The organism is Clostridium sp. AM43-3BH, assembly GCF_003479985.1.
Lineage (GTDB): Bacteria > Bacillota > Clostridia > Lachnospirales > Lachnospiraceae > Otoolea > Otoolea fessa.
The window spans coordinates 1-57,671 of sequence record NZ_QUIH01000009.1 but is presented as its reverse complement, the minus strand read 5'-3'; the positions used below and the strand labels follow the sequence as shown (position 1 = coordinate 57,671).

The 57,671-nt window shown below is 48.2% G+C and carries 56 protein-coding genes and 2 pseudogenes (1 of these 58 running past the window's edge); 55 read left to right on the top strand and 3 right to left on the bottom strand.

Annotated elements, in window-relative coordinates; all coding sequences use genetic code 11:
• From tig to thiI, 14 genes are all read left to right on the top strand, one after another.
• Positions 1 to 248 carry the final stretch of a trigger factor gene (gene tig, locus DW931_RS13860; RefSeq protein WP_118481874.1) on the top strand. Its footprint begins 1,039 nt before the window's first position, so the window shows 248 of its 1,287 coding nt (coding positions 1,040-1,287); its start codon lies beyond the left edge, outside the window; its stop codon occupies positions 246 to 248.
• A 249-nt stretch (positions 249 to 497) separates the two neighbouring features.
• On the top strand, positions 498 to 1,079 hold the full coding sequence (gene clpP / locus DW931_RS13855; protein WP_022359226.1) for an ATP-dependent Clp endopeptidase proteolytic subunit ClpP: 582 nt from the start codon (positions 498 to 500) through the stop codon (positions 1,077 to 1,079).
• Between the two features lie 43 nt (positions 1,080 to 1,122).
• A complete protein-coding gene (clpX, locus tag DW931_RS13850) occupies positions 1,123 to 2,421 on the top strand; it encodes an ATP-dependent Clp protease ATP-binding subunit ClpX (protein WP_117795072.1) in 1,299 nt (432 codons plus the stop codon).
• 141 nt (positions 2,422 to 2,562) lie between these two features.
• Complete coding sequence (gene lon, locus DW931_RS13845) at positions 2,563 to 4,884, top strand: endopeptidase La (protein ID WP_118467770.1); 2,322 nt, start codon at positions 2,563 to 2,565, stop codon at positions 4,882 to 4,884.
• A 21-nt stretch (positions 4,885 to 4,905) separates the two neighbouring features.
• Positions 4,906 to 5,511 carry a ribosome biogenesis GTP-binding protein YihA/YsxC gene (yihA, locus tag DW931_RS13840; protein WP_107001606.1) on the top strand — a complete coding sequence of 202 codons (606 nt, stop codon included), beginning with the start codon at positions 4,906 to 4,908 and terminating at the stop codon, positions 5,509 to 5,511.
• A gap of 574 nt (positions 5,512 to 6,085) precedes the next feature.
• Complete coding sequence (gpr, locus tag DW931_RS13835; protein WP_107001605.1) at positions 6,086 to 7,087, top strand: GPR endopeptidase; 1,002 nt, start codon at positions 6,086 to 6,088, stop codon at positions 7,085 to 7,087.
• A gap of 88 nt (positions 7,088 to 7,175) precedes the next feature.
• A complete protein-coding gene (gene spoIIP / locus DW931_RS13830; RefSeq protein WP_117795076.1) occupies positions 7,176 to 8,402 on the top strand; it encodes a stage II sporulation protein P in 1,227 nt (408 codons plus the stop codon).
• A gap of 178 nt (positions 8,403 to 8,580) precedes the next feature.
• The gene (gene lepA / locus DW931_RS13825) at positions 8,581 to 10,395 is read left to right on the top strand and encodes a translation elongation factor 4 (RefSeq protein WP_118467400.1); all 1,815 of its coding nucleotides are present in this window, start codon (positions 8,581 to 8,583) and stop codon (positions 10,393 to 10,395) included.
• On the top strand, positions 10,395 to 11,651 hold the full coding sequence (hemW, locus tag DW931_RS13820; protein WP_118467402.1) for a radical SAM family heme chaperone HemW: 1,257 nt from the start codon (positions 10,395 to 10,397) through the stop codon (positions 11,649 to 11,651). The genes lepA and hemW overlap by 1 nt, the downstream gene beginning before the upstream one ends.
• Before the next feature lie 92 nt (positions 11,652 to 11,743).
• Positions 11,744 to 12,505: a TSUP family transporter gene (locus DW931_RS13815; protein ID WP_107001602.1), complete on the top strand. Its 762-nt coding sequence runs from the start codon at positions 11,744 to 11,746 to the stop codon at positions 12,503 to 12,505.
• A gap of 132 nt (positions 12,506 to 12,637) precedes the next feature.
• A complete protein-coding gene (gene prmA / locus DW931_RS13810) occupies positions 12,638 to 13,594 on the top strand; it encodes a 50S ribosomal protein L11 methyltransferase (RefSeq protein WP_118467404.1) in 957 nt (318 codons plus the stop codon).
• 2 nt (positions 13,595 to 13,596) lie between these two features.
• Positions 13,597 to 14,331, top strand: a complete 735-nt coding sequence (locus tag DW931_RS13805; protein ID WP_118467406.1) for a 16S rRNA (uracil(1498)-N(3))-methyltransferase — start codon at positions 13,597 to 13,599, stop codon at positions 14,329 to 14,331.
• 31 nt (positions 14,332 to 14,362) lie between these two features.
• Positions 14,363 to 15,517 carry a cysteine desulfurase family protein gene (locus tag DW931_RS13800; RefSeq protein ID WP_117795084.1) on the top strand — a complete coding sequence of 385 codons (1,155 nt, stop codon included), beginning with the start codon at positions 14,363 to 14,365 and terminating at the stop codon, positions 15,515 to 15,517.
• Positions 15,518 to 15,597: 80 nt separating this feature from the next.
• Complete coding sequence (thiI, locus tag DW931_RS13795; RefSeq protein ID WP_117795086.1) at positions 15,598 to 16,776, top strand: tRNA uracil 4-sulfurtransferase ThiI; 1,179 nt, start codon at positions 15,598 to 15,600, stop codon at positions 16,774 to 16,776.
• A gap of 210 nt (positions 16,777 to 16,986) precedes the next feature.
• Here the strand turns inward: thiI and DW931_RS13790 are convergent, their stop codons facing one another.
• The gene (locus DW931_RS13790; protein WP_022359725.1) at positions 16,987 to 17,217 is read right to left on the bottom strand and encodes an HPr family phosphocarrier protein; all 231 of its coding nucleotides are present in this window, start codon (positions 17,215 to 17,217) and stop codon (positions 16,987 to 16,989) included.
• 91 nt (positions 17,218 to 17,308) lie between these two features.
• Here DW931_RS13790 and mtaB point away from each other — a divergent pair, with 91 nt between their 5' ends.
• Positions 17,309 to 18,625, top strand: a complete 1,317-nt coding sequence (gene mtaB / locus DW931_RS13785; RefSeq protein ID WP_118467408.1) for a tRNA (N(6)-L-threonylcarbamoyladenosine(37)-C(2))-methylthiotransferase MtaB — start codon at positions 17,309 to 17,311, stop codon at positions 18,623 to 18,625.
• Between the two features lie 126 nt (positions 18,626 to 18,751).
• Here mtaB and DW931_RS13780 read toward each other — a convergent pair whose 3' ends face one another.
• Positions 18,752 to 19,510 carry a tRNA threonylcarbamoyladenosine dehydratase gene (locus tag DW931_RS13780; RefSeq protein WP_118467410.1) on the bottom strand — a complete coding sequence of 253 codons (759 nt, stop codon included), beginning with the start codon at positions 19,508 to 19,510 and terminating at the stop codon, positions 18,752 to 18,754.
• Between the two features lie 841 nt (positions 19,511 to 20,351).
• Between DW931_RS13780 and cysK the strand changes: the two genes are divergently transcribed.
• The 32 genes and pseudogenes from cysK (at position 20,352) to DW931_RS13625 (ending at position 49,762) form a co-directional block, all read left to right on the top strand.
• Positions 20,352 to 21,287: a cysteine synthase A gene (cysK, locus tag DW931_RS13775; protein WP_118467412.1), complete on the top strand. Its 936-nt coding sequence runs from the start codon at positions 20,352 to 20,354 to the stop codon at positions 21,285 to 21,287.
• Between the two features lie 281 nt (positions 21,288 to 21,568).
• Entirely contained in the window at positions 21,569 to 22,738 is a 1,170-nt protein-coding gene (locus DW931_RS13770; RefSeq protein WP_118467414.1) for an ATP-binding protein, read from the top strand.
• 110 nt (positions 22,739 to 22,848) lie between these two features.
• Complete coding sequence (locus DW931_RS13765; RefSeq protein ID WP_022359731.1) at positions 22,849 to 23,112, top strand: IreB family regulatory phosphoprotein; 264 nt, start codon at positions 22,849 to 22,851, stop codon at positions 23,110 to 23,112.
• 107 nt (positions 23,113 to 23,219) lie between these two features.
• Positions 23,220 to 23,657 (top strand): Holliday junction resolvase RuvX, encoded by a 438-nt coding sequence (gene ruvX / locus DW931_RS13760; protein WP_118293431.1) that lies wholly within the window; start codon positions 23,220 to 23,222, stop codon positions 23,655 to 23,657.
• A 56-nt stretch (positions 23,658 to 23,713) separates the two neighbouring features.
• Positions 23,714 to 24,016, top strand: a complete 303-nt coding sequence (locus tag DW931_RS13755) for a DUF1292 domain-containing protein (RefSeq protein WP_107001592.1) — start codon at positions 23,714 to 23,716, stop codon at positions 24,014 to 24,016.
• A gap of 34 nt (positions 24,017 to 24,050) precedes the next feature.
• On the top strand, positions 24,051 to 25,718 hold the full coding sequence (locus tag DW931_RS13750) for a ribonuclease J (protein ID WP_022359733.1): 1,668 nt from the start codon (positions 24,051 to 24,053) through the stop codon (positions 25,716 to 25,718).
• Positions 25,719 to 25,748: 30 nt separating this feature from the next.
• On the top strand, positions 25,749 to 26,162 hold the full coding sequence (locus DW931_RS13745) for an aminodeoxychorismate lyase (RefSeq protein ID WP_107001591.1): 414 nt from the start codon (positions 25,749 to 25,751) through the stop codon (positions 26,160 to 26,162).
• Positions 26,149 to 26,790, top strand: coding sequence for an O-methyltransferase (locus tag DW931_RS13740; protein ID WP_022359735.1), 642 nt, complete (start codon positions 26,149 to 26,151; stop codon positions 26,788 to 26,790). The genes DW931_RS13745 and DW931_RS13740 overlap by 14 nt, the downstream gene beginning before the upstream one ends.
• A 14-nt stretch (positions 26,791 to 26,804) precedes the next feature.
• Complete coding sequence (locus tag DW931_RS13735) at positions 26,805 to 28,043, top strand: U32 family peptidase (protein ID WP_118467416.1); 1,239 nt, start codon at positions 26,805 to 26,807, stop codon at positions 28,041 to 28,043.
• A 34-nt stretch (positions 28,044 to 28,077) separates the two neighbouring features.
• Positions 28,078 to 28,890 carry a YdcF family protein gene (locus tag DW931_RS13730; RefSeq protein ID WP_118481873.1) on the top strand — a complete coding sequence of 271 codons (813 nt, stop codon included), beginning with the start codon at positions 28,078 to 28,080 and terminating at the stop codon, positions 28,888 to 28,890.
• A gap of 115 nt (positions 28,891 to 29,005) precedes the next feature.
• On the top strand, positions 29,006 to 31,924 hold the full coding sequence (locus tag DW931_RS13725) for an insulinase family protein (RefSeq protein WP_118481872.1): 2,919 nt from the start codon (positions 29,006 to 29,008) through the stop codon (positions 31,922 to 31,924).
• Between the two features lie 26 nt (positions 31,925 to 31,950).
• Positions 31,951 to 32,868, top strand: coding sequence for a GTPase Era (gene era, locus DW931_RS13720; RefSeq protein WP_118481871.1), 918 nt, complete (start codon positions 31,951 to 31,953; stop codon positions 32,866 to 32,868).
• Positions 32,869 to 32,888: 20 nt separating this feature from the next.
• Entirely contained in the window at positions 32,889 to 33,536 is a 648-nt protein-coding gene (gene recO, locus DW931_RS13715; protein WP_118481870.1) for a DNA repair protein RecO, read from the top strand.
• A 30-nt stretch (positions 33,537 to 33,566) separates the two neighbouring features.
• Positions 33,567 to 34,592, top strand: coding sequence for an acyltransferase (locus DW931_RS13710; protein ID WP_118481869.1), 1,026 nt, complete (start codon positions 33,567 to 33,569; stop codon positions 34,590 to 34,592).
• A 155-nt stretch (positions 34,593 to 34,747) separates the two neighbouring features.
• Positions 34,748 to 35,407: a hypothetical protein gene (locus DW931_RS13705; protein ID WP_118481868.1), complete on the top strand. Its 660-nt coding sequence runs from the start codon at positions 34,748 to 34,750 to the stop codon at positions 35,405 to 35,407.
• 95 nt (positions 35,408 to 35,502) lie between these two features.
• Positions 35,503 to 36,891 carry a glycine--tRNA ligase gene (locus DW931_RS13700; protein WP_107001585.1) on the top strand — a complete coding sequence of 463 codons (1,389 nt, stop codon included), beginning with the start codon at positions 35,503 to 35,505 and terminating at the stop codon, positions 36,889 to 36,891.
• A 446-nt stretch (positions 36,892 to 37,337) separates the two neighbouring features.
• On the top strand, positions 37,338 to 39,977 hold the full coding sequence (ppdK, locus tag DW931_RS13695; RefSeq protein ID WP_118481867.1) for a pyruvate, phosphate dikinase: 2,640 nt from the start codon (positions 37,338 to 37,340) through the stop codon (positions 39,975 to 39,977).
• Positions 39,978 to 40,238: 261 nt separating this feature from the next.
• Positions 40,239 to 40,712 carry a DUF6075 family protein gene (locus DW931_RS13690; RefSeq protein ID WP_002593292.1) on the top strand — a complete coding sequence of 158 codons (474 nt, stop codon included), beginning with the start codon at positions 40,239 to 40,241 and terminating at the stop codon, positions 40,710 to 40,712.
• A complete protein-coding gene (locus tag DW931_RS15990; protein ID WP_002593293.1) occupies positions 40,712 to 40,888 on the top strand; it encodes a hypothetical protein in 177 nt (58 codons plus the stop codon). Before DW931_RS13690 ends, DW931_RS15990 begins: the two co-directional genes overlap by 1 nt.
• Before the next feature lie 23 nt (positions 40,889 to 40,911).
• Positions 40,912 to 41,694 carry an AAA family ATPase gene (locus DW931_RS13685; RefSeq protein WP_022036315.1) on the top strand — a complete coding sequence of 261 codons (783 nt, stop codon included), beginning with the start codon at positions 40,912 to 40,914 and terminating at the stop codon, positions 41,692 to 41,694.
• Complete coding sequence (locus DW931_RS13680) at positions 41,687 to 42,565, top strand: ParB/RepB/Spo0J family partition protein (protein WP_002593298.1); 879 nt, start codon at positions 41,687 to 41,689, stop codon at positions 42,563 to 42,565. Before DW931_RS13685 ends, DW931_RS13680 begins: the two co-directional genes overlap by 8 nt.
• Before the next feature lie 16 nt (positions 42,566 to 42,581).
• The gene (locus DW931_RS13675) at positions 42,582 to 43,649 is read left to right on the top strand and encodes a DUF6017 domain-containing protein (protein WP_002593299.1); all 1,068 of its coding nucleotides are present in this window, start codon (positions 42,582 to 42,584) and stop codon (positions 43,647 to 43,649) included.
• A complete protein-coding gene (locus DW931_RS13670; protein WP_002593300.1) occupies positions 43,630 to 43,938 on the top strand; it encodes a DUF6050 family protein in 309 nt (102 codons plus the stop codon). The genes DW931_RS13675 and DW931_RS13670 overlap by 20 nt, the downstream gene beginning before the upstream one ends.
• Before the next feature lie 50 nt (positions 43,939 to 43,988).
• Entirely contained in the window at positions 43,989 to 44,735 is a 747-nt protein-coding gene (locus tag DW931_RS13665; protein WP_002593301.1) for an HNH endonuclease, read from the top strand.
• A gap of 91 nt (positions 44,736 to 44,826) precedes the next feature.
• Entirely contained in the window at positions 44,827 to 45,474 is a 648-nt protein-coding gene (locus DW931_RS13660) for a hypothetical protein (RefSeq protein WP_038292237.1), read from the top strand.
• Positions 45,475 to 45,583: 109 nt separating this feature from the next.
• Complete coding sequence (locus DW931_RS13655; RefSeq protein WP_002593303.1) at positions 45,584 to 45,769, top strand: hypothetical protein; 186 nt, start codon at positions 45,584 to 45,586, stop codon at positions 45,767 to 45,769.
• Positions 45,770 to 45,850: 81 nt separating this feature from the next.
• Positions 45,851 to 46,324, top strand: a complete 474-nt coding sequence (locus tag DW931_RS13650) for a PcfB family protein (RefSeq protein WP_002593304.1) — start codon at positions 45,851 to 45,853, stop codon at positions 46,322 to 46,324.
• 20 nt (positions 46,325 to 46,344) lie between these two features.
• Complete coding sequence (locus DW931_RS13645; RefSeq protein ID WP_243034911.1) at positions 46,345 to 48,162, top strand: VirD4-like conjugal transfer protein, CD1115 family; 1,818 nt, start codon at positions 46,345 to 46,347, stop codon at positions 48,160 to 48,162.
• Between the two features lie 134 nt (positions 48,163 to 48,296).
• Positions 48,297 to 48,449: pseudogene (locus DW931_RS13640) on the top strand (Maff2 family protein); the annotation flags it as partial.
• Between the two features lie 70 nt (positions 48,450 to 48,519).
• Complete coding sequence (locus tag DW931_RS13635; protein ID WP_007887891.1) at positions 48,520 to 48,882, top strand: helix-turn-helix domain-containing protein; 363 nt, start codon at positions 48,520 to 48,522, stop codon at positions 48,880 to 48,882.
• Entirely contained in the window at positions 48,842 to 49,219 is a 378-nt protein-coding gene (locus tag DW931_RS13630; protein ID WP_002584333.1) for a TnpV protein, read from the top strand. Before DW931_RS13635 ends, DW931_RS13630 begins: the two co-directional genes overlap by 41 nt.
• Positions 49,220 to 49,270: 51 nt before the next feature.
• Entirely contained in the window at positions 49,271 to 49,762 is a 492-nt protein-coding gene (locus tag DW931_RS13625; RefSeq protein WP_002584332.1) for an aminoglycoside-2''-adenylyltransferase, read from the top strand.
• A 118-nt stretch (positions 49,763 to 49,880) separates the two neighbouring features.
• Here the strand turns inward: DW931_RS13625 and DW931_RS13620 are convergent, their stop codons facing one another.
• Entirely contained in the window at positions 49,881 to 50,687 is an 807-nt protein-coding gene (locus DW931_RS13620; protein WP_002584331.1) for a helix-turn-helix transcriptional regulator, read from the bottom strand.
• 483 nt (positions 50,688 to 51,170) lie between these two features.
• Between DW931_RS13620 and DW931_RS13610 the strand changes: the two genes are divergently transcribed.
• The 8 genes and pseudogenes from DW931_RS13610 to DW931_RS13575 all read left to right on the top strand — a co-directional run.
• Complete coding sequence (locus tag DW931_RS13610) at positions 51,171 to 51,359, top strand: hypothetical protein (RefSeq protein WP_002584330.1); 189 nt, start codon at positions 51,171 to 51,173, stop codon at positions 51,357 to 51,359.
• A complete protein-coding gene (locus DW931_RS13605) occupies positions 51,356 to 51,697 on the top strand; it encodes a DeoR family transcriptional regulator (RefSeq protein WP_002584329.1) in 342 nt (113 codons plus the stop codon). Before DW931_RS13610 ends, DW931_RS13605 begins: the two co-directional genes overlap by 4 nt.
• Positions 51,690 to 51,986, top strand: a complete 297-nt coding sequence (locus DW931_RS13600; protein WP_002584328.1) for a DUF3847 domain-containing protein — start codon at positions 51,690 to 51,692, stop codon at positions 51,984 to 51,986. Before DW931_RS13605 ends, DW931_RS13600 begins: the two co-directional genes overlap by 8 nt.
• A 746-nt stretch (positions 51,987 to 52,732) precedes the next feature.
• Positions 52,733 to 54,193 carry an Lsa family ABC-F type ribosomal protection protein gene (locus DW931_RS13595; RefSeq protein ID WP_002584327.1) on the top strand — a complete coding sequence of 487 codons (1,461 nt, stop codon included), beginning with the start codon at positions 52,733 to 52,735 and terminating at the stop codon, positions 54,191 to 54,193.
• Positions 54,194 to 54,407: 214 nt separating this feature from the next.
• Positions 54,408 to 54,953, top strand: a complete 546-nt coding sequence (locus tag DW931_RS13590; RefSeq protein ID WP_002584326.1) for an AAA family ATPase — start codon at positions 54,408 to 54,410, stop codon at positions 54,951 to 54,953.
• Between the two features lie 196 nt (positions 54,954 to 55,149).
• Positions 55,150 to 56,730 carry a MobQ family relaxase gene (mobQ, locus tag DW931_RS13585; RefSeq protein ID WP_002584325.1) on the top strand — a complete coding sequence of 527 codons (1,581 nt, stop codon included), beginning with the start codon at positions 55,150 to 55,152 and terminating at the stop codon, positions 56,728 to 56,730.
• A 65-nt stretch (positions 56,731 to 56,795) separates the two neighbouring features.
• Complete coding sequence (locus tag DW931_RS13580; RefSeq protein ID WP_002584324.1) at positions 56,796 to 57,440, top strand: CHC2 zinc finger domain-containing protein; 645 nt, start codon at positions 56,796 to 56,798, stop codon at positions 57,438 to 57,440.
• Positions 57,409 to 57,671: pseudogene (locus tag DW931_RS13575) on the top strand (virulence-associated protein E); the annotation flags it as partial. The gene DW931_RS13580 and the pseudogene DW931_RS13575, both read left to right, overlap by 32 nt.

The window sequence follows — 57,671 nt, the reverse complement described above, 5'->3', positions numbered from 1 at the left end:
AGATGCGTCCGGAAGCAGAGAAGAGAATCAAGACCAGACTGGTTCTTGAGAAAGTAGTTGAAGTTGAGAACGTAGAAGTTTCCGATGAGAAGCTTGACGAGCAGATCAACGAGATCGCAGCATCCTACAAACTGGAAGGCGCTAAGCTGAAAGAAATGATGGGTGAGCGCGAGAAAGAGCAGATCCGTGAGGACCTGAAAGTTCAGGCAGCGATCGATTTACTGGTAGAGCAGGCAAAGCTTGCTTAATCAAACCGATAAAAGCGAATACTGAAATAAGGCAGAATTCTATGGTGTCCTAAGGCATCATAGAATTTTGTATTACTGTTCACAGGCAGGCACTTTTGGAACCGAAAGTGCCGTGCGATAACATAGTAGCAGCAGATTTTGCTGATTTGTAATGCGAAGCATCAGCAAAATCCTGTTACAGTTTGCACGCGTGTGAACTATAACAATTTTTGCCATAAACATTCATTCTCAATTATAGGAGGAAGAATCATGAGTTTAGTACCTTATGTCCTTGAATCCACCAGCCGCGGCGAGCGGACGTATGACATTTACTCCCGTTTGCTTAAAGATCGTATCATTTTCCTGGGAGAGGAAGTAAATGATGTGACAGCCAGCCTGGTTGTAGCACAGCTTCTGTTTCTGGAGGCAGAGGATCCGAATAAGGATATCAGCTTATATATCAACAGCCCGGGCGGTTCTGTTACCGCAGGTATGGCGATCTATGACACGATGAATTATATCAAATGTGATGTATCTACCATCTGTCTGGGTATGGCAGCCAGCATGGGCGCATTCCTGCTTTCCGGCGGTACCAAAGGAAAGAGATATGCACTTCCGAACGCAGAAGTGATGATTCACCAGCCATCCGGCGGCGCGAGAGGACAGGCAACCGAGATCCAGATCGTAGCGGAGAATATTCTTCGTACCAAGAAGAAATTAAATGAGATTCTGGCAGCCAATACAGGCCAGCCGTATGACGTGATCGTGCGTGATACAGAGCGTGATAATTACATGACAGCAGAGCAGGCGAAAGAGTATGGTCTGATTGATTGTGTCATTACCAACCACTAATTAGATTTCTGGATGGAATAATAGAAAGGAACAAGGTGGAAGTATGCCAGGCAGAACAGACGACAAAATACGCTGCTCATTTTGCGGCAAGACACAGGATCAGGTTAGAAAACTGATCGCTGGCACAGATAATGTATATATCTGCGATGACTGTATCGAACTCTGCTCGGAGATTCTGGAAGAGGAATTTGCCGATCAGGAAAAAGGACCGGATTTCAGCGGAATCAACCTGCTGAAGCCGAAGGAAATCAAAGAATTTCTCGATGAGTATGTCATCGGACAGGACGACGCCAAGAAGGTGCTCTCCGTAGCGGTTTATAACCATTACAAGAGAGTTATGTCCAAGTCCACGCAGGATGTAGAGCTTCAGAAGAGCAACATCCTGATGCTCGGACCGACCGGTTCCGGTAAGACATACCTGGCGCAGACGCTGGCGAAGATCTTAAATGTACCGTTTGCCATCGCGGATGCGACCACTCTGACCGAGGCTGGATATGTCGGCGAGGATGTAGAGAACATTCTCTTGAAGATCATCCAGGCGGCTGATTACGACGTCAGCAAGGCAGAGTACGGCATCATTTATATTGATGAGATTGATAAAATTACGAAGAAGTCTGAAAATGTATCTATCACCCGCGATGTATCGGGCGAGGGTGTACAGCAGGCGCTTTTAAAGATTCTGGAAGGAACCATTGCCAGTGTTCCGCCGCAGGGCGGCAGAAAGCATCCGCAGCAGGAACTGATTCAGATCGATACGACCAACATCCTGTTCATCTGCGGCGGTGCATTTGACGGTCTGGAGAAGATCATCGACAGCCGTTTAGGTGCCGGTTCCATCGGATTTAACTCCGATATTGTGGATCGCAAGCATCAGGATATCGATGAGCTTCTGAAACAGGTAATGCCGCAGGATCTGACGAAGTTTGGTCTGATTCCGGAGTTTATCGGTCGTGTGCCAATCACGGTATCGCTCCAGACGCTCAATGAGGAGGCGCTGGTCCGCATTTTAAGAGAGCCGAAGAATGCACTGATCAAGCAGTATCAGGCGCTTCTCGATCTGGACGGCGTGAAGCTGGAGTTCACGGATGATGCGCTGATGGCGATCGCCCACATGGCAGTCGAGAGAAAGACGGGAGCCAGAGGACTTCGTTCTATCATGGAGTCCCTGATGATGGATACCATGTATGAGATTCCGTCCGATTCCACGATCGGCATCTGCACGATTACCAAAGACGTAGTCGAGGGAAAGAGTGCGCCGGAGCTGGTATATCGCGACAATACGGTGCCCCGCAAGTCTTTTACAGGACGTTCTAAGAAAGACAGAACCGGCGAGATTGCGTAAATGTAAAGGAAAATAAATGCAGCAGCTTGAGAATGGCGGCTGTTAATGGGGTCTGTGAGATGGCGAACTGCCATAGGCAGACCCCTGTTTTTCTTTTCACAGGAAATAACGATACGTTTGATTAAGAAAGATAAAGGTGTTATGGAAGATAAGAAACTGACAATGCCGATGATCGCGCTGCGCGGACTGACCGTGCTGCCGCAGATGACGGTAAATTTCGATATCATCCGGGATAAATCCATCGCGGCGGTGGAGCAGGCGATGGTGGGCGATCAGCGAGTATTTCTGGCGACGCAGAAGCAGCCGGATGAGGTGATCCCGGATATTGACGGGATTTTTCAGGTAGGAACGATTGGCTACGTGAAACAGCTTGTCAAGATGCCGGGCGGCATGGTGCGCGTCACGGTGGAAGGGCAGGAGAGAGCCGAGCTTCTGGAGATGGAGAAGGGCGAGGCATGCTGCACTGCGATCGTGGAGATTCTGGATCCGGTCGAGGACGATCTGGACACGATTCAGAAAGAGGCGATGCTCCGGATCCTGAAAGAAAAGCTGGAAGAATACGGAAAATTAAATGTGGCAGCGGGACGTGAAGTATTAAGTCCGTTGATCGCACAGCCAGATCTGACCGAATTAATGAACCAGATATCAGCCCAGTTCCCGTGGAACTATGAAGCGCGCCAGTCGGTACTGGAATGCCGGACGCTGACGGAGATGTATGAGACAGAGCTGCAGCTTCTGCTGACGGAATTAGAGGTTTACCGCGTGAAACGCGAGTTTCAGACGAAGGTAAAGGCGGCGCTGGATAAAAATCAGCGTGATTATATTCTGCGGGAGCAGCTGCGTGTGATCCGGGAGGAGCTGGGAGAGGAAAATCCGGTTTCTGATGCGGACGAGATGAAGGAACAGTTGAAGAAGATCAAAGCCAGCGTGGAAGTAAAGGAGCGGATCCGCAAGGAGATCAACCGTTTCCAGAATATGCCGGCTGGCAGCCAGGATGCGAATGTGATCCGGACATATCTGGAAACGGTGCTGGAACTGCCGTGGAACAAAATGACGAAGGATAACGCGAGCCTGAAGCATGCGGAAGAGATTCTGGAAGCCGACCATTATGGTCTGGAAAAGGTCAAAGAGCGCGTGCTGGAATACCTGGCAGTCCGCATCCTGACGAAGAAGGGCACCAGCCCGATCCTTTGCCTGGTGGGACCGCCTGGAACCGGTAAAACTTCGATCGCCCGCTCGATTGCGAAGGCGATGGGACGCAAATATGTCCGCATCAGCCTGGGCGGCGTGCGCGACGAGGCGGAGATCCGCGGTCACAGAAAGACCTACGTCGGCGCGATGCCGGGACGCATCGTGGAAGGGCTCAAGCAGGCAGGGGTTGCCAATCCGCTGATGCTGCTGGATGAGATCGACAAAGTCAGCAGCGATTATAAGGGAGATACATCCTCGGCGCTCTTAGAGGTGCTGGACAGCGAGCAGAATGTGAAATTCCGCGACCATTATGTGGAGATCCCGATTGACCTGTCGGAGGTATTATTTATCGCGACGGCGAATACAACGCAGACGATCCCTGGACCGCTGCTGGACCGTATGGAGCTGATTGAAGTCAATAGTTACACGGAAAATGAAAAATATCACATTGCAAAAGACTATCTGATTCCGAAACAGTTGGAGAAGAATGGCCTTTCGAAGGAACAGTTAAATATCACGGGTTCGGCGCTGGAGAAAATGATTCACAGCTACACCAGGGAAGCTGGAGTCAGGAATCTGGAGCGCCGGGTTGGCGATATCTGCCGCAAGGCAGCCAGAGAGGTGCTGGAGAAGAAGAAACCGTCGATCCGCGTGACAGAGCGGAATCTGGATCATTATCTGGGACGCGAGAAAGTCTTCTTCGATGCAGCCGGAAATGAGGCACAGGTCGGTATCGTGCGCGGTCTGGCGTGGACGAGCGTCGGCGGCGATACACTGCAGATCGAGGTCAATGTCATGCCGGGCAAAGGCGTGCTGCAGATGACGGGTCAGATGGGCGATGTTATGAAGGAGTCGGCGCAGATTGCACTGACCTATGTGCGTTCGGTTGCATCTGATTACGGCGTGAAGGAGAACTATTTCGAGAAACACGATATTCACCTGCATATCCCGGAGGGCGCGGTGCCGAAGGATGGTCCATCGGCCGGAATCACGATGGCAACGGCGATGCTGTCGGCGGTGACAGGACGGAAGGTACTGCCGCGTGTGGCGATGACCGGCGAGGTAACGCTGCGCGGTCATGTGCTGATGATCGGCGGTCTGAAAGAAAAACTGCTCGCAGCCCGCATGGCGCAGGTGGAAAAGGTACTGGTACCGGCGAAAAATCAGCCGGATGTCAAGGAACTTTCGAAGGAAATCACGAAAGGAATGGAGATCGTATACATCAAGGAGATGAACGAAGTCATCCGAGAGGCATTTGTACCGGAGAAATAGCGGTTTAGTAGGAGAAAAAATATGATTATAAAAGATGTAAATCTGGAAACCGTCTGCGGTATCACCAGTAAGCTGCCGGCAAATACACAGCCTGAATTCGCGTTTGCAGGCAAATCAAACGTCGGCAAATCGTCCCTGATCAATGCGCTGATGAACCGCCGATCCTATGCGAGAACATCCTCGCAGCCGGGCAAGACCCAGACGATCAATTTTTACCATATCAACGACGCGTTTTACTACGTCGATCTGCCAGGCTACGGCTACGCGCGCGCGAGCGTTGAGGTCAAGGCAAAGTGGGGCAAGATGATTGAGAATTATCTGCACAAATCGCAGATGCTTCGCTGCGTCTTCCTGCTGATTGATATCCGTCATGAGCCGTCTTCAAACGACAAACTCATGTACGACTGGATCGTTTCCCAGGGCTTCCAGCCGATCCTGATTGCGACCAAGGCTGACAAGATCAAGCGCAGCCAGCTCCAGAAACAGTTAAAGATTCTCAGAACAGGTCTGGGAGTCGGCACCGAAGTGATGATGATTCCGTTCTCCGCCGAGACAAAACAGGGCAGAGAAGAGATCTGGAACTATCTGGAGACGGAGATCTGGAAGGTGGAACATCCGGGGGAATAGATGCCGGTGGGTAACTGTTCACAGGTAGGAATTTTCTGAACTGAAAATTCCGTACGATACAGTTCCGGCAGCAGATTTTGCCGATTTGGAATGCGTAGCATCGGCAAAATCCCGTTGCTGAGCACACGTGTGTGAACAGTAACGCCGGTGGAGAGTGCGGACGGCGAGAAATAGAATAGAGTTTTAGAAAAATTCGAAAAATAAACGTATAAACTGCGGTATCTGACCGGATATCAGGCGGCGCCTATCCTTGCGGGCGATGTCAAATATCTGGGCTGGGTGGCGCAGTTTTTTGTTTCACAGGAAATTGCGTCCTATGAAACAAAAAAGCGTTAGGTTTTTTTGAGAGAATAAAATATATATTTCTGGAAAATATAAAAATTGAGGTAACTGTTCAGTAGGTCTGCGCATTTACTGCGTTTTAATGGATTTTTGCGCGTGACTGTGAAGGTACTGAACAGTTACGAATTGAGAAAAATAATAAGGCTATCTTGAAGTAAAAAGTGATAGGATGGAATTTAAGCCTTATGGTGGTGCGGGTTGTGATTGAGTTGTGAGATAGAAGGGAGCAGCCATGTTTGAAAATCGGACGGATCTGGCGTTGGAGGAGAGAGAAAGTTTTGAGGGGAATGGGGGCGAAATCGGCGGTGTGGCGCTGCGGGAATGGCGCTGTCATGGCAGTTCGATCCGGATGACGGAAGTCTCGATTTTGAACGAAAAAGGTGCGGAATCAATGGGAAAGCCGATGGGAACCTACCTGACGATGGAAGATCCGGGTCTGTCGGAGACAGAGGATGTATACTGTGAGGCGGCTGCCGGGGAGTTAGGACGGCAGCTGGCGTCCCTGATCCGGAAAAACTGTGCTTCAACCATGGCCGGACTTTCGATTCTGGTAGCGGGACTGGGAAACCGGCAGGTGACGCCGGATTCGCTGGGACCGCGCGTGGTGGATGGGCTTTCGATGAACCGCCATCTGCGGACGGAGCCAGGCAGAAGAAATGGCACATACCTCTATACGGCTGAGAAAGCGGGGCGGACGGTGCATCCGGTTCTCAGCGGTATCCATCCGGGGGTGATGGCACAGACAGGGATGGAGACGGCAGAAATTGTCCGCGGCGTCGTGCGGGAGAGCCGCCCGGATCTGGTGATCGCGGTCGACGCGCTGGCGGCGCGAAACGTCCACCGTCTGGCAAGCACCATTCAGCTGACGGATACAGGAATTCATCCGGGTTCCGGCGTCGGCAACCACCGCCGGGGAATGACGCGGGAAAATCTCGGCGTGCCGGTAATCGCGATCGGCGTTCCGACGGTTGTGGGCGCGGCGGCGATCGTTCACGGGACGGTCAATGCGTTAGTGCGGACACTAACCGCCTCAAAAGAGGGCAGCCGGTTCGGTGAATACATCCGGGAACTGGATTCGGACAGCCAGTATGAGCTGATCCGGGAACTTCTGGAACCTGAATTTGGAGCGATGTTTGTGACCCCGCAGGACATGGACGAGCGTATCTGCAAGCTGAGCGCAGCAATCGCCGAGGGGATCCGGCGGGCAGTGGAACGGCTGGAGGAAGAAAGATAACACTGAAAAAAATGCCAGATTGAAAAACAGAACCAAACAGGAAACTACACTTTGCTAATCGCATAGGATAGAACAGGAAAGAAGGGAGATGAATGCGGTGCGGTGGTGGCAGAGGGCAGCCGGGCTCCTGATGGTTCTGTTTTTGCTGACAGTCGGCTGGAAGATGCGTGCATTCATCTGGACAGCTGTGCAGAATGCGGTGGTAAGGTCCTGGTATCCGGTCTGGGGGACTAATTTGCGGGATATACCAGATTCGGAGGAGGGGAAAAGGCATAGACTTGCCGGGTGGAAGAAACAGACGCAGGGAGAAGCCGATCCGTCCTATTATAAATATCTGGAAGAACAGGAAGTCCGGCAGGAGTATATGGATTTCCTGGCACAGTTTTCCGGGAGTAGGCTGGTGGATGGAACTTTACTTGGAAAATGGAACGGGCTTGTTCATGGAAGTGGGAGACAGGGCGGCGGAGAGACAGACGAAGAGAGGCTGTATAGTGCTGGAAAGAATGGAGAAAAGACAGAGAGGGCAAATCCTGCCGCACTGGTGGACAGCCCGCGTCTGCGGAAAAAGCTGGAAGATTATGATTATCTGATCCAGCATTTTTTTACAATCCACCCGACGGCATCGATTGACCGGAGCCTGATGAACGCAGAGACATTTTTATCGATGGATCTGACAATCAGGAAGGACGAGGCGGACGGACCACAGATCTTGATTTATCATACCCATTCGCAGGAAAATTATAGAGATTATGCGGGAAGCGACGGAAAGGGAGCGGTGGTGTCTCTGGGGGAAGAGCTGGCAAAACGGCTGCGGGCGAAAGGATATCAGGTCTGGCACGATACAACTGCCTATGATATGAAGTCGGGGCATCTAGACCGGAGCCGTGCCTATACATATGCCTGCGAGGGTGTCACGAACCTTTTGCAGAAATACCCGTCGATTCAGGTGATTTTAGATGTGCACCGGGACGGTGTCAGCGAGCAGACGCATCTAGTCACGCAGATAGAAGGGAAACCAACGGCACAGATCATGTTTTTCAACGGTACCAGCGAGACGCCGGACGGACCGATCGAGTATCTGGCAAATCCCTGCCGGAAGGAAAATCTGGCGTTCAGTTTTCAGATGAAGTGGAATGCCGATCAGATATATCCTGGGTTTACGCGGACGATTTATTTAAAGGGGCTTCGTTACAATCTGCATCTACGCCCGCGCTCGGCGTTGATCGAAGTCGGAGCACAGACGAATACATATGAAGAGGCGGTCAATGCGATGGATCCGCTGGCGCAGCTTCTGGATCAGGTGCTGACAGGCTAATGGCAAGGCTTTTAGTCAAGGCTTTTTCTATTTCAGGACTTGCGGCGTACCTGAAAAAATGGTATATTCATTTAGATCAGGTGTTATTTATTATAAAAGATGATTTTAAATAAAAAATAAGATATCGCAGCAAACATGTTGCTGCCAAACAAAGTGATACAGAGAGAGGAATGAACGGATGGCAATTATAGATCAGAGCAAAATCAGAAATTTCTGCATCATTGCACATATCGATCACGGCAAATCAACGCTGGCAGATCGTATTATTGAGATGACGGGACTTTTAACGAGCCGTGAGATGCAGGCGCAGGTGCTTGATAACATGGATCTGGAGCGGGAGAGAGGTATTACCATCAAGTCGCAGGCAGTCCGCACGGTATATAAGGCGAAAGACGGTCAGGAGTACATTTTTAATCTAATCGACACGCCTGGACATGTGGACTTTAACTACGAGGTTTCCCGAAGCCTGGCGGCGTGCGACGGCGCGATTCTGGTTGTGGATGCGGCACAGGGAATCGAGGCGCAGACGCTGGCGAATGTATATCTGGCGCTGGATCATGATCTGGAGGTCATTCCGGTGTTAAATAAGATCGATCTGCCGAGTGCGGATCCGGAGCGCGTGGCAGCGGAGATCGAGGATGTGATCGGTCTGGAGGCGTCAGATGCACCGCGCATTTCTGCGAAGACCGGCTTAAATGTCGAGGCAGTTCTGGAGGAGATCGTGCAGAAGATCCCGGCACCGGCGGGCGATCCGGAGGCATCGCTGCAGGCGCTTATTTTCGACTCTCTGTATGATTCTTACAAGGGCGTTATCGTATTCTGCCGTGTGAAGAACGGTACGATCAAAAAAGGCACACGCATGAAAATGATGGCGACCGGAGCGGCTGCCGAGGTTGTGGAGGTCGGATATTTTGGCGCAGGTCAGTTTATTCCGTGCGAAGAGCTTTCAGCCGGTATGGTTGGTTATGTGACTGCCAGTATTAAAAATGTGCAGGATACCCGCGTGGGCGATACGATCACCGATCTGGACAACCCATGCGCAGAGCCGCTTCCGGGTTACAAGAAGGTAACGCCGATGGTATACTGCGGTCTTTATCCGGCGGACGGTGCGAAATATCCGGATTTGCGGGATGCACTGGAAAAATTGCAGCTCAACGATGCAGCGCTCTATTTTGAGCCAGAGACATCGGTAGCGCTGGGCTTTGGTTTCCGGTGTGGTTTCCTGGGGCTTCTTCATCTGGATATTATCCAGGAACGCCTGGAACGCGAGTACAATCTGGATCTTGTGACAACGGCGCCGGGCGTTGTATACCGGGTGCACAAGACGAACGGCGATATGATTGAGCTGACGAACCCGTCAAACCTGCCGGATCCGTCCGAGATTGCCTATATGGAAGAGCCGATCGTGTCGGCGGAGATCATGGTTACGACCGAGTTTGTCGGTGCGATCATGACGCTGTGCCAGGAGCGCCGCGGCGTTTACCTGGGAATGGAGTATATTGAGGCGAGTCGTGCGCTGCTGAAATATGAACTTCCGTTAAATGAGATTATTTATGATTTCTTCGATGCATTGAAATCGCGCTCCCGCGGTTACGCGTCGTTTGATTATGAGTTAAAGGGCTACGAGGAATCCAAGCTGGTAAAACTGGATATTCTCGTCAACCGCGAGGAAGTGGACGCGCTCTCTTTCATCGTATTCGAAGGTTCGGCATATGATCGCGGCAGAAAAATGTGCGAGAAGCTCAAGGATGAGATTCCGCGTCATTTATTTGAGATTCCAATCCAGGCGGCGGTCGGTGGAAAGATCATTGCCCGCGAGACGGTCAAGGCAATGCGGAAGGACGTTCTGGCAAAATGCTACGGCGGCGATATTTCCCGAAAGAGAAAACTTCTGGAGAAGCAGAAGGAAGGAAAGAAACGTATGCGTCAGATCGGAAACGTAGAGATTCCGCAGAAGGCATTTATGAGCGTCCTGAAGCTGGACGAGGAATAATGGAATTATATATACACATCCCGTTCTGCGTCCGCAAATGCCGTTACTGTGATTTTCTTTCGTTTGCGTCCGATGCGTGCGTGCGGGAAAAATATGTGGATCAGCTGATCCTGGAGATTGAAAGCATTCCGGAAGAGGATGCAGGGCAGTGTCCTGAAAATGCGGCGCTGCGGCTAAACCTGACAGGGCGGACGGTGGAGACGATCTTTATCGGCGGCGGAACGCCGTCCCTGCTTCCACCATCGGCGATTGAGCGGATTCTGGCAGCCGTCCGGCAGGTCTTTCGGGTAGAGCCGGATGCGGAGATCACGATGGAGGCGAATCCGGGGACATTGACGCCGGATTCGGCAGCCGGTTACCGGAATGCAGGGGTCAACCGCCTGAGTCTGGGGCTGCAGTCGGCTTCGGAGGAGGAATTGCGGCTTTTAGGGCGGATTCATACGCGGGAGCAGTTTTTACAGAGTTTTCGTGCTGCGCGGGACGCTGGATTTGACAATATCAATGTCGATCTGATGTCGGCGCTTCCGGGACAGTCGGAGGAGAGCTGGCAGGAGACTCTGCGGTTCGTCTGCGACCTTGAACCGGAACATATTTCCGCATACAGCCTGATTGTGGAAGAAGGCACGCCGTTATATGAAGAGTACGGGGAGATGTGCGCGGATCTGGAAAAATACGGCGATTACGCCTCTATGCCAAAGCGTTTACAGACGAAGTATGAAGGCTGCAAATGTCTGCCGGATGAGGAGACAGACCGGAATATGTACCACCACACGAAAACAACACTGGCGAAGCTGGGCTATGAGCGGTATGAGATTTCCAATTATGCCAGACCGGGCTATGCCTGCCGCCACAACATCGGTTACTGGATCGGTGTGGAGTATCTGGGGCTTGGTCTGGGGGCATCCTCGCTGGTGGGCGGGAAACGCTTTCAGGTGACGGCGGATTTGAACCGTTATCTGGTGTTTACGAAAGAAGAACTGGCAGCGGGCGCGCAGTATGAGGAAATACACGAACTGAGCCGTCAGGAGCGGATGGAAGAATTTATGTTTCTGGGGCTGCGGCTGACCGGCGGCGTCCGGACGGCAGAGTTTGAACGCCGGTTTGGCGTGGCGATGGAAGCGGTGTACGGTGAGGTGATCGAGAGGCTTTTGAAAGAAGGATTGTTGGAAGCAGCGGTCCAGACAGATAGCCATATCCGCCTGACGGAATATGGTTTAGACGTCAGTACCTATGCACTGGCGGAGTTTTTGCAATAAGAATAGAAATGTACGCCCAGAGTGCTTTTTGATTTCTGTTTTGCGACGGCAGGAGGAATTTGGGCGCGCATGAAAATTTTGGAGGATGTAGCATGGATTGCACGATACTGCAGTTTATAATCGTCTGCCCGATGGTATTTCTGGCAGGCTTTGTGGATGCGATCGCAGGGGGAGGCGGATTGATTTCACTTCCGGCGTACCTGATCGCCGGGGTTCCGACCCATATGGCGCTCGGAACCAACAAAATGAGTTCCATGATGGGAACGGCAATCGCGACCGGGCGGTTTGCCAAAAACGGTTACATACAGTTTAAGAAGGTGGTCTGGTTTATCGTGGCGGCGCTGATCGGTTCTTCGATCGGTTCGAACCTGACTCTGTTAGTCAGCGATAAGATTTTACAGTATATGATGATCGTGATTCTTCCGATTGTTGCATTTTATGTTATGCGGAATAAGAAAATGGGCGATGATTCGCTGGCGGGCACCCTGCCGGAGCGGAAATCATTCCTGATTGCGCTGGCATCCGCGCTGATCATCGGTATTTATGATGGTTTTTACGGACCGGGAACTGGAACTTTCCTGCTGCTGGTGCTCACAGGAGCGGCGCGCTATACGATGAAAGAGGCGGCGGGTACGACAAAGGCGATCAATCTTTCGTCTAATGTGGCGGCGTTTGTCACATTTGTGATTCACGGCAAGATCATTTACACGCTGGGACTGGCTGCGGCGATCTGCAGTATTTTAGGAAATTATATCGGTTCCGGCCTGGTATTGGGAAATGGACAGAAGATCGTGCGCCCGCTGATTCTGGTGGTGCTGGCGATCCTGTTTGTGAAGATTTTATTGGGAAATTAGAAAAGAAAATTAGAACGATTAGGCGGATTCAGCCGTTTGATACATTTACAGTGAAAATGATGCAAAAATAGCTGCGTGATGAAATGTGAATGTTTGGATGATAAGTCGTTTCAATAAAGAGAGGTAACGAACATGAAATGGAAGAAATTTACGCTGACGACCACCACAGAGGCGGTGGATCTCATCAGCTACACATTGGATGAACTCGGCATCGAGGGCATTGAGATTGAGGACAATATCCCGCTGACCGAGAAAGAGACGAAGGGAATGTTCATCGACATTCTGCCGGAGCTTCCGCCGGATGAGGGCGTGGCGAAGGTAAGTTTTTATCTCGATGAGGATGATGATATCCCGGCGATGATGGCGAAAGTCAAAGAGGCGCTGGAAGAATTGAAGCCGTTTACCGATCTGGGCGCCTGCACGTTTGCAGAATCCGAGACGGAGGATAAGGACTGGATCAACAACTGGAAACAGTATTTCAAACCGTTTACGGTCGATCACATCCTTATCAAGCCGACCTGGGAGACAGTGCCGGAGGAGCACAAAGACAAGCTGCTGATTCAGATCGATCCGGGTACGGCGTTTGGTACGGGCATGCATGAGACAACGCAGCTTTGCATCCGCCAGCTCGAGAAATACGTGACACCGGATTCAGAGGTGCTTGATGTCGGAACCGGAAGCGGTATCTTAGGTATCACGGCGTTAAAACTGGGCGCAAAACACGTATTTGGAACGGATCTGGATGAAAATGCGATCACAGCCGTTGGCGAGAATCTGGAAGCAAACGGAATTGCACCGGAGCAGTTCAAGGTTGTACAGGGCAACATCATCGACGATAAAACAGTGCAGGACGAGGTAAAATACGAGTATTACGACATTGCGGTTGCCAACATCCTGGCAGACGTTATCATCATGCTGCAGAAAGAGCTCCCGGTTCATATTAAGAAAAATGGTATCTTCATTACATCGGGTATCATTGATATGAAGGAAGAGGCAGTCAAGGCGGCATTTGAGGCGAACGATGCCTTTGAGATTGTAGAGATTACCCATCAGGGCGAGTGGGTTTCTGTCACAGCGAGGAAGAAATAATCATGTACCATTTTTTTGTGGAACCGCACCAGATTGGGGCGGAAGAAATCCGGATTGAGGGCGCGGATGTCAACCATATCCGCAATGTTCTGCGGATGAAGCCGGGCGAGGAGATCCTGATCAGCAGCCGTGAGGGCGGCGACTATTTCTGCCGCGTGGAAGAACTGGAACCAGAGTATGTTTCGGCAAAGATTCTGGAAGAATGGGAAAACAAAGAGCTTCCGGCGCGGATTCACCTGTTCCAGGGGCTTCCGAAGGGCGATAAGATGGAACTGATCATCCAGAAGGCGGTGGAGCTGGGGGCATACCGGGTGGTTCCGGTCAGCATGAAGCGCTCGGTTGTCAAGCTGGATGCGAAAAAAGCGGACGCGAAGAGAAAACGCTGGAATGCGGTTTCTGAGAGCGCCGCGAAGCAGTCCAAGCGCAGCCTTATCCCGGAGGTGGCGCCGCTTATGACCTACAAAGAGGCGGTCAAAGAGGTAGCCGGGTACGATATGGTTCTTCTGCCATATGAGTCGGCGGACGGCATCCGGAAAACGAGGGAACTGCTGGCGTCGGTCAAGCCGGGTACGGATATCGCCGTTTTCATCGGTCCGGAGGGCGGTTTTGAGGACGAAGAAGTCGAGCTTGCCAGGGAAAACGGGGCGGAGATCGTAACGCTTGGAAAGAGAATTTTGCGGACGGAGACGGCAGGCTTGTGTATGCTGTCGGCACTGATGCTGCAGTTGGAAGTGTAATTGGAAAATTACAAAGGAGATAGAGATAAAAATGGAAGCCTATTTTGATAATTCAGCGACCACCAAGGTGCTGGACTGCGTAAAGGATGCAGTCGTTGATGCAATGTGTGTCAACTACGGAAACGCGGCGGCGAAGCACAGAAAAGGTGTGGAAGCAGAAAATTTGATTCGCGAGGCAAAGAAGGCGATCGCGGATACACTGAAAGTGCAGGAGAAGGAGATTCTCTTTACTTCCGGCGGAACAGAGTCGAACAATACGGCGCTGATCGGCACGGCGCTGGCAAATCGCAGAGCCGGAAAACACCTTATCACGACCGGTGTGGAACATCCGTCGATCTACAATACGATGTCATTTCTGGAGGAGATGGGCTTTGAGGTGACCTATCTTCCGGTCGATCATCTGGGACATATTTCTCTGGAGGATCTGGAAAAAGCTATCCGCGAGGACACGATCCTGGTGTCTGTGATGTACGTCAATAACGAGGTCGGAGCAGTAGAGCCGATCGAGGCGATCAGCCAGTGCATCAAGAAGAAAAATCCGAAGACATTGTTCCATGTCGATGCGATCCAGGCATATGGAAAATATAAGATCCGTCCGAAAAAACAGGGAATTGACCTGCTTTCCGTCAGCGGACACAAGATCCATGCGCCGAAGGGCGTCGGATTCCTCTATATCCGCGACGGTGTCAAGATCCGCCCGATTCTGTTTGGCGGCGGCCAGCAGAAGGGCATGCGTTCCGGTACGGAAAATGTGCCGGGGTGTGTCGGACTCGGCGTGGCAGCACGCGAGGCGTACAAAGATTTTGATGCACGCATCGAAAAGCTGTATACACTCCGGGAGCACCTGATTGCGGGATTGAAACCGCTCGGCGGCGTCACCATCAACGGCAGTGAGGACCGCACCAACGCGCCGCAGATCGTCAGCGCCAGCTTTGAGGGCGTCCGCAGCGAGGTACTTCTCCATGCGCTGGAGGACAAAGGGGTTTATGTATCGTCCGGTTCCGCCTGCTCGTCCAATCATCCGGGCATCAGCGGTACTTTAAAGGGAATCGGCGTGAAAAAAGAACTTCTCGATTCGACGATCCGGTTCAGTCTGGGTGATCTGAATACCGAGGAAGAAGTAGACTATGCGATCGGCGTTCTGGGAGAGCTGCTTCCGGTACTTCGCCGTTACCAGATGAAATAAAATGGCTGTTTAAAGAATGGCTGTTCAGTTTTTTTGCGGGAAAGCAGAAGAATGACAGCCTGCTGTAGAAAGGAAATTCCATGTTTCATACATTTTTGATTAAATATGCGGAGATCGGCCTGAAAGGTAAAAACCGCTATGTATTCGAGGACGCGCTGGTGTCCCACATCCATCACTCGTTAAAACGTCTCGATGGAAAATTTACTGTAACCAAGGAGGCAGGGCGTATCTATGCGACCGCAGCGGAAGAATTTGATTACGATGAGGTCATCGACGCACTGAAAAAGGTATTCGGTATTGCGGCGATCTGTCCGATGGTCCAGTTAGAGGACAACGGCTATGACGACCTGAAAGCGAAGATTGTTGAGTATGTGGACAAAGCATACCCAGATAAACACTTTACGTTCAAGGTAAACACCCGCCGTGCAAACAAACAGTATCCGCATACCTCCGAGGAAGTCAACCGCGATCTCGGTGAGGTCATCCTGGACGCATTCCCGGAGACAAAGGTAGACGTACACAATCCGGATGTTCTTTTAAATGTGGAACTGCGTGCAAAACGTATCAACGTATACTCTCTGGTGATTCCGGGACCGGGCGGTATGCCGGTCGGAACCAATGGACGCGCGATGCTGCTTTTATCCGGCGGTATTGATAGCCCGGTAGCCGGATACATGATCGCAAAACGCGGCGTTACTATTGAGGCAACCTATTTCCATGCACCGCCATACACCAGCGACCGCGCAAAACAGAAAGTAGTCGATCTGGCAAAACAGGTAGCAAAATACGCAGGTCCGATCAAGTTAAACGTAGTCAATTTCACAGACATCCAGCTCTACATCTACGAGCAGTGCCCGCATGAGGAGCTGACGATTATCATGCGCCGCTACATGATGAAGATTGCGGAAGAGCTGGCGAAGAAAGACGACTGTCTCGGACTCATCACCGGCGAGAGCATCGGTCAGGTAGCATCCCAGACGGTTCATTCCCTGGCGGTTACCAATGCAGTCTGCACACTTCCGGTATTCCGCCCGCTGATCGGTTTCGACAAACAGGATATCGTCGATATTTCCCTGAAAATTGGTACCTACGAGACATCGATCGAGCCGTATGAAGATTGCTGCACCATCTTCGTAGCCAAACATCCGGTTACCAAGCCGGTCCTGCACCTGATTGAAAAATCCGAGCGCAATCTGGAAGAGAAGATAGATGCGCTGGTAAAAGAGGCGATCGATACGGTTGAGGTTATCCGGTGCTAGTCATATATAAAAAAGAATGTGCCTTGGCACATTCGGGCGTCTCGCGCGGTCGCTTGCGACAGTTTTTTGCTTCGCGCGAGTGCGCATCCTCGCGGAGTGTTTTTTCATAGGACGCAGTTCTCTATGAAAAAAAGAACCGCTGCAAAGCGAGTTGCTTAACAGCGGTTTTTTTCGTTTCAAACAGAACCATCTCGATCGTTCTAATGGTTGCTATACAATGTACGGAGCCAGTGTCGTTAAGATCTCATCGATCTGGTTCTCAGAATGGATGTTTAAATCGATCGGTTTAGACAGATCCAGACTGAAGATACCCATGATGGATTTAGCGTCAATCACATAACGTCCGGAAACAAGGTCAAAATCTACGTCGAACTTCGCTAAGTCGTTGACGAAGGATTTAACTTTATCGATCGAGTTTAAAGAAATACGAACTGTTTTCATGAAAAAAACCTCCTCTATCTACAATAATACTTTTATACTACAAAGTAATCTGACAAAAGTCAAGAGAGGATTCAATTTAAAGGAGATAAAAATGAGAAAAGCGGCATTCCACAATCTGGGCTGCAAGGTGAACTCATATGAGACGGAAGCCATGCAGCAGCTCTTAGAGGATGCAGGATATGAGATTGTGCCGTTCCGGGAAGGAGCGGATGTTTATATTATCAACACGTGTTCCGTGACGAATGTTGCCGACCGGAAATCGCGCCAGATGCTGCACCGGGCAAAGAAAATGAACCCGTCGGCGGCTGTTGTGGCGGTCGGCTGTTATGTGCAGGCAGCAGGCGCGGAGCTGAAAAAAGATGAGGCGGTCGATCTGATCGTTGGCAATAACCAGAAAAAAGATCTGGTACAGATCCTGGATGATTATTTTGCAGATCATGAAAACAGCGGTGAGATTCTGGATATCGGACATTCACAGGAATACGAAGAACTCCATATCCGCCGGATTGCTGACCATACGCGTGCCTTTATCAAGGTACAGGACGGCTGCAACCAGTTTTGCAGCTATTGTATTATACCATATACGAGAGGACGCGTCCGCAGCCGCCGCCCGGAGGACATCGAGCACGAGGTGCGCGGGATTGCGGAAGCCGGATACAAGGAAATTGTCTTGACCGGTATCCATTTAAGCTCCTATGGTGTCGATTTCAAGGATGAGCAGCAAGAAAATCTGCTGACTTTAATCAAACGTCTCGACCAGATTCCGGGCATTGAGCGCCTGCGCCTAGGTTCTCTTGAACCACGTATCGTAACCCGCGAATTTGCCAAAGAGCTGGCGAGGCTGCGGACCATCTGCCCGCACTTCCATCTGTCACTCCAGAGTGGCTGTGACGCGACTTTAAAGCGCATGAACCGCCGCTACAACGCTGCTGAATATCAGGCGTGCTGTGAAATTCTGCGGGAAGAATTTGACAATCCGGCGATCACGACCGATGTCATCGTAGGATTCCCGGGCGAGACCGGAGAAGAATTTGCCGAAACAGAACGCTTCTTAAAAGCGATCCATTTCTATGAAATGCATATATTCAAATACTCCCGCCGCGCAGGCACCCGCGCCGCCGATATGCCGGATCAGGTACCAGAAGGAATCAAATCCGTCCGCAGCGATATCCTGCTGGCACTGGAAAAACAGCAGTCCTTAGAATACCGCGGGCGCTTCCTCGGAACCGAAGAAGAAATCCTTCTCGAAGAACCAATCGAGATTGACGGAACCAAATACATGATGGGACACACCCGCCAGTATGTCAAAGGTGCCGTGCCATACGAAGAAGGATTGAAAAATAAGACGGTGAAGGGAATCTTCACGAAGGCACTGAATGAAGAGGTGCTTTTACTGGAAAGTGAATAGAAGACCGTAAACGAAAAAACCAATGATACCCCCAAGATGGGATTCATTGGTTTTTTACATACATATAAAATTTCAAAAAATGACATAAATAGAATATATCGACTTAATAAATTAACCAGTAAGCAATCAATGAACCCCGACGAGATCCTTAATAACCTCCCCGGCAATAATCAGTCCCACTACTGATGGTACAAACGAGATACTACCCGGAATCTGCCGTCTGTCGGTACATTTACGGGCGGTTCCCGGCGGGCAGACACAGTGGGAACGGCAGGAGATTGCCATATCATCGCCCGGAGTCAACGGTTTCTCTTTCGAATAAACCACTTTCAGTTTCTTGATTCCGCGTTTTTTTAGCTCACGCCGCATGACCTTCGCGAGCGGGCAGACGGAAGTCTTATAAATGTCAGTTACCTCAAAGGCAGCCGGATCCAGCTTGTTTCCGGCACCCATCGAGCTGATGATCGGCGTGTGGCTTGCCTCTGCCTGTTCTACCAGCATCAGTTTTCCCGTTACGGTGTCGATTGCGTCGATCACGTAGTCATACTGGGAAAAATCAAATTCCTTCGCGGTATCCGGCATGTAGAATGTCTTGTAGGTGTGGACAACCGCATGCGGGTTGATGGATTTGATGCGTTCCTCAGCGACATCGACCTTGTACTTTCCGATGGTGGAGGTGGTTGCGATGATCTGACGGTTGATGTTGGTTAAGCAGACCTTGTCATCGTCGATGAGATCAAGCGTGCCGACGCCGCTGCGCGCGAGGGCCTCCACCGCATAGCCGCCGACTCCGCCGATGCCGAAGATGGCAACGCGTGCTTTTGATAAACGCTCCATGGCATCCCTGCCGAGGAGAAGTTCAGTTCTGGAAAATGAATTTAACATATGATACTCCCTTGTAATATATTCTGTCAGTAGCTTCACAGTCACAACTGTGCTATACTAAATAATAGCAGGCTCTGTTTCTGAACGTTTTTTACCCATCAGTTCGGTATTTTATTGTAAAGGTGCGGTCTGCGTTTGTCAAGAAAGATATGAAGAAACGCCACAAAGTGTGCAAATAATCGTTACTGTTCACGGGTAGGCACTTTTGGAACCGAAAGTGCCGTAAGAAAACGTGGTGGAAGCAGGAATTTGCCGTATTTAAATGCGAAGCCACGGCAAATTCCGTTACTGGGCACGCGTGCGTGAACAGTAACAACAGGCAAAAAAGGGTTGACAGATATTGCATAAAGTGATAATATGCCTACTAAGCTGATAGGAAAAAGAAAAGGAGTGAAGATCATGAAAGCAGTCAATGGTTTTTGGATGAATACGATGTGTTGCAGCAATGTTTGTACCTGTATGGATCGATGTTGTTGTCGCATTTGTGTACGCGAAAACCAGAAAGCTGGACTTCGGTAAGCGGGGTTTCCGGGGAAAACGGATTTCGTGAATCTTTTTATTCATAAGGGTTAAGGATATAGAAAGAGCGCATCCGCGTACACAGAAAAACAAGCAGGACAGGCGGCAGAAAAGCTGGATTGGACGGCGGTAAATGTGTATAGAGGATGGGCTCTTTTCGCATTTTAAACTTCTTTTGAAGCGAGTTTGTAACTGCTCAGTACCTTCACAGTTACACGAGTTTTTCAAATTGGAAAAGAGTTCTGGAAAAAAGAAGAATCTATAGAAATATATAAAAATTAACAAATATAAAAATCATCACAGATATTAGGAGGAAATCATCATGGCAAACATTTATAAGGGAACACTGGGACTGGTAGGAAACACACCGTTAGTTGAGGTTGTGAATGTTGAGAAAGCGCTGGGACTGGAAGCAACGGTTCTGGTAAAACTGGAGTATTTAAACCCGGCTGGAAGCGTGAAGGATCGTATTGCAAAAGGCATGATTGAGGATGCAGAGAAGAGAGGTGTCCTGAAAGAGGGTTCTGTCATCATCGAGCCGACTTCCGGCAATACCGGTATCGGTCTGGCGTCCATCGCAGCAGCGAAGGGATATCGCATCGTCCTGACGATGCCGGAGACGATGAGCGTGGAGCGCCGCAACATTCTGAAAGCGTACGGTGCAGAGATTGTCCTGACTGAGGGCGCAAAGGGCATGAAGGGCGCGATCGAGAAGGCAGAAGAGCTGGCAAAAGAGACACCGGGCAGCTTCTTAGCCGGTCAGTTTGTCAATCCGGTCAATCCGGCGGTTCACAGAGCAACCACTGGTCCGGAGATCTGGAATGATACCGACGGAAAGGTTGATATCCTGATCGCAGGTGTTGGTACCGGCGGAACTCTGACAGGTACCGGCGAATACTTAAAATCCCAGAACCCGAATGTGAAAGTCGTAGCGCTGGAGCCAGCTTCATCCCCGGTATTAAAGACAGGCAAGGGCGGCGCACACAAGATTCAGGGTATCGGCGCCGGATTTGTACCGGATGTACTGAACACTAAGATTTATGATGAAATTTTCGAGGCGGAGAATGAGGATGCATTTGCGGCAGCAAAACTTCTGGCACACAAAGAGGGCATCTTAGTCGGTATTTCCTCCGGCGCAGCCCTGCATGGTGCGATTGAGCTGGCAAAACGCCCGGAAAATAAGGGGAAAACCATCGTAGCGATTCTTCCGGACAGTGGTGACCGCTATTATTCCACACCACTCTTTACAGAGGACTAAGAGACTAATTATAAGAGACTAATTATAGAAATAGGACTTCCCAGAATGCAGGGAGAGTGTTATAATTAACAGAAAATGAGTGACTGGTTACGTGCGCGTGAACGGTAACAAAACAGCAGAAAAACACAGGACCCGTTTGTTTGGCAGAGCACTGTCAGCGCGGATCCTGTGCTTTTGTTTCATTTCATGAGAATTGTGGTTACTGCACACGGGTAGGCACATTTTTTACATTCTTTTTCTTAAAGAGGATTTTGCAGATAACGGATACAGGAGAATATACAATGAAAACGATTACGATTGAGGAGCTGGAAGCGTTAAAGGATGCGGAGAAGACGATCGTGGACATCCGCCCGCAGGACCAGTATATGCGCGGAACTTTTCCGGGGGCGGTAAGCCTCCCGGCGTCCCGGCTGGAAGAGCAATATGAGGAAGAAACAGCCAGGTTAGACAAAATGCATCCAGTGTACGTGATGTGCCATACCGGTGAGAAGAGCCAGGAGTGGGTGCGTCGTCTGACCGGAGACGGATTTGACGCGGTTAATGTGGAGGGTGGTTACCGTGCGTGGCTGCGCCTCTCCCTCTCACGCTTCGTGGGCGGAGAATCCGAGGCGGATCGAGAGGAAAAACGGGCGAGAATTGAGCAGAGTATTATAAAAAAATTCCGCAAGCCGATCTGGCGGGCGTTTACGCGGGCGCTCAACACCTACGACCTGATTCAGGAGGGCGACAAGATCGCAGTCTGTATCTCAGGCGGCAAGGATTCCATGCTGATGGCGAAACTTTTCCAGGAATTGAAAAAACATGGAAAATTCCAGTTTGAAACCGTTTTTCTAGTGATGAATCCGGGCTACAATGCGGATAACTGGAAGATCATCCAGGACAATGCGAAACTTCTCGGCATTCCGCTGACGGTATTTGAGAGCGATATTTTCGACACGGTGGCGACGATCGAACAGAATCCGTGCTACCTTTGTGCCAGAATGCGACGCGGTCACCTCTATGCACAGGCGAAAGCGCTGGGCTGCAATAAAATTGCGCTTGGGCATCATTTTGATGATGTGATCGAGACGATCCTCATGGGAATGCTGTACAGCGGCAAGATTGAGACGATGATGCCGAAGCTGCACAGCCAGAATTTCGAGGGCATGGAGCTGATCCGCCCGATGTACCTTATCAAGGAAGATGCGGTCAAGGCGTGGCGCGATTACAACGGACTGCAGTTTATACAGTGCGCGTGCCGTTTTACTGAAAATTGCGTGAGCTGCGGAGGCGGACGCGGTTCCAAGCGCGATGAGATGAAGGAATTGATCGCCCATTTCCGCAAGGAGAGCGACGTGATCGAGAAAAATATCTTTAAGAGTGTCCACAATATCAACTTAAAGACTGTGATCGGTTACCACAGGGACGATTGGACGTACAATTTCCTGGATGATTATAATGATAAAAAATAACTTGCCGAATGGGGTAAAGTAGAGTAAAATAAAAAAGAGTAGTTTACCTGCACGCATGGATCCGCAGAGTGACAGAGCGCGGCGGGTATTTAAAAGGACGTGAAGACAAAATGGGTGATATCAGCAATACACAGTTTTTTAGAGCAGTACAGGAAGAGAAGAAGCTGGAGGCAAGCCAGGTTCTGGAACAGGTATATACAGCGCTGACGGAGAAGGGTTACAACCCGATCAATCAGATTGTAGGATATATTATGTCTGGAGATCCGACCTATATTACCAGCCACAAGAGTGCCAGAAGCCTGATTATGAAGGTAGAGCGTGACGAAATTCTGGAAGAGCTTGTGAAGGTATATATTGAGACGAAGCTTCAGTAAAGAGTGGATGCAGCACGGCAATTAAAAAGCGGAAGAGTAAACAGCTGGCGACAACAGTCCAATATCTGACGGGCTGCCAGCTTGTTTTGTTATGGAGAAAATAGAATATGAGAATTATGGGGCTTGATTTTGGATCGAAGACCACGGGAGTGGCAGTCAGCGATCCGTTAGGCATTACAGCACAGGGGATTGAGACGATCACACGGAAGGATGAGAACAAACTTCGCCAGACCTGCGCCCGGATTGAAGAGCTGATCCGGGAATACGAGGTTGGGACGATTGTTTTGGGGTATCCTAAAAATATGAATAATACGCTGGGAGAGCGCGTTGAAAAGACGCTGGCATTTAAAGAGATGCTGGAACGGCGGACGAACCTTCCGGTCGTTATGTGGGACGAGCGCCTGACGACGAATGCGGCGGAGCAGATTCTGATCGAGAGTGGAGTGCGCCGGGAAAACCGGAAGAGCGTGATTGATAAGATTGCGGCAGTATTGATTTTGCAGGGATATTTGGATTTACAGGCACAAGGAAAAGCGGAAGAATAAATTATCAGTGATAAAAATCAATGATTGAAAATAAAGAATAGAAGGAGAATCATAGAATGGGAAACCTGGATTCAATGTTAGATGAACTGAATAATATGGAAAACAGCATCACGCTGAGGGATGAGAACGGCGAGGAAGTGAAGCTGTATGTCCTGGAAGAGACAAAGTTAAATGGCGAGTCCTATCTGCTGGCAAGTGATACGAAGGACGGCGATGGAGAGTGCTATCTGTTGAGAGATACATCAAAGCCGGAGGATGCAGAAGCAGCTTACGAATTTGTGGACGATGACGGAGAACTGGAGTACATGTCCAAGGTGTTTGCGGAGCTGATGAGCGATCTGGGCGTTGATATCGAATAAAAATCTAAAAATCGAATTTTTGGAGGTGCATTGATTGAAAAAGGAAACAAATCATAATAAGGTAAAGATCATACCGCTCGGTGGTCTGGAACAGATCGGTATGAATATGACTGCCTTCGAATATGAAGACAGCATTATTGTAGTAGACTGCGGTATGGCATTCCCGAGCGACGATATGCTGGGAATCGATCTGGTTATCCCGGATGTATCCTATTTAAAGAACAACATTGACAAAGTCAAGGGCTTTGTGATCACGCACGGACATGAGGACCATATCGGCGCGCTGCCGTATGTACTCCGCGATGTTCCGGCACCGGTATACGGCACCAAACTGACGATCGGACTGATTGAGAATAAATTAAAAGAGCATAATATGATGAAGACCGTCCGCCGCAAGGTCGTAAAGCACGGACAGTCCATCAATCTCGGATGTTTTCGGATTGAGTTTATCAAGACGAACCACAGTATCGCAGATGCATCGGCGCTTGCGATCTTCTCCCCGGCTGGTATTATCGTCCACACCGGCGACTTCAAGATCGATTACACACCGGTATTCGGTGAACCGGCGGATCTGCAGCGTTTTGCCGAGCTTGGAAAGAAAGGCGTGCTGGCGCTGATGTGTGACAGTACCAACGCGATCCGTCCGGGATTTACGATGTCGGAGCGCACCGTCGGCAAGACCTTTGATTCGATTTTTGCAGAGCACAAGAACAACCGGATCATCGTTGCGACGTTTGCTTCCAACGTAGACCGTGTCCAGCAGATCATCAATACGGCATACCACTATGGACGTAAGGTAGTGGTCGAGGGTCGAAGCATGGTCAATGTCATCGGCACGGCGAGCGAACTTGGATACATTAATATTCCGGAAAATACACTGATCGACATTGAACATCTGAAAAATTATAAGAAAGAGGATACCGTCCTTATCACGACCGGCAGCCAGGGCGAGTCTCTGGCGGCACTGTCCCGTATGGCGGCAGACCTGCACAAGAAGGTTTCGATTATGCCGGGCGACGTGGTTATTTTAAGTTCCACCCCGATTCCGGGCAATGAGAAAGCCGTTGCAAGAGTTATCAACGAGCTGTCGATGAAGGGCGCAGAGGTTATCAACCAGGATACCCACGTATCCGGACATGCCTGCCAGGAGGAGATCAAGCTGATGTACTCCTTAGTTCGTCCGAAATTCTCGATTCCGGTACACGGTGAATACCGCCACCTGATGGCGCAGCGCAACCTGGCAATCTCAATGGGCATTCCGAAGGAAAATGTCATCCTGATGCGCTCAGGTGATGTGATCGAGATCGGGGACGAGGGCTACCGTGTTGCCGACCATGTACAGGCGGGCGGCATCCTGGTCGATGGTCTGGGCATCGGTGATGTCGGAAATATCGTTCTGCGCGACCGCCAGAACCTGGCACAGAATGGTATCATTATTGTGGTACTGACGTTGGAGAAATACAGCAACCAGCTCTTAGCGGGACCGGATATCGTGTCCCGAGGTTTCGTCTATGTGCGTGAGTCCGAGGATCTGATGGAAGAGGCACAGAGAATCGTGGATGAAGCCGTACAAGGCTGTCTTGAGAAGCACGTGAGCGACTGGGGCAAGATCAAGAACATTATCCGCGACAGCCTGAGTGATTTCCTATGGAAGAAGATGAAGAGAAATCCGATGATTCTTCCGATCATCATGGAAGTGTAGAAGACTGCAAAAGCAGCACGGAGGTGGAATATGAGCCGGAGATCTGGGGAACCCCATATCGCAGTATCAATTCTGGACAGTGTGTTCCGGATCGTTTTTCTGGTACTGACACTGTTTCTGCTCTATGAGGGCGCAACGAAGGGTTACTGGCTGGGGCATGAGATATTTAACCCGACCGCAGTTGAGGCAGAGCCGGGAAGAATGAGAACGGTTACCATCGAGGAAAGCGAAAGCACCTCCGAGGCAGGCGAAGCGCTGGAACGCGTCGGTTTGATTAGGAGCCGCGTGGTCTTTGTGCTGCAGGCAAAGATTTATGAATACAAGATATATCCGGGAACCTATCAGTTCAGCACCGCCCAGACTTCTCTGGAGATGCTGAAGGAGATGGATGAGGCGGCAGCTTCTGCCGCCAGCCCGGAGGAGGATAAAAGTGATAGTAAATGACAGAATTACCGCCTATATCCAGTCGTTGGACGCGGGCAACGGACCGCTGCTCGACTCGATAGAGGAAGAAGCGCTGGCTGACTGCGTGCCGATCATCCGCAGGGAGACCTCCGCATTTCTGAAAACACTGATTGCTCTCAAGCGCCCGCAGTCGATTCTGGAGGTAGGAACGGCTGTGGGCTATTCGGCTTTACTGATGAGCCGTGTGATGCCGGAAAACTGCCGGATCACGACGATTGAGAAGTACGAAAAAAGAATACCGATTGCCAAGCGCAATTTTGAAAGGGCAGGAAAAGAGCCGTGCATTACTTTACTGGAAGGCGATGCGGAAGAGATACTGGGGACGCTTTCCGGCCCTTATGATTTTATATTTATGGATGCGGCTAAGGGGCAGTATATGCACTGGCTGCCTCAGATTTTGCGTCTGCTGCCGTCCGGCGGCGTTCTTCTGTCGGACAATGTCTTACAGGACGGCGATATCGTGGAATCCCGCTATGCGGTCGAGCGCCGCAACCGGACGATCCACACGCGGATGCGCGATTATTTATATGAACTGACACACATGAAAGAATTTGAGACGTCTGTCATTCCGATCGGGGATGGCGTGGCGTTAAGTGTAAAGCGATAAAAGAAAGGAAAAACATGAGAAAACTGGAACTTTTAATCCCGGCGGGCAGCCTGGACGTCCTCAAGACGGCGGTCCTTTACGGAGCCGATGCGGTCTATCTGGGCGGCGAGGCGTTTGGTCTGCGGGCAAAGGCGAAGAATTTTACGAACGAAGAGATCAAAGAGGGCATTGCGTTCGCCCATGAGCGCGGCGTCAAAGTATATATTACAGCAAATATTTTTGCACATAATGATGATTTAGCCGGTGTGGAAGAATATTTCACAGAACTGAAAGAAATCAAGCCGGATGCGCTGATTATTTCCGATCCGGGTGTTTTTGAGATTGCCAGACGCATTCTCCCGGAGATGGAGATCCATATCAGCACACAGGCAAATAATACAAACTACGGGACGTTCCTTTTCTGGTATAAACAGGGCGCGAAGCGCGTGGTAACGGCGCGGGAGCTGTCCTTGAAGGAGATTCGCGAGATCCGCGAACATATTCCGGAGGATATGGAGATCGAGAGCTTCATCCACGGAGCGATGTGCATTTCCTATTCAGGACGATGTCTTCTCAGCAATTTTCTGACGGGGCGCGACGCGAACCAGGGCGCCTGTACTCATCCGTGCCGCTGGAAATATGCGGTGGCGGAGGAGACAAGACCGGGCGAGTGGATGCCGGTCTATGAAAATGAGCGCGGCAGCTATATTTTCAACTCCCGCGACCTGTGCATGATTGAGCACATTCCGGAGATGGTCGAAGCAGGAATCGACAGCTTCAAGATCGAGGGACGCATGAAGACAGCACTCTATGTGGCAACCGTGGCGAGAACCTACCGAATCGCAATCGACGATTATCTGGAAAGCCCGGAAAAATACCAGTCCAAGATGGAGTGGTATAAGAGTGAGATCCGCAAATGTACCCACCGGGAATACATCACTGGATTTTATTTCCATAAACCGGGTACCGAGTCGCAGGTATACGGAAGCAATACTTATGTAAAACCGTACACCTATCTGGGAACGGTCGGCGCTGTGCGCGGGGATGGCCTGGTTCATCTGGAGCAGAAGAATAAATTCAGCGTGGGAGAGACGATCGAGATCATGAAGCCGGACGGACGTAACCTGCGTGTGGAAGTGAAAGGCATCTTTACTGAGGATGGAACCGCGCAGGAGAGCGCACCGCACCCGAAGCAGCAGCTCTGGGTAGACTTAGGCGGTATGGCAAAGCCGCAGGATATCCTGCGGCGTGAGGACGAAGCGCTGGATTTGTAAAGGTGCGGCTGGATGGACATCAGGAGGATGACAGATGGTTTGGTTTTTAGGAGGAACGGCGGTCCTGTGCCTGTTATATTATATCATAATTGTTATTTATTCAGGTGTTTCGACTTCGTTTGCCTTGATCTGGCCCTGCTTGGCGATCTTTTTGGGACTTCTGGCGGCTGGATGGTGGTTTGGCAGCCAGCATGAGGGCAGAATCCCCGTGTGGATCGGCGTTTCCGTCGGGACAGTATGTGCGGCGGGATTTCTGATTCTGGTGATCACGGAGGTTTTGATCGGCTGGAGCGCCATTACGGCGACGGGACAGCCGGCGGACTATGTGATCGTGCTGGGAGCACGTGTGCGCGGCACCAAGATCAGCAATTCCCTAAAGCAGCGTCTGGATCGGGCGATCGAGTATTCGGAGGAATATCCGAACACGGTTCTGGTGCTTTCCGGCGGAAAAGGTCCGGGCGAGGAGATCAGCGAGGCGCGGGCGATGTACGAATATTTACAGTACAACGGGATTCCGGAGGATAAGCTGCTGATTGAAGACCAGTCCTCCGACACGGTGCAGAACATCGAGTTCAGCCGGACGGTGATCGACCGGCAGGAATACAACAAGGCGCAGGCGGCGCGGGCACACCTGATGGAGTTTTACCGTGAGCGCCCGGACGGCGATACCATCCGGATCGGGATTCTGACGAGCAATTACCATGTGTTCCGGGCGGAGTCGATCGCGCGCAGACAGGAGATCGAGCCGGTCGGTGTGGCAGCTGCGTGCGACCCGGTGCTGGCGGTGCACCTGTGGCTGCGGGAGGCATTTGCCGTACTAAAAGACAAATTTATGGGAAGACTGTAAAAAAAGAAGAAAAAAAGGTGCGATTCAACGTTACTGGTCACGTATGCGTGAACAGTAACGATTCAACAGATGTCTGTATGCGCTGTGGAATCGTTTTAGAGAAAGGAAAGACAGCATGACAGTAAAAGATTTGAAGAGCTATCAGATCCTGAACGAAAAATACGTAAAAGAGCTGAATTCCGAGGGGATTCTTCTGGAACATAAGAAGACGGGAGCGAGAGTGTTCCTACTCTCGAATGACGATGAGAATAAGGTATTCTGCATCGGATTCCGCACCCCGCCATCTGACAGCACGGGTGTGCCGCATATCATGGAGCACAGTGTTTTGTGCGGTTCGGCGAAATTTCCGGTCAAGGATCCGTTTGTAGAGCTGGTGAAGGGCTCCTTAAATACCTTCTTAAACGCGATGACCTACCCGGATAAGACGGTATACCCGGTTGCAAGCTGCAACGACAAGGATTTCCAGAACCTGATGGACGTCTATATGGACGCGGTTCTGTATCCGAATATCTATAAAGAAGAGAAGATTTTCCGCCAGGAGGGCTGGCATTACGAGATGGAGTCGGCGGACAGCCCGATCACGGTAAACGGTGTCGTTTACAATGAGATGAAGGGTGCATTTTCCTCCCCGGAGGGCGTGCTTGATCGCTACACGCAGAACACGCTTTACCCGGATACCTGCTATACGCATGAGTCTGGCGGCGCCCCGGAGGTTATCCCGGAGCTGACCTATGAGGATTTCCTGAATTTCCACCGCAAATTCTACCATCCGTCCAACAGCTTTATCTATCTGTACGGAAATATGGATATGGCAGAGAAGCTGGACTGGCTGGATCGTGAGTATTTAAGCCACTATGACCGTCAGCCGGTGGATTCTGAAATTCACTACCAGAAGCCGTTTGACGCGCCGAAGGACCGTGAGATCTTCTATCCGATCACTGAGGATGAGCCGGAGGATCACGCAACCTACCTGTCGGTTAATACGGTGGTGGGCGACGATCTCGACCCGATTCTCTACATGGCATTTCAGATCCTGGAGTATGTGCTTTTGGATGCGCCGGGCGCCGTTTTAAAGAAAGAACTCATCAGCGCCGGGATTGGCCAGGATATCCTGGGAAGCTATGAAAATGGTATTTTACAGCCATATTTTTCTGTCATTGCGAAAAATGCGGATGGCAGCCAGAAAGAGGCATTTTTAAAGACTGTCAAGGGAACGCTTAAGAAGCTGGCAGATGATGGCATCAACCAGAAGAGCCTGATGGCGGGCATCAACTACTATGAATTCCGCAGCCGTGAGGCGGATTTCGGCAACGCGCCGAAAGGATTGATGTACGGCTTGCAGTGCTTAGATAGCTGGCTGTACGGCGGCGATCCGCTGATGCACCTGGAATATGAGGAGACATTTGCATTCCTCAAAAAAGCAGCAAAGGAAGGATATTTTGAAGAACTGATCCGCAAATATCTCTTAGATAACCCGTTTGAGGCGGTGATCACGGTCAGCCCGAAGCGGGGACTGACGGCGATCGAGGATGAGAAGCTGCGTGAAAAGCTGGAAGCATATAAGAAGAGCCTGGGCGCGGAGGAGATTCAGGCAATCGTGGATGGCACGAAAGAGCTGAAAGAGTATCAGGACACCCCGTCCCCGAAGGAAGATTTAGAGAAGATTCCGCTGTTGAAACGCTCAGATATCCGCAAAGAGGCGGAGAAATTTATCCTGACCGAGCGCGAGATTGGCGGAACCAAGGTGCTGGCACATGAGCTCTTTACCTCAGGCATCGGTTATCTGCGCGTGATGTTCCGTACCGACCATGTACCGTCCAGGGATCTGCCGTATGTGGGACTTTTGAAAGCAGTGCTTGGATTTGTCGATACGACGAAACACACATACAGCGATTTGTCGGATGAGATCAACTTAAATACCGGCGGTATCACGCTCAGCGTCAGCTCCTATGCGGACAGCCGGAAACAGGGCGCGTTTACCGGTATTTTTACCGCGAGTGCCCGGGTGCTGTGCGAGAAGCTGGACTTCGGATTTTCAGCGATCGCGGAGATTCTGCTTGATTCAATCCTTGATGATGAGAAACGTCTCGGCGAGATTGTGGCGGAGACGAAATCGAAGAGCCAGATGCGTTTAAATCAGGCGGCACATTCAGCGGCAGTGATGAGAGCCAGCTCCTATTTTTCGGCAGAATCGGCATTTGACGACTGCACGGGCGGAATCGGCTTCTACCAGTTCCTTGAAGAGACGGCAAAGCACTTTGAGGAGAAAAAGGGCGAGGTGATCGCGAAATTAAAAGAGACGGCGGCACGTCTGTTTACGAAAGAAAATATGCTGATAAGCTACACGGCAGCAGCCGACGATCAGGCAGGGCTTGAAGCAGCGCTTCCGCTTTTAAAAGAACGTCTTCCACAGGGCGACGGAACCGTTTATCCGTTTGAGTGGAAAAAAGAGAACTTAAACGAGGGCTTCATGACCTCCTCCCAGGTCAATTATCTGGCGCGCTGCGGCAATTTCGTGGAGAAAGGGCTGGCATACAAGGGCACGCTGCGGACGCTGAAAGTCATTCTCGGATATGATTATCTGTGGATCAATGTCCGTGTCAAGGGCGGCGCTTACGGCGTCATGAATGGAGCCGGACGGTTTGGCGACAGCTATTTCGTTTCCTACCGCGATCCGAACCTGCGCGAGACGAATGAGGTTTACGAGGGCATCGTGCCGTATCTGGAGCAGTTTGAGGCAGACGAGCGTGATATGACGAAATTCGTGATTGGAACCATCAGCGACCTTGATGCGCCGCTTCTGCCGCCGTACAAAGGCATTCGCGCCGACGCGGCCTGGTTTACCGGCGTGACGGATGCGATGGTTCAGAAAGAGAGAGACGAGATCCTGGCAGTTACCCCGGAGGATATCCGGGAGCTGGCGCCGATTATCAGGGCAGTGCTCAGTGAGCAGAGCATCTGTGCGATTGGAAATGCAGAAAAAGTCAAGGCAAATCAGGATCTGTTTAAGACGGTGAAGAATCTGTTTAACTAAACAAAATGCAAGTGAAAGGAAACAAGATGGCAAATACAGATACAAAAGAGTTTAAATCTGGCTTTGTGACCCTGATCGGGCGTCCGAATGTCGGCAAATCTACGCTGATGAACCACCTGATCGGACAGAAGATCGCGATCACATCTGAGAAGCCGCAGACGACCCGGAACCGTATCCAGACGGTTTACACAGACGAGCGCGGACAGATCATTTTTCTGGACACACCGGGTATCCACAAGGCGAAAAACAAGCTGGGCGAGTACATGGTCAATGTCGCAGAGAATACGTTAAAAGAGGTTGACGTGATTCTCTGGCTGGTAGAGCCGACCACCTTCATCGGGGCAGGCGAGCGTCACATTGCAGAGCGGCTTTCGAAGATCAAGACGCCGGTTATTCTGGTTATTAATAAAATTGATACGGTCAAATCGAAGGAAGAGATTCTGACCTTTATCGCGGCATATAAGGATATTTTGAATTTTGCGGAGATTATCCCGGTTTCGGCTCTCAAAGAGATGAATATCGAGGATGTCAAGAGCAGTATTTTTAAATATCTCCCGGCAGGTCCGCAGTTTTACGATGAGGATACCGTCACCGACCAGCCGATGCGCCAGATCGCAGCGGAGCTGATCCGCGAGAAAGCGCTTCGGATGCTGGACGACGAGATCCCGCACGGCATTGCAGTTGTCATCGACCAGATGAAAGAGCGCCCAAACGGCATCATCGACGTGGATGCAACGATCGTGTGCGAGCGCGATTCCCACAAGGGCATCATCATCGGAAAAGGCGGATCGATGTTAAAACGTATCGGAACCGCTGCCCGGATGGAAATTGAAAATCTGATGGACACGAAGGTCAACCTGAAACTCTGGGTTAAAGTGCGCCGGGAGTGGAGAGACAGCGATATGTATATGAAGAATTACGGATATAACCCGAAAGAAATTTAAGTGAGGGAAGGAAGGGCTGCATGCGAGATTTGATACAGACAACCGGAATGGTGCTTTATGCAGCCCCGGTCGGTGAATTTGATAAACGTCTGATTCTCCTGACGGGAGACCGCGGAAAAATCACGGCATTTGCCCGCGGGGCGAAGCGCACTGGAAGTTTGCTGCGTGCGGCAAGCCGGCCTTTCGCATTTGGAACCTTCACACTTTCTGAGACGCGGGATGCCTACAATCTTTATGGCGCGGAGATCGAAAACTATTTCGAGGGACTTGAACAGGACGTTGAGTGCGCCTGCTACGCCTCCTATTTTGCTGAATTCGCCGAATACTTCGGAAGAGAAGGTCTGGAGGCAAGAGAAATGCTGCGATTACTCTACCAGTCCTTCCGTGCCCTCCTAAAACCCGCACTCCCCAACAAACTTGTACAGCGTATCTTCGAGTTAAAAATCATGGTCATCAACGGCGAATACACCGAAGATCCACCCCTGCGCGCCGGAGACTCCGCACGCTACGCCTGGCAGTACGTCATCTACACGCCGATCGAGAAGTTGTATACATTTCTTCTGAAAGAAGATGCATTTGCACAATTTGCGGCGAATGTGGAGCGGAATAAGAGGGCGTATGTAGATAAAAGTTTTCACTCATTGGAGATATTGCAGACGATTACATAACATACAACTATCCAGGGAGGAGCTGTTTATATGCCAGAAGCCAAATTCCACCAGAAAATCGCCTGGTTCAATTTCATCTGCTGCCTCATGGTCATCTGGACGCATTCCGGCAACGCGGATCTGTTTTTCCCGGAACTGGGGAAGGACGCACCGTGGTGGCATTTCCAGTACCCGGTCATGCAGGAAATTCTGCGGGTGGACATTCCATGCTTTATCATGCTGTCTGCCTACCTGTTCTACCGGAACTTCACGATGAAGCGGCTGGGAGAGAAATTAAATAAACGTCTGCATTCGCTTCTGGTTCCGTACCTGCTCTGGAATACCATCTACTACGTGGCGTATGTGGCGGCGAGCCGGATTCCGGGACTGCAGACGATCGCCAACCGGACGGATCTGGTGATTACGCCGTCGGGCGCATGGCAGGCGATCACCAAGTACACCTTCAATCCGGTGTTCTGGTTCATGTACCAGATCATCCTGCTGGTGCTGCTGGCACCGGTGCTGTATCTGTTTCTGAAAAATATCTGGACCGGCGCGGCATTTCTGCTGGTGCTGCTTGTGGCACTTTTCAAGGGGGTGGCGCTGCCGGAGCTGAATCTGGACGCCATGATTTATTATTCCTTTGCCGCCTATGCGGCGCTGCACGGGAGAAAATGGGCGGAGGCGGTATGGTCGTGGAAGCGGGCGGCACTGGGGGTGTGCCTGCTGGCAGTGGGAATCGTGCTCAGCAGGAGCTATTATACCCACTATTTTGTGCCGGGAATCGTTCTCTACCAGCTTCTGGCAGTCATCGGTATCTGGATGATGGTAAACGAGCGCTGGCTGGGAGAAGTCAGACCGTTTATGACCTGCACCTTTTTTATCTATGCGACCCACTTTGTGGTGGTCCGTTTCCTCAATAAGGCGGCGGCGCTGCTATTTCCGGGCAGCCAGCTGGTTTCGATGTTTATGTATGTGTGCATGCCGCTGCTTGCAGTGACACTCTGTTATCAGGCGGCGCGCGTGTTGCGGAGGTACCGTCCGGACATCTGGAAGACCCTGAATGGGGGACGTTGACAAAAAGCAGGATTTACGGTTGAAAGGCAGGTATCTCTGGAAACGGAAGTGCGAGTATGCGTTTTTTCAGGTCCAAGTCTTGAAAATACATAGAAAAGCAGGTATACTATAAAAACTTGGTTGTAGGAGCATTTTTGCGCTTGGGAGGAAGAGCAATGAAAAAAAGAGGATTTCTTCTGGCAGCGTGTACCGTGGGTGTGATGCTGTCCGGCTGTGGCTCACGGGAAACCGCCTTTTCCCCTTCGGAGAGCTGCGTATATGTGGCAAAAGACGGAGCGCTGTCGAGTGCTCTGGTGGAGCAGACCGGCGGTATTTCGGTCGATGAGAATGAATTAAAGCAGTATTTAGAGACGGCAGTGATTCATTTTAATGAAGAAAAAGGCGCCGGGGCGCTGGCACAGAACCAGAAAAATGCCGAGAGATTGCCGGCAGCATTGAAAAGTGTGAAGGCGGGAAAAGACACGGTGACTGCGATCTTTGATTATGCTTCCTTTGAAGATCTGAAAGCATTCGGAGAGACGAATGACAATGAGGACACCAGCAACTCCCTGACGACGCTGGAGGCAAAGCCGCTTTCGGAGGCGATTGCCGATGGATGGTTTTCCGAGGGTGAGCTGGTAAAGGCAGATGGAAGCGAAGCCGGAACGGATACGGTTCAGAATGAAAAGAGCGGCATGACAGTCCGGAGCGAGGGCGGTGCGACGCTGATGGTCGGCGGAAAAGTGCTTTACCGCAGTTCGAATACCGAGTTAAAAGACGATTCAACCGTCAGTCTGCCGGAAACAGGCACGGCTTATGTGATTTTTAAAAGATAAAAAACAGAATGATTGTTAAATTCGTCCATCTGCCAGATATCGAAAGAAGAGGCGGGGACGGGTACAATGATAAACGAATCAGGAGGACAAGACAAATGGAAAAGACGATGGACAAAATCGTGGCGCTCGCAAAATCAAGAGGATTTGTATATCCGGGTTCTGAGATTTACGGCGGCCTTGCCAATACATGGGACTACGGCAATCTGGGCGTAGAACTGAAAAACAATGTAAAACGTGCATGGTGGCAGAAATTTATTCAGGAAAGCCCGTACAACGTAGGTGTAGACTGTGCGATTCTCATGAACTCCCAGACATGGGTGGCATCTGGACATCTGGGCGGCTTCTCTGACCCGCTGATGGACTGCAAGAGCTGTAAAGAGCGTTTCCGTGCAGATAAGCTCATCGAGGACTATATGGCAGAGCACAACATTGAGATCGAGGGTTCCGTAGACGGCTGGTCCCAGGAGCAGATGAAACAGTACATTGATGACAATAACATCTGCTGTCCGAGCTGCGGCAAGCATGATTTCACCGACATTCGTCAGTTTAACCTGATGTTCAAGACTTTCCAGGGAGTTACCGAGGATGCAAAAAACACCGTATATCTGCGTCCGGAGACTGCACAGGGTATCTTTGTAAACTTCAAGAACGTACAGAGAACCTCCCGCAAGAAGATCCCGTTTGGTATCGGTCAGATCGGTAAATCTTTCCGTAACGAGATCACACCGGGTAACTTTACTTTCCGTACCAGAGAGTTCGAGCAGATGGAGCTGGAGTTCTTCTGTGAACCGGGAACCGACCTTGAGTGGTTTGCATACTGGAAACAGCACTGCATCGACTGGCTGCAGACACTTGGCATCAAGCCGGATGAGATGCGCGCGCGCGACCATTCTCCGGAAGAGCTGTGCTTCTACAGCAAGGCGACGACCGATCTGGAATTTCTGTTCCCGTTCGGATGGGGCGAGCTGTGGGGTATCGCAGACCGTACCGATTACGATCTGACCCAGCATCAGAACACCTCCGGTCAGGATATGACCTACTTTGACGATGAGAAGAAGGAGAAATACATCCCGTATGTGATTGAGCCGTCCCTGGGTGCTGACCGTGTAACCCTGGCATTCCTGTGTGCTGCATACGATGAGGAAGAGATCGGAGAGGGCGATGTGAGAACCGTTCTTCACTTCCATCCGGCGATTGCACCGGTTAAGATCGGTGTGCTTCCGCTGTCCAAGAAGCTTAACGAGGGAGCAGAGAAGATCTACGCAGAGCTTTCCAAGTACTACAACTGCGAGTTCGACGACAGAGGAAACATTGGTAAGCGTTACCGCCGTCAGGATGAGATCGGTACTCCGTTCTGCATCACTTACGACTTCGAGTCGGAGACCGACCAGGCTGTTACCGTCCGTGACCGTGATACCATGGAGCAGGTACGTGTGCCGATCGCCGAGTTAAAGAACTACTTTGAGGATAAGTTCCGTTTCTAATTATTTAAACAGACGTAACTGTTCAGTACCTTCACAGTTACAAATAGACAAAAGAGCAGAAACCATATTCCGTGAAACAGGGGGTGGTTTCTGCTTTTTGTGTTAGAGAGGATTTGTGACATTTTGCAAAGAACGAAATTTATTTTAGGTCAGGAAAGGATGATATCCGGCAGACTGTGAAATTGATTCCTCAGTTTGTGCCACAAATAGGGACGAAAGAACAGAAAAAAACAGGAGGAGTAGGAGCTGTTCTGGATAGTCATCTCATTTAATATTCGCGAAAATTACAAAAAAATATATATTGATCGAAAAAAAGTTGGAAAGAATTCAAAAAAACTCTTTACTAGACCGCAGTTTATGTTATAATATTCACGATGGCTTTTATCTTTCACATAAATACAAATATGTGAATGTAAAACATAAACGAGTATAGGAGGAAAATACTTATGGCAAAATGGGTTTATATGTTTAGCGAGGGCGACATGACCATGCGTAACCTGCTGGGAGGAAAGGGAGCGAACCTGGCGGAGATGACAAGCATCGGTCTGCCGGTTCCACAGGGATTTACAATCACAACTGAGGCTTGTACCCAGTATTACGAAGATGGTCGCAAGATTAACGACGAGATCATGGCACAGACCATGGAAGGCGTTAAGAAGATGGAAGAGCTCAATGGAAAGAAATTTGGCGATCTGAAGAACCCACTGTTAGTATCGGTTCGTTCCGGTGCGAGAGCATCCATGCCAGGTATGATGGATACCATCTTAAACCTTGGTTTAAATGACGAGGTAGTTGCAGCGATGATCGCAGGCAACCCGGACCCGAAATTTGAGCGATTTGTATATGACTCCTACAGACGTTTCATCCAGATGTTCTCGGATGTCGTTATGGAAGTTGGTAAGAAATACTTCGAGCAGCTCATCGACAAGATGAAAGAAGAAAAGGGTGTTCAGTACGATATCGAACTGACTGCTGCTGACTTAAAGACTCTGGCTGAGCAGTTCAAGGCTGAGTACAAAAAACAGTTAGGTGAGGACTTCCCGTCTGACCCGGTTGTTCAGTTAAAATTAGCAATCGAAGCTGTATTCCGTTCCTGGGACAACCCACGTGCGAACGTATACAGAAGAGATAATGATATTCCGTATTCCTGGGGTACTGCAGTAAACGTAATGCCGATGGTATTCGGTAACTTAAACGATGAGTCCGGTACAGGTGTTGCATTTACCCGTGACCCGGCAACCGGCGAGAAGAAGCTGATGGGCGAGTTCTTAAAGAACGCACAGGGCGAGGACGTAGTTGCTGGTGTTCGTACTCCGATGCCGATCGCTCAGATGGAGCAGGAGTTCCCGGAAGCATATGCAGATTTCATCAAGGTTTGCGATGTGCTTGAGAACCACTACCATGATATGCAGGATATGGAGTTTACTGTAGAGAACCGTAAACTTTATATGTTACAGTGCCGTAACGGTAAGAGAACTGCTCAGGCAGCTCTGCAGATCGCTTGCGACCTGGTAGATGAAGGCCATAAGACAGAGGAAGAAGCAGTCGCTATGATCGACCCGCGTAACCTCGATACACTGCTGCATCCGCAGTTTGACGCTGCTGCATTAAAGGCAGCTACTCCGCTTGGAAAAGGCTTAGGTGCTTCTCCGGGTGCTGCTTGCGGTAAAGTTGTATTCACTGCAGAGGATGCTGAGAAATGGGCTGAAAAGGGCGAGAAGGTTGTCTTAGTTCGTCTTGAGACCTCTCCGGAAGACATTACCGGTATGAAGGTTGCTCAGGGTATCTTAACCGTTCGTGGTGGTATGACCTCTCACGCAGCCGTAGTTGCCCGTGGTATGGGTACCTGCTGTGTATCCGGATGCGGCGACATCGCTATGGATGAAGAAAATAAGAAATTCACATTAGCTGGTAAAGAGTTCAACGAGGGAGACTTCATCTCCATCGATGGTACAACCGGTAATATTTATGAAGGTGAGATCAAGACCGTAGATGCTACTATCGCTGGTACATTCGGCCGCGTTATGGCATGGGCTGACAAGTTCAGAAGACTGAAAGTTCGTACAAACGCAGATACACCGGCAGATGCTAAGAAGGCAAGAGAGCTTGGCGCTGAGGGTATCGGTCTTTGCCGTACCGAGCATATGTTCTTCGAGGAAGACAGAATCGCTGCTTTCCGTGAGATGATCTGTGCTGACACTGTAGAAGAGAGAGAAGCAGCTCTTGATAAGATCCTTCCGTATCAGCAGGGCGACTTCGAAGGTCTGTTCGAGGCTCTGGAGGGCAACCCGGTAACTATCCGTTTCCTGGATCCGCCGCTGCATGAGTTCGTTCCGACTGAGGAAGAAGACATCAAGAAACTGGCTGACGCTCAGGGCAAATCTGTAGAGTTCATCAAGAACCTGATTGCTTCCCTGCATGAGTTCAACCCGATGATGGGTCACCGTGGACTTCGTCTGGCAGTTACCTATCCGGAGATCGCTGTTATGCAGACCAAAGCAGTTATCCGTGCAGCTATCAACGTACAGAAAGCTCACGCTGACTGGTCCGTAAAACCGGAGATCATGATTCCGCTTGCTTGTGATGCAAAAGAGTTAAAATATGTTAAGGATATCGTAGTTAAGACAGCTGACGAAGAGATCGCTGCAGCTGGTGTCGATCTGAAGTACGAAGTAGGTACCATGATTGAGATCCCGCGTGCTGCTCTGACCGCTGACGACATCGCAAAAGAGGCTGAGTTCTTCTGCTTCGGTACAAACGACTTAACTCAGATGACCTACGGCTTCTCCCGTGATGATGCAGGCAAGTTCCTGAACGCTTACTACGACAAGAAGATCTTCGAGAACGATCCATTCGCAAAACTGGATCAGACCGGCGTAGGCAAGCTGATGGAGATGGCGATCAAGTTAGGTAAAGCAGAGCGCCCGACTCTTCATGTAGGTATTTGCGGTGAGCACGGCGGCGATCCGTCTTCCGTAGAGTTCTGCCATAAGATTGGTCTGGACTATGTATCCTGCTCACCGTTCCGTGTGCCGATCGCTCGTCTGGCTGCTGCTCAGGCAGCGATTGCCAATGCAGGAAAGTAGAAGAGCGTAAATATTTTTACTTCACAACGCTGATTGTTACAAGGGATGATGTGAATGAGTACATGAAATATCATGCTGAGTACACGAAAGCGAACCGATTTAAAGATATTGTTTGCAAAATCTATATATAACTCGAAAGGGAAGCGCAATGCTTCCCTTTCTTATATCTCTCGATTAGGACTAAATCCTTAAAGCTATGGCTTAAAAAGGACTTAGTCCTTTTTTATATGCAAAATAAAAATTTTTTAAAGGAGGTTCACTATGAACAACACAGCGTTAGGAGCAGAAAACAATAAGAAACAGACAATCAATTTTATCAGCGAAGCACATGAAAAATTCTACTATGAAAAATTAAAAGAGGTACGCTATCAGGATGTGTACCACAAGGCACTTTGCTATTGTCTTGGTATCAGTGATGATACGAGAAGAAATATCAATAGCATCTATGATTTTAAAACAGGATGTGTAAAAACAGAGTGTCTGCATGAAGGCTGGCAGACCAGTGGCAGTATGAAGGTGGTGCGAATGGCATTTAATCTGTATTGCAACGGCACACCGAGTGTAGATGATTACACAAAAACAGAGGAACAGGTAAACGAGTGCAGGCAGTATACAGTGGAGGACTTGTTCTGCTGTGCCTATGCACCTTTCTTTTGGCAGGCGATACAGATCCGCTATCCGGAGTATGCGACTTATAACCGGGAACTGTATGCCTTATTTGGAGGAGCAGACTAATGTTAAAAGTCAGACTGATGGGAACAAAGAATGACATTGTATGGTTTCAGAAAATTTTACAGCGTCATCCCAAAATTGAGGTATTGGAAATATCAGAGCTTTATAGCAACAAAGGAACAAACAAATATTACAGAGCTTATGCGGAAGTACAGAAAAGCAATGTGAAAAATCAATAGTAGAGAATAAGGAGAATTTTATCATGTGTAAAGTTATAGCAATCGCAAATCAGAAGGGTGGAGTTGGAAAGACCACCACAACAAGCAATTTAGGAATCGGACTGGCAAAACAGGGAAAGAGAGTTTTGCTGATAGATGCAGATGCACAGGGTAGCCTTACGGCAAGTCTTGGTATTCAGGAGCCGGATAGACTGGAAATTACACTTGCAACCATTATGGCATCCATTATCAATGATGAGGAAATAAAACCGGAGTACGGCATTTTAAGACATGAGGAAGGTGTGGATTTCATGCCGGGAAATATTGAGCTTTCCGGTTTGGAAACCTCGCTTGTGAATGTTATGAGCAGGGAGACGGTGCTTCGTACCTACATAGAACAGCAGAAAGACCGCTATGATTACATTCTAATTGACTGTATGCCATCACTCGGCATGATTACGATAAATGCTTTTACCAGTGCGGACAGTATCTTGATTCCGGTACAGGCAGCGTATCTGCCGGTAAAAGGTCTGGAACAGCTGATTAAAACTATTGGAAAAGTAAAGAGACAGATCAATCCGAAACTGGAGATTGAGGGAATTTTGCTTACAATGGTTGATAATCGTACCAATTATGCCAGAGACATCAGCAATCTGCTGATTGAAAATTATGGAAGTAGAGTGCGGATATTTGAAAACAGTATTCCAATGTCGGTAAGAGCTGCGGAGATTTCTGCGGAAGGTGTGAGCATTTATAAGCACGATCCGAATGGCAAGGTAGCAAGTGCCTACCAATCACTGACGGAGGAGGTGCTTGGCAATGAGTAAGACAGGAAGTGCCGCAAAGGTAAAGTTGAACAGTTTTGATGATTTATTTGGAACGGAGCAGCCACAGACAGGAACAGAGCAGGTACAGGAAATCGCATTGTCAGAACTGCATGAGTTCAAAGGACACCCGTTTAAGGTACTGGATGATGAAAAGATGCAGGAAACGGTAGAAAGCGTCAGGGAGCATGGAGTGTTGATGCCAGGCATTGCCAGACCAATGAAAGATGGCGGTTATGAGATTATTGCCGGACATCGCAGGAGACACGCCTGTGAGCTTGTCGGACTTACTACAATGCCGATGTTCATCCGTGATTATACGGATGACGAAGCTACGATTATCATGGTAGATTCCAATATTCAGCGGGAGGATATTCTTCCGAGTGAGAAAGCAAAGGCATACAGAATGAAATACGATGCAATGAAGCATCAGGGAAGTAAGGAAGGCGGACTTACGCTTGGAGAACTGGGAGAAGCGGCAGGAGAGAGTGCAAAGACGGTTCAGAGATATATATGGATTTCACGCCTGTCGGATTCGCTACTCGATATGGTGGATGCAAAGAAAATCGGTATCATGCAGGCGGTTGACTTATCATTTTTATCAGAGGATGCACAGCAATGGGTTTTGGTTGCAATACAGGAAACAAATGTTGTTATCACAACTCAGCAGAGTGCCATGCTCAAGGAAAGTGACAAAAAAGGGGAACTTACCTTTCCGATGGTTCGCATGATGTTGGAAAAAGAGAAAACCGTGGAGCGAAAGGTTGTCATAAAAACAGAGCGCATTAACAATTATTTTCCTGCGACATACAGCAGGGAGCAAATAGAGAATATTATTTATCAGTTATTGGAGAATTGGAAGAGCACACAGTAGAAAGGAGGAGCCGGGAATGAGTGAAATATTACAACTGGATTATTATTATGGAATAGAAGCAGAACAGTTCTCATTCTATCGTGTTCCCCGCCTGCTGATCAAGGATGAAAGATTTAAGAAATTATCCAGTGATGCAAAACTTTTATACGGTCTGATGCTTGATCGTATGTCCTTATCTATAAAAAATGAGTGGTTTGATGAGGACAATCGGGCATATATCATATACACCATAGACAGTATTATGGAAGATTTGGGGTGTGGAAAGGAAAAGGCGGTTAAGGTTCTTGCAGAGCTGGATTCTGTTAAGGGAATTGGGCTGGTAGAGAAAGTGCGTAGAGGATTGGGCAAACCGGACATCATATATGTGAAGAACTTTGCTTCACTGGCAGAAAATGTAGATGAAAAAAAGTCTAGAAACACTGATAAAATCACAGAAGTCGGAAAATCAGACTTCAAGAAGTCGGAAAATCGAACTCCAAGAAGTCCGGAAATCGAACTTCAAGAAGTCGGAAAATCGAACTTCAAGAAGTCGGAAAAACAGACCTCTGGAAGTCCGGAAATCGAACCTCAAGAAGTCGGAGAATCGAACCCTAATTATACTAACTATAATCAGACTGATTTAAACTATACTGAGGAGAGTTATATCAATCCTATCATTCAATCTGATTCAAGGAAAAAGGATACGATGGATGTGATGGATGATGTCCAGACATACATAGAGCTAATCAAAGAAAATATCAGTTACGATCACCATATGCAGTATGATGGTTATGGAAAGAGAGAGCTTTACGATGAACTGTTCCAGGTAATCTGTGAGGTAGTCTGCGTGAAGCATCCAACAATCAGGGTAGCAGGAGAAGAATATCCGTATGAGCTTGTGAAATCAAGGTTTTTGAAACTGGAAAGCAGCCATTTGGAATATGTGATTGGCTGTATGCAAAATACCACCACTAAAATCACAAATATCAAGGCATATATGGTTACGGCACTTTATAATGCACCCACTACGATAAATCATTTTTATCAACAGGAAGTGCAGCATGATATGTATGGGGGAGGCTGGCATGAAAAGGGTATTGTTTAAGGTGATACTGCCATTGCTTGTGATTGCAGCGTGGATGAATATGTGTTATTGGATTTGCATAAGGGCAGATGGCTTTGATTTTTTCCTTTACTGGATTATGATTGGATGCCCCTATGGTATCCGAAAAATGTGTATGTTTATTGTGCCGAAGAACTTTGGTATTGCTGGGAATATAGGAATTCTGGCATTAAATTGTGTCATTGGAGGTGTGATAGGCGGAGGAATTATTATTATTAAGATTACAAGTATATTTATCGAAATACTAAATTTTGTAAGATGTAAAAAATAGCCCGTTTATGCTATAATTGGTCTTATCTTAAAAGACTGGGAGAATATTTCATGAGTAATAATAGTTTTGATATAAGTGGTGATCTGGTTAGAATACACACTGCAGATGGTATGTTTCATGCGGTTGCATCTATACGGGATGATTATCGTGATGAATTGATGTCTGTCACATGGGGAAAGAACGGAAAATACTTTTACAATGCAAAATTGGGATACTTGCATAGATATATTATGGAAAAGTGGTATACAAAGGAAATTCTTGATACTATGACAGCAGATAATTTTGTTGTTGACCACATGGATGGAGATGGTTTTAACTGTAATATAAATAATCTATGTTTTCTCTCAAGAAATGAGAATGTAGCCAAAGGAAACACATTAGATATAGAGTGTAAGAATACAGAGCATATTGCATTAAAAATGTTTAAGGATTTTCAAACGGAATTGATACAGATTACCATTTTCTTTAATTACCCTGCAAAGTTAATATTGGAGGGACTTGAAAGAGATGCAGTGGTGGAACTGGCATTTTTATTATATGATGCTGATTACAGAATTGTTATAAATGATGCTCGTTCAATTATGTTAGATTATCGGAACAATTATGAATTTATTCCTAATAAACTTAGATTTATTGATTATCAAATAGAGGGAAGTTATGGTGTGGCACCAGGTATAAAATGGTTTGAAGAATATATTTCTGGGAAACATGGACATGGGGTTGCATTACTAAATCGGGTGGCACCAATTAAAAATTGGACGAAAGAGAAGAAAAGGGAATATATAAGTATTAGGTAAAAATAGCAATAGGGCAGTTATGAGTCGAGAGATTTGTAACTGCCTTTTTATAACTTCTGGTCACAACGTCCAGAAGTGGAAAGGAAATAAAATGGAATCAATGCGTGATACGAAACGGATTATGGAGCGGGAGATTAAGAAAGGCAGTACACCGCTTCAATTTGAAAGGATTGAACTGGACGCAACCTGTTATCAGGAGATCGCATCAAAAGAGAAATTGACAGAGGTATTGAAGTATCTCCATAGAGTGGGGGAATATAAGGCATTGGCGGGCAAGACCATAATCAATAATGTCTATACGTTTATGAGAGGAAAAACACCGGATTTTACAAGGGCAAGAAGTGTTTTTGACAGGGAGAAAATCTATCATCAGATGCTGCGGCAGGAGAAAAAGTTACAGCCGACTTATCAGGGAGACTGCTATGTCGAGACGGCAAGGTGTTACTTTTCTTTGCCGGAGGAAGAATGGAATACACACAAGATGACGTATCAGAAGAATGAAGCGTTTGGATTTATTATGTCAAACAAGTATATTTTGGGGTTATATAAGTATTGCAGGGAAGCTAGGCGGGATTTTGCTGTATGTTCAGCCAAAGTACCGGACAAAGGGAATGAGGTGGTTAATCGGCTTATGGATATGGAGGATGTAGAGGTATTGGCACATTGTCTGTTATTGGATGATGTGGTGCTGCGGGACGGAGAGATTGAAGCTAAGCTCTATACAATTTTTATAGGATAGTGAAAAAGTAACAGCGTTAAGGCAGGTATGAGATCGAAAGATTTTGTAGCTGCCTTTTTTTATTGCAACAACTTCTGGTCACAACGTCCAGAAGTGGAAAGGAACAAAAATGAGTAAAAAAAATGGAAAGAAGTTATTGATTGCGGTTGCAGTAGGGGCAGTTGTGGTAAAGGCAGTGAGGGATGTCATAAAGGCAAAAAAGCAGGAAGAAGAACTCAGGTCTGCATTGGATGATTTTTATGAGGAAGAACTGAACTGGTGGGACAGGGAGTTTGAGGAAGGAGAGGAATTGTAAATATGGGAATGAAAATACAGCTCCACAGGCTGTTGGTTCCACCCTGAATCCAATCGGTGCAGATAAGGAAGGAGGTACACCGTGCAGGAGGAAACAACACAGAAAACGATTGCTCTTGCAATCAAGACTTCCAAGCTGACCGCAAGCGTTTTACAGAAGGCAATGAAGATGTATCTGGAGCATCAGAAGCATAAGGAGCCTTCGCATGGGAAAATTCCGGTAAAAAAGCTGGTCGGTCAGGGAGAGGGTGCAAAGTCCATTGAGGTTACGGATAGCAATATAAAATCCTTTGAGCGTGTCGCAAGGAAATACAATGTCGATTTCGCAGTAAAAAGGGATAAGACCACGGAACCACCCAGGTATCTTGTATTTTTCAAGGGCAAAGATGCCGATGTGATTGCACAGGCATTCAAGGAATTTGTAAAAGTTAATGAGAAAAAACAGCAGCGTCCGTCACTCAGACAGAAACTGAAAGGACTTCAGAAGATTGTTGCACAGAATAAAAATAAGGAGCGCAGCAGAGAGAAAAATAAGGACAGGGGACAGAGCTTATAAGCAAGGTCATTGACGGGATTGTGAAAGATTTGCAGTCAATTCCGAAAAATCTCAAAGAAAAAACAAAAGGGGTAAATAAAAAGCAGCTTGCCCTGAAATGCGCTCCCTATGTGATCTTCGGGTATGTTCTGAATAAGGTTTCATGGCTGTATGGACAGCAGGCAGGTGATAACACCTTACAGAAGGTGTTGGACACGATCAATGGGATGGGAGGTGCGTTTGTAAACCCGTTTCCCAGTTTTATGCCAAGGGATTTACTGGTTGGCGTGGGATGCGGGATAGGATTTCGTATGGTAGTATATTATAAAGCGAAAAATGCAAAGAAATTCCGGCAGGGAGTAGAATACGGTTCGGCAAGGTGGGGAACTGCCAAAGACATAGAGCCTTATGTCGATCCGGTATTTGAAAACAACGTGCTTTTAACGGCAACGGAGCGTCTTATGATGTCCGGCAGACCAAAGCAGCCGAAGTATGCGAGAAATAAAAACATACTTGTAATCGGTGGTTCCGGTTCCGGAAAGACCAGATTTTTTGTAAAGCCGAACCTCATGCAGATGCACAGTTCCTACGTTGTGACTGATCCCAAAGGCACAGTCCTCGTGGAATGTGGCAAAATGTTGTCCAAGAATGATTACCGGATCAAGGTGCTGAATACCATTAACTTTGCAAAATCAATGCATTATAATCCTTTCGCTTACATCCGGAGCGAAAAGGACATTCTGAAACTCGTAAACACAATCATTGTAAATACCAAAGGGGAAGGACAGCAAGCCTCTGAGGATTTCTGGGTGAAAGCCGAAAAGCTCTATTACACGGCACTGATCGCATATATCTGGTACGAAGCACCGGAGGAAGAACAGAATTTTTCCATGCTGATTGATCTGGTGGATGCCAGCGAAGCTAGGGAGGATGATGAAAATTTCAAAAATGCGGTTGACCTGCTGTTTGAGGAGCTGGAGCAGAAGAACCCAAACCATTTTGCGGTAAGGCAGTATAAGAAGTATAAACTTGCCGCAGGAAAGACAGCAAAATCTATTCTGATTAGCTGTGGTGCAAGGTTGGCACCATTTGACATCAAGGAGCTGCGTGACCTGACTGCTTATGATGAACTGGAGCTTGATACATTGGGGGAGAAAAAGACAGCACTGTTTGTCATTATCTCCGATACCGATGCGACATTCAATTTCATTGTAAGTATCATGTATTCGCAGTTATTCAATCTGCTTTGTGACAAGGCAGATGATGTATATAACGGAAGACTGCCGATTCACGTCCGGTGCTTACTGGACGAGTTTGCAAACATCGGGCAGATTCCACAGTTTGAGAAGCTGATTGCTACCATTCGTAGCCGGGAAATATCAGCTTCTATTATTTTGCAGTCAAAGTCACAGCTCAAGGCTCTGTACCGGGACAACGCTTCCACGATTGAAGGAAACTGCGACACTACCCTGTTTCTGGGAGGAAAAGAGAAAGATACTCTGAAAGATCTGGCAGAAATCCTTGGAAAAGAAACGATTGACCTTTATAATACCTCGGATACGAGAGGTACGAGCCAGTCCTACGGTCTGAATTATCAAAAGACCGGAAAGGAGTTAATGAGTCAGGACGAGATTGCGGTCATGGATGGCAGCAAGTGTATCATGCAGCTTAGAGGTGTAAGACCATTTTTCTCAGATAAATTTGATATAACGAAGCATAAGCAGTACCCGCTGTTATCCGATTATGACAAAAAGAATGAATTTGACATTGAAAAATACGTGAAGAACCGCAACAGACTTCGTTTTAAGAGGAATGATGTGGTGGATGAGGTATGCGATGTCGGAGAAATCACAGCTTAACTTCTGGTCACAGCGTCCAGAAGTGACTTTACAACTAAATATTGGAACTATTGTTATGGGAGTTTTTCTGAAAAATCACAAATCAGAACAGCTCCCTTTTTTCATTTAATTTTCAAGCAAAAGGAGACGATCAAATGGGCTTTTTTACAACATCAGTAACAGGACTTAAAACAGTAGTAACCGCAATCGGCGCAGGTGTAGGTGTGTGGGGAGTAATCAATCTTCTCGAAGGATATGGAAATGATAATCCAGGTGCAAAATCGCAGGGCATCAAGCAGTTCATGGCTAATTAAAGGGAACAAAAAGAAAGGAAAAGCCAATCCAGACGGTATCAGCGGCAGGCTACAAGAATAAATTGTGATTTCACAAGATTGGTGCTATAATAAGAGAAAAGTTCCTGCCGGGGCAGCCGCCCCGGTGGTATGGATAGAAAGGCAGGAAAACAATATGCACATCAGCTATAAACCACTCTGGCACACACTGTTAGAGCGTGATATGAGGAAAGAGGATTTAAGGCTTGCTGCTGGTATGACAACAAATATGATTGCCAACATGAGCAAAGAGGGAAAGCACATCAGCATGGATACATTAGCCCGTATCTGCGAAACGCTGAATTGTGAGATTACCGATGTGATTGAGTTAGTACCAGACGAGCCTGCTTCCACAGGAGGTAAGGAACATGAGCGAATTGAAACCAAGAATAAAAGAAAACGGAATTGATTATATCCTTGTTGGAGATTACTACATCCCGGACTTGAAGTTGCCGGAGGAACACCGCCCCATCGGAAAGTACGGACGGATGCACCGGGAATATTTAAGAGAAGTCTGCCCAGCCAGATTACACACATTGACCCTGACCGGGGAATTGTGGACATATCTTGCAGACCTGAACGAACAGGCACAGAAACGGTTAGACACCATCATGGAGCAGATGAAAGCTGCCGAGGGCGTGACCGAGGAATTGAAGCGTACCCGTCAAATGGAATGGGTGCAGCGTTGCAATAACATTCACAACCGGGCAGAAGAAATTGTTTTACATGAGATGATTTATTCATAACGGTATGGTAGAATGATTATTACAAATTAGAAGTTGTAAAGGAGACTTTGTATGGGTAGAAAAGAAATAACAACAAAAGAAGATTTAATGAAAGTAATAGAATTATTCGAAAATACTGGAATTACATACTGGTTGGATGGCGGATGGGGTGTAGATATTTTAGCTGGTAAACAAACAAGAATTCATAGAGATATAGATATAAATTTTGATGCTCAACATACGGAAAAATTGTTAAATGTGCTTTTGAATCTGGGCTATAAAATTGATACAGACTGGAAACCGGTTAGAATAGAGTTATATAGTGATGAACTTGGTTACTTAGACATTCACCCGTTCGTTTTAAGTGAGGACGGAACTTCAAAACAAGCTGATTTAGAGGGTGGCTGGTATGAGTTTGAAAAAGATTACTTTGGTAGTGCTTTTTTTGAAGGAAAAACAATTCCTTGTATATCCTTAAAAGGCCAAAGAGTTTTCCATTCAGGTTATGAATTAAGAGATAAAGATAAGCATGATATTTCAATTCTTGAAAGTTTATCAAAATAACATTGCTGTAATTTCTAAGATAAATTCCACTTTATCGCTTTGAAATTTTAACTGAATAAGTATAGCACCAACCGCTGCTACATGGAAGCAAACACAACCATGCAACAGCGGTTTTTCTTTACCGTTTTTTCCTTTGACTGATAGGAGTTCCTGTTTTCTTTGATTTTTGTAGAATCCGAATGAGCCAGCGAAATTCTTCGTCTGACAGATTTTTATAGTTGATGCCGAGCTGCTTGCAGTAAAGGACAACCAGCTTTTCATCCCGACTGCCCTTGAAATTTTCAACCGCTTCCAAATTTTCTTTCAATTCATCGGCAACGGTGGTCTGGGGCGCACTCTCGCTGTCCTTTTTGTGGGCTTCCCGAATATCCCGGATAATGAGATTGAGGTCATCAAGAACCATGTGGCTGAAATATTCATCATCGCTGATATGGGCGGCTTGCAGCACTTTCAAATGCGGGTCGTCTTCGCCGGGGCGATACCGTTCAATGATTTCATGCCGGACAGTATCGACAAGGGCGTTGAGGTTTTGAATCTGCATGGTGGCAATCCCATCTACATAAATCTCAATGTCCGCAAGAAACTTGATAAAGTCCTTATGAGTGGCAAGCTCACAGAGCAGACGGTTGTTAATCCGACCGCCTTTCAGAAGTGCCACCATCTCATCATTCAAATGCAGCTCTGTTAGTGGCGTGTTGATCTGCTCCCGGTTCTCTGTCCGGCACAGCAGATAATCAACGGAAACCCCATAGAAGTCTGCCAGCGTGATAAGGTTGCCATGATTGATTTCCTTATAATCCTCTTTTTCATAACTGCCAAGAGCTGATTTGGAAATGCCCGTCAGCTCTGATAATTCTTCCAGATTTAAGCCTTTGTCCTTGCGGAGTTCCCAAAGGCGTTCCTGTATGCTTGTCGCTCCTTTCATGGGCGCACGCTCCTTTCCGGCGGTTTCATTACTGCCGCTTAACTGGATTATATCATACTTTCCGCAATCGTGGAAATTTCTGATTTTTACCCTTAATTCCTACTTTGTGGACATACGGCACAGGGCACAAAAATGTTCTATGATACAGGTAGTTCATCGATGGATTATTCCAATCGAATGACCAGCCTGTGTGGGATATGCTTCCCCGGCGATGTAGCGCCATGACTTTTGGCAGGGATATGGAGGAACCCTGACCGAAACGAGCGTACCAAAGGGAGCAATACGCCGCTGTGAGATTCAGGGGAGGAACGACACCGGGGAGAACTGGCGAACTGATACCGAAATGATACCGAAACACGACAATCTGATAGGGGGATAGTCTACCCTATTGCTGATACTTCTGGAGATTTTAGACGGCTCTATGACCGTAATTTTGCCGAAAATCGCCCCGAAACTATACACTAAAACGGGAGGAAACGCAATATGCCGAGAATGAGCAAAAAGAGGAAGCATGAGCTTTCTTTTTACCTCAATGACCGGGGGCGTGTCACTTACAACGAATTATGCCGGAAATGCAAGCATGGGTGCAAGCAGAGCTTCCGGGCGGTTGTGGTTGACTGCCCCCGTTATTTATCCAAAAGAGCAAAGAAAAAGGAGGAACACACCGAATGAATTTTGAATTTATGACGATAGGCACACCGTTGCCGCCCTGTATGCCCTTTCCCAGAGCGTTGACAGGATTTCCAGTCAGCAGCACCGCAAAGGTCATGTACTGCCGGATGTTGGACGCTATGCTATCCAACGGACAGGAGGACGAGAACGGAATCCTGTTTATCTGCTTCCCTGTCACAGCCATTGCCGCAGTCCTGTCCCGCAGCCCCATGACGGTCAAGCGTTCTCTGAATGAACTGGAAACCGCCGGACTGATCATGCGAGTGCGTCAGGGCGTTGGAGAACCAAACAGGATTTATGTGCTGATACCGGGAAAGGAGGACGCTGCCCTTGCCTGATACCTCAAAGCTGGAAAAGCTCAACCGAGAGTTGGAAAAGAGTGAAAAGAAACTGCGGAAAGCCATCAATGATGAAAAGGCATTGCAGCACCAGCTAAAGCAGCTTACCCGAAAAGAACGGACACACCGGCTCTGTACTCGTGGCGGTATGCTGGAAAGTTTTCTGCAAGAGCCGGAACGCCTGACAGATGATGATGTCATGCTGTTGTTGACACTCATTTTTCACAGGCAGGACACGCAGGAACTATTGAAGAAACTGCTGGAACGTGAGAAGCCGGAAACCCCTTAGTTTACTAAGGGCGCAATTATACACCACCCAAAGGTTGGTGCATTGCGTTCTCCGAAGGCTCCTTGCCGGAGGGCTGTGATTTTTCGCAGTCATGGTCTGCTCCAAATCATACAGGGGACGCTACGCTTCCCCTGCGCTGGCTACCGCCAGCTACCCTTTTGTGGACTTGTCATCTGGGGACACCTTGCGTTGCAAGCTGTTCCCAGCCGACAAGTTTCATAAAATATGCTATCTTTTCGATAGGCAATAAAGTATAATAAAGTCAGCAATAAATCGGAATTTTACGGTCAGTAAGGAATGCGTAAAGTTATATGATTGTATTATAAGCGATTTGTTAAATTTTTATAACCACTTGTATTTGCCTGCGATTTATGGTATAATATTTTGAAATTTAGAAAGAGGTGGGAAGATGATTAACTTTTCTTGCAAATAAAATCAAAATATGCGGTAGTGCTATACTTTGGCATTATTGTGTCTATTGCAAGAAAGTTATATGTCTATCTTACTCAATATAGTGCTGTTGCCACTTTTGCTTAGTGGTGTTATTTTATGCTATGACGAGCTGCAAGGATAAACTTTCTTGTGGCTCTTATTTTGTTTTGGAGGTGCTTTATGAATAGTGCAGAACAGATAGTTACACATGATTCACTCCGTATAGTGTCGGTTCCTTTTGGTGAAATCTATACGTAGTAAACATTCACCGAACCGACTTTGTATCGTATGACATGCAAAGGAGGATAATATTTATGTCAATGATTAAAATTGAAAACCTTACGTTTTCATATCCGACAAGTTATGATAATGTTTTTGAAAATGTCAGTTTCCAGGTTGATACCGATTGGAAGCTTGGTTTTGTGGGCAGAAACGGACGAGGTAAAACAACCTTTCTGAATCTTCTGCTTGGGAAATATGAGTATAGTGGAAAAATCCTATCATCCGTACAGTTTGATTATTTTCCTTATCCCGTTTCAGATAAGAATCGTATTACAGAGGATATATTGCAGGAGATTTGCCCACTTGCGGAAGAATGGGAACTTATGCGAGAACTTTCTTATCTTGATGTTGATGTCGATGTGCTTTGGCGACCTTTTGAAACACTTTCCAACGGAGAGCAGACAAAGGTTTTGATTGCCGCTCTTTTTCTTAATGAAGGGCATTTCCTACTGATTGATGAACCTACCAACCATTTGGATGCCAAAGCGAGAAAAAGTGTGGCGGCATATCTGAAAAAGAAAAAGGGATTCATCTTAGTTTCTCACGATCGTCGCTTTCTTGACGATTGTGTTGACTATATTCTATCGATTAACCGAGCGAATATCGAAGTGCAAAGAGGAAACTTTTCATCATGGATGTCAAATTTTGAGCGACAGCAAGAATTTGAACTGGCTCAGAACGAACGTTTGCAAAAGGACATCAGACGATTACAGCAGTCGGCAAAACGCGCTGCAGTATGGTCTGAACGTGTAGAAGCTTCCAAAATTGGGGCAGCAGATAAAGGTTATGTCGGTCATAAAGCCGCCAAAATGATGAAGCGTTCAAAATCTATAGAAGCGAGACAACAACAGACAATCGAACAAAAATCAGCATTGCTGAAAAATATGGAAACCGCAGAAGCCCTCAAGATACAACCGCTTAATTACCATACAGATTTGCTTGCATCATTATCGAATGTAGTAGTTTATTATGATGGCATTTCAGTTTGTGAACCCGTTTCGTTTGAAATAAGACAGGGAGAACGCATTGTGCTTGATGGAAAGAACGGCAGTGGCAAAAGTAGCCTGTTAAAGTTGGTAGTCGGGCAGTCCATAGATTATACGGGTACAGTAACACTTGGCTCTGGGCTTGTAATTTCTTATGTGCCACAGGATACATCGTATTTATGTGGAACCCTTTCCGAGTTTGCAGAAGAAAACAACCTTGATGAAAGTTTGTTCAAGGCAATTCTTAGGAAAATGGACTTTGAGCGTGTACAGTTTGAAAAGGATATTAAAGACTTTTCTGGCGGGCAAAAGAAGAAAGTCCTAATTGCGAAAAGCCTTTGTGAAAAGGCACACTTGTATGTATGGGATGAACCGCTCAACTTTATTGATGTGTACTCACGTATGCAGATTGAACAACTCATAACGGAGTTTGCCCCGACCATGCTCCTGGTAGAACATGACAGTGTTTTTCGAGATACTGTGGCAAGTAAAATTGTGAATATCTAAATTGGTTCTTCCGCAATTTTACGTTTTTCGCTTTAATAAAAATGGAGAATGCTGATTTACACTGGCATTCCAGTATTGAAAAATTACAAAATACGGATAATTGCGTAAGAACCTCTAAATTAAAATAATTGTATGGGTTAATTCCAGCTTTACAGAGACTCAAATTCCAGTTTGTAGAATTAAGAAAATCGTAATTTGTGGAGGTAAAATATAGATGAATCAAGGTAGAATTATTGTAATCACAGGTGCGCCGGGGACAGGAAAAACTACAACGGCATCTGCTGTTGCAAAAGAATCAGATTTGGAAAAGTCTGTGCATATGCACACAGATGACTTTTATCATTATTTGAGTAAAGGGGCAATACCACCGCATTTGCCAGAATCAAATGAGCAAAATTTGATTGTCATTGAAGCGTTTTTAGAAGCTGCGAAGCGATATGCTCGTGGTGGATATGATGTAATTGTTGACGGTATTATCGGACCGTGGTTTTTAAAGCCGTGGCAAAGTCTTGTTCGGGAACATTATGAGGTGCATTATATTATTTTAAGGGCAAGTAAGGAAGAAACCTTGAAGCGAGCTGTTGAACGCTCAAAGTTAGACCGAAAGACAAATATCGAATTGGTAGAAACCATGTGGGAGCAATTTTGCAATCTGGGAATATATGAATCGAATGTTATAGATACGACCACTTATTCCATTCAAGAAACTGTTTCCGCAGTACAAGAAAAAATCGCAAGTAGGGCAGCGTTGTTGTCTTAGATTGTTTTGGTGCAATTCCAGTTTGTTAGCTTTACATCGGGTCAACTTGTCCCGAACTTTTACAACTAAATACCCGCCGCTCACACAGTGGCACACCGAGCAGGAAATCTGAAAAAGGTCTCCTGCTTTTTTTCTGCCCAAAATGAGGTGGTAAAACGCCACCCCATCCACCAATTAGCGAAAGGAGGGACACGAAATGCCTTGTCCACACAACGAAATCACGATTGTTCAGCGCAGCCAGCGGCAGTCTGCGGTTGCCGCCGCTGCTTACCAAAGCGGCGAAAAGCTGTTCTGTGAATACGACCAGCAAGTAAAGCACTACCCGGAAAAGCGTGGTATCGTCCACAATGAAATCCTGCTCCCGGCAAATGCTCCACAGGAATATGCAGACCGCAATACTTTATGGAATGCCGCCGAAGCGGTGGAAAAGCAATGGAACTCCCAGCTTGCAAGGCGGTGGGTGCTTACCATTCCCAGAGAGATACCGCCCGACCAGTACGCTGTCCTTGTACGGGAGTTTTGTGAACAGCAGTTTGTTTCCAAAGGCATGATTGCTGATTTTGCCATCCATGACCCCCATCCGCCGGGACACAATCCCCACGCCCATGTCCTGCTGACCATGCGGGCAATGGATGAACATGGAAAATGGCTTCCCAAGAGCCGCAAGGTTTATGACCTTGACGAGAATGGGGAACGGATAAAGCTGCCATCCGGCAGGTGGAAAAGCCACAAGGAGGATACGGTGGACTGGAACGACCAGAAGTATTGTGAAATCTGGCGGCATGAATGGGAGGTTATCCAGAACCGCTATCTGGACGCCAATGACCGCCCGGAGCGTGTGGACTTGCGTTCCTATGCCAGACAGGGGCTTGATATAGTCCCCACTGTCCATGAGGGGACTGCTGTCCGGCAGATGGAAAAGCGAGGTATCCAGACGAATATCGGCAACCTGAACCGGGAAATCAGAGCCGCCAACCGCCTGATGAAGTCCATCCGGCAGCTTATCCAAAACCTCAAAGGCTGGATTACCGAGCTGGGAGAAAAACGGAAGGAGCTGCTTGCACAAAAGGCGGCGGAGGAAGCGACACTTCTTCCCAATCTGCTGATGAAGTATATGGAGATACGAAAGGAAGAACGGAAGGACTGGACAAGGGCTGGACAGAACCGGGGGACTTCACAGGACTTAAAGGCAGTCAGCGAAGCCCTGTCCTATCTCCGGCAAAAGGGGCTTTCCACTGTGGAGGACTTAGAAGCGTTTCTGGAATCTTCCGGGAAATCAGCCGCAGATTACCGCAATCAGATGAAGCCAAAGGAAGCCCGGAGCAAAGTGATTGACGGGATTCTTGCCAGCCGGACAGACTGCAAGGAATGTAAGGCTGTCTATGAGAAGTACCAGAAGATATTTTTTAAGAAAATAAAGGGGAAATTCAAACAGGAACACCCGGAGGTTGCCCGGTATGAGAAAGCCGCTGACTACCTTGCCAAGCACCCGGACGATAAGGATAAAACGAAAAATGAGTTGCAACAGGAGCAGGAAACGCTTCTCAGCGAAATCGCAGAGCTGAAAGTACCACTGACCGAGGTACAGGAGGATTTGAAGAAGCTGCGGGACATCCGCTACTGGGTACGGAAAGCCACACCCGGCACAGAGGAAAGCAAAGAGCCGCCCAAGAAGCAGCCCATCAAAGAAGTCTTGCAGGATAAGACTGACGAGAAAAAAGCACAAAGAACCGCCCCGGCACAGGAGAAACACAGACAACAGGATATGGAACTTTAACAGGCACTTGCCATTTTCAATTAGAGAATGTCAGGTGCTTTTCTTATTTTCAAGGAGGGATAGATTTGAATGTATTCGAAGCTGTGAAGCAGTCCGTCACAACAAGACAGGCTGCGGAGTATTATGGAATCCATGTAGGTCGGAACGGGATGGCTTGCTGCCCGTTCCATAACGATAAAACCCCAAGCATGAAGCTGGATCGGCGTTACCATTGCTTCGGCTGCGGTGCGGATGGGGATGTGATTGATTTTGCCGCCGCCCTGTATGGGCTGGGAAAGAAAGAAGCCGCCGTACAGCTGGCACAGGACTTCGGGCTTTCCTATGAGGACTGGAAACCGCCGGGAAAGGTAAAAAAGCCCAAGACCCGGCAGAAATCCCCGGAGGAACAGTTTCAGGAAGCAAAGAATCGCTGCTTCCGTATTCTTGCCGATTATCTCCATCTGCTGATGGCATGGAGAACGGACTACGCCCCGCACTCCCCGGAGGAAGCCTTTCATCCCCGGTTTGTGGAAGCCTTACAGAAGCAAGCCCAAGTGGAATATCTGCTGGATGTGCTGCTGTTCGGGGAAACAGAGGAAAAAGCGGATTTGATTACGGACTACGGAAAGGATGTGATACAGCTTGAACAGCGAATGGCAGAACTTGCAGCCGCAGACGCAGCAAGAACTAAAAAACACTATGAACGCCATGCAGCCGCCCCAGAGCGTTGAGGAAATCAAGGCGGGGCTGGAAACCACCGAGAAAGGCGGTGTCCGTCAGAGCATACGGAACTGCCTGACCGTATTCCAACGTGACCCTCTGCTTTCAGGGGCTATCGCATACAACATCCTGACTGACCGCAAGGACATCATAAAGCCCATCGGTTTTCACAGAGAAAGCACCGCCCTGAACGATACGGACATGAAGTATCTGCTTCTTTATCTGGAAGAAACCTACGGGCT

Coding starts and splice junctions, on each gene's coding strand:
- DW931_RS13625 (WP_002584332.1), top strand. CDS start 49,271: ATGGGTAGAAAAGAAATAACAACAAAAGAAGATTTAATGAAAGTAATA.
- DW931_RS13790 (WP_022359725.1), bottom strand. CDS start 17,217: ATGAAAACAGTTCGTATTTCTTTAAACTCGATCGATAAAGTTAAATCC.
- DW931_RS13705 (WP_118481868.1), top strand. CDS start 34,748: ATGAAAAAAAGAGGATTTCTTCTGGCAGCGTGTACCGTGGGTGTGATG.
- DW931_RS13680 (WP_002593298.1), top strand. CDS start 41,687: ATGAGTAAGACAGGAAGTGCCGCAAAGGTAAAGTTGAACAGTTTTGAT.
- DW931_RS13755 (WP_107001592.1), top strand. CDS start 23,714: ATGGGAAACCTGGATTCAATGTTAGATGAACTGAATAATATGGAAAAC.
- DW931_RS13620 (WP_002584331.1), bottom strand. CDS start 50,687: ATGAAAGGAGCGACAAGCATACAGGAACGCCTTTGGGAACTCCGCAAG.
- gpr (WP_107001605.1), top strand. CDS start 6,086: ATGTTTGAAAATCGGACGGATCTGGCGTTGGAGGAGAGAGAAAGTTTT.
- DW931_RS13655 (WP_002593303.1), top strand. CDS start 45,584: ATGAGTAAAAAAAATGGAAAGAAGTTATTGATTGCGGTTGCAGTAGGG.
- yihA (WP_107001606.1), top strand. CDS start 4,906: ATGATTATAAAAGATGTAAATCTGGAAACCGTCTGCGGTATCACCAGT.
- DW931_RS13765 (WP_022359731.1), top strand. CDS start 22,849: ATGGGTGATATCAGCAATACACAGTTTTTTAGAGCAGTACAGGAAGAG.
- DW931_RS13725 (WP_118481872.1), top strand. CDS start 29,006: ATGACAGTAAAAGATTTGAAGAGCTATCAGATCCTGAACGAAAAATAC.
- DW931_RS13700 (WP_107001585.1), top strand. CDS start 35,503: ATGGAAAAGACGATGGACAAAATCGTGGCGCTCGCAAAATCAAGAGGA.
- DW931_RS13675 (WP_002593299.1), top strand. CDS start 42,582: ATGAGTGAAATATTACAACTGGATTATTATTATGGAATAGAAGCAGAA.
- hemW (WP_118467402.1), top strand. CDS start 10,395: ATGGAATTATATATACACATCCCGTTCTGCGTCCGCAAATGCCGTTAC.
- lepA (WP_118467400.1), top strand. CDS start 8,581: ATGGCAATTATAGATCAGAGCAAAATCAGAAATTTCTGCATCATTGCA.
- DW931_RS15990 (WP_002593293.1), top strand. CDS start 40,712: ATGTTAAAAGTCAGACTGATGGGAACAAAGAATGACATTGTATGGTTT.
- DW931_RS13595 (WP_002584327.1), top strand. CDS start 52,733: ATGTCAATGATTAAAATTGAAAACCTTACGTTTTCATATCCGACAAGT.
- DW931_RS13800 (WP_117795084.1), top strand. CDS start 14,363: ATGGAAGCCTATTTTGATAATTCAGCGACCACCAAGGTGCTGGACTGC.
- clpP (WP_022359226.1), top strand. CDS start 498: ATGAGTTTAGTACCTTATGTCCTTGAATCCACCAGCCGCGGCGAGCGG.
- DW931_RS13660 (WP_038292237.1), top strand. CDS start 44,827: ATGGAATCAATGCGTGATACGAAACGGATTATGGAGCGGGAGATTAAG.
- DW931_RS13670 (WP_002593300.1), top strand. CDS start 43,630: ATGAAAAGGGTATTGTTTAAGGTGATACTGCCATTGCTTGTGATTGCA.
- DW931_RS13730 (WP_118481873.1), top strand. CDS start 28,078: ATGGTTTGGTTTTTAGGAGGAACGGCGGTCCTGTGCCTGTTATATTAT.
- mobQ (WP_002584325.1), top strand. CDS start 55,150: ATGCCTTGTCCACACAACGAAATCACGATTGTTCAGCGCAGCCAGCGG.
- lon (WP_118467770.1), top strand. CDS start 2,563: ATGGAAGATAAGAAACTGACAATGCCGATGATCGCGCTGCGCGGACTG.
- ppdK (WP_118481867.1), top strand. CDS start 37,338: ATGGCAAAATGGGTTTATATGTTTAGCGAGGGCGACATGACCATGCGT.
- DW931_RS13665 (WP_002593301.1), top strand. CDS start 43,989: ATGAGTAATAATAGTTTTGATATAAGTGGTGATCTGGTTAGAATACAC.
- DW931_RS13805 (WP_118467406.1), top strand. CDS start 13,597: ATGTACCATTTTTTTGTGGAACCGCACCAGATTGGGGCGGAAGAAATC.
- DW931_RS13780 (WP_118467410.1), bottom strand. CDS start 19,510: ATGTTAAATTCATTTTCCAGAACTGAACTTCTCCTCGGCAGGGATGCC.
- DW931_RS13815 (WP_107001602.1), top strand. CDS start 11,744: ATGGATTGCACGATACTGCAGTTTATAATCGTCTGCCCGATGGTATTT.
- DW931_RS13735 (WP_118467416.1), top strand. CDS start 26,805: ATGAGAAAACTGGAACTTTTAATCCCGGCGGGCAGCCTGGACGTCCTC.
- prmA (WP_118467404.1), top strand. CDS start 12,638: ATGAAATGGAAGAAATTTACGCTGACGACCACCACAGAGGCGGTGGAT.
- DW931_RS13710 (WP_118481869.1), top strand. CDS start 33,567: ATGCCAGAAGCCAAATTCCACCAGAAAATCGCCTGGTTCAATTTCATC.
- DW931_RS13690 (WP_002593292.1), top strand. CDS start 40,239: ATGAACAACACAGCGTTAGGAGCAGAAAACAATAAGAAACAGACAATC.
- ruvX (WP_118293431.1), top strand. CDS start 23,220: ATGAGAATTATGGGGCTTGATTTTGGATCGAAGACCACGGGAGTGGCA.
- era (WP_118481871.1), top strand. CDS start 31,951: ATGGCAAATACAGATACAAAAGAGTTTAAATCTGGCTTTGTGACCCTG.
- DW931_RS13630 (WP_002584333.1), top strand. CDS start 48,842: ATGAGCGAATTGAAACCAAGAATAAAAGAAAACGGAATTGATTATATC.
- thiI (WP_117795086.1), top strand. CDS start 15,598: ATGTTTCATACATTTTTGATTAAATATGCGGAGATCGGCCTGAAAGGT.
- recO (WP_118481870.1), top strand. CDS start 32,889: ATGCGAGATTTGATACAGACAACCGGAATGGTGCTTTATGCAGCCCCG.
- spoIIP (WP_117795076.1), top strand. CDS start 7,176: ATGAATGCGGTGCGGTGGTGGCAGAGGGCAGCCGGGCTCCTGATGGTT.
- DW931_RS13590 (WP_002584326.1), top strand. CDS start 54,408: ATGAATCAAGGTAGAATTATTGTAATCACAGGTGCGCCGGGGACAGGA.
- DW931_RS13605 (WP_002584329.1), top strand. CDS start 51,356: ATGAATTTTGAATTTATGACGATAGGCACACCGTTGCCGCCCTGTATG.
- cysK (WP_118467412.1), top strand. CDS start 20,352: ATGGCAAACATTTATAAGGGAACACTGGGACTGGTAGGAAACACACCG.
- DW931_RS13770 (WP_118467414.1), top strand. CDS start 21,569: ATGAAAACGATTACGATTGAGGAGCTGGAAGCGTTAAAGGATGCGGAG.
- mtaB (WP_118467408.1), top strand. CDS start 17,309: ATGAGAAAAGCGGCATTCCACAATCTGGGCTGCAAGGTGAACTCATAT.
- clpX (WP_117795072.1), top strand. CDS start 1,123: ATGCCAGGCAGAACAGACGACAAAATACGCTGCTCATTTTGCGGCAAG.
- DW931_RS13610 (WP_002584330.1), top strand. CDS start 51,171: ATGCCGAGAATGAGCAAAAAGAGGAAGCATGAGCTTTCTTTTTACCTC.
- DW931_RS13745 (WP_107001591.1), top strand. CDS start 25,749: ATGAGCCGGAGATCTGGGGAACCCCATATCGCAGTATCAATTCTGGAC.
- DW931_RS13685 (WP_022036315.1), top strand. CDS start 40,912: ATGTGTAAAGTTATAGCAATCGCAAATCAGAAGGGTGGAGTTGGAAAG.